This is a genomic window from Bacillus sp. JJ1773 (assembly GCF_036962035.1).
Taxonomy (GTDB): domain Bacteria; phylum Bacillota; class Bacilli; order Bacillales; family Cytobacillaceae; genus Cytobacillus.
In genome coordinates, this window is the sequence record NZ_JBALNX010000002.1 from 68966 (window position 1) to 117077 (window position 48112).

Annotated in this window: 48 protein-coding genes and 2 other annotated features; of the genes, 18 read left to right on the forward strand and 30 right to left on the reverse strand. The window is 38.5% G+C overall.

Annotated features, from left to right (window positions below; genetic code table 11):
• Positions 1-263, reverse strand: a 263-nt coding sequence (locus tag V7127_RS00555) for a TRAP transporter large permease subunit (protein WP_335344351.1), incomplete at its 3' end; no start/stop codon positions are given.
• Complete coding sequence (locus V7127_RS00560; protein ID WP_335344350.1) at positions 260-814, reverse strand: TRAP transporter small permease; 555 nt, start codon at positions 812-814, stop codon at positions 260-262. The genes V7127_RS00560 and V7127_RS00555, both read right to left, overlap by 4 nt.
• A gap of 218 nt (positions 815-1032) precedes the next feature.
• On the opposite strand from V7127_RS00560, the gene V7127_RS00565 reads away from it, so the two are divergent.
• Genes V7127_RS00565 through V7127_RS00575 form a run of 3 tightly spaced genes read left to right on the forward strand, consistent with a single transcriptional unit; the run spans position 1033 to position 3579 of the window.
• Entirely contained in the window at positions 1033-1617 is a 585-nt protein-coding gene (locus V7127_RS00565; protein ID WP_335347610.1) for an amino acid synthesis family protein, read from the forward strand.
• Positions 1614-2585 (forward strand): NAD(P)-dependent oxidoreductase, encoded by a 972-nt coding sequence (locus V7127_RS00570; protein ID WP_335347609.1) that lies wholly within the window; start codon positions 1614-1616, stop codon positions 2583-2585. The genes V7127_RS00565 and V7127_RS00570 overlap by 4 nt, the downstream gene beginning before the upstream one ends.
• Positions 2515-3579, forward strand: a complete 1065-nt coding sequence (locus tag V7127_RS00575; RefSeq protein WP_335347608.1) for a DctP family TRAP transporter solute-binding subunit — start codon at positions 2515-2517, stop codon at positions 3577-3579. The genes V7127_RS00570 and V7127_RS00575 overlap by 71 nt, the downstream gene beginning before the upstream one ends.
• Before the next feature lie 133 nt (positions 3580-3712).
• On the opposite strand, the gene V7127_RS00580 is transcribed toward V7127_RS00575, so the two are convergent.
• From V7127_RS00580 to V7127_RS00615, 8 genes are all read right to left on the reverse strand, one after another.
• Positions 3713-4780, reverse strand: a complete 1068-nt coding sequence (locus V7127_RS00580; protein ID WP_335353332.1) for a tartrate dehydrogenase — start codon at positions 4778-4780, stop codon at positions 3713-3715.
• A 2-nt stretch (positions 4781-4782) separates the two neighbouring features.
• Complete coding sequence (locus V7127_RS00585) at positions 4783-5364, reverse strand: FumA C-terminus/TtdB family hydratase beta subunit (protein WP_335347606.1); 582 nt, start codon at positions 5362-5364, stop codon at positions 4783-4785.
• A gap of 34 nt (positions 5365-5398) precedes the next feature.
• On the reverse strand, positions 5399-6241 hold the full coding sequence (locus V7127_RS00590; RefSeq protein WP_335347605.1) for a fumarate hydratase: 843 nt from the start codon (positions 6239-6241) through the stop codon (positions 5399-5401).
• Position 6242: 1 nt separating this feature from the next.
• Positions 6243-6911, reverse strand: a complete 669-nt coding sequence (locus V7127_RS00595) for a GntR family transcriptional regulator (RefSeq protein ID WP_335347604.1) — start codon at positions 6909-6911, stop codon at positions 6243-6245.
• A 182-nt stretch (positions 6912-7093) separates the two neighbouring features.
• Positions 7094-7312 carry a hypothetical protein gene (locus V7127_RS00600; RefSeq protein WP_335347603.1) on the reverse strand — a complete coding sequence of 73 codons (219 nt, stop codon included), beginning with the start codon at positions 7310-7312 and terminating at the stop codon, positions 7094-7096.
• 132 nt (positions 7313-7444) lie between these two features.
• On the reverse strand, positions 7445-8959 hold the full coding sequence (locus V7127_RS00605; RefSeq protein WP_335347602.1) for an acetyl-CoA hydrolase/transferase family protein: 1515 nt from the start codon (positions 8957-8959) through the stop codon (positions 7445-7447).
• 83 nt (positions 8960-9042) lie between these two features.
• Positions 9043-9243 carry a hypothetical protein gene (locus V7127_RS00610; protein ID WP_335482868.1) on the reverse strand — a complete coding sequence of 67 codons (201 nt, stop codon included), beginning with the start codon at positions 9241-9243 and terminating at the stop codon, positions 9043-9045.
• Positions 9244-9295: 52 nt separating this feature from the next.
• Positions 9296-9940, reverse strand: a complete 645-nt coding sequence (locus V7127_RS00615) for a LytTR family DNA-binding domain-containing protein (protein WP_335347601.1) — start codon at positions 9938-9940, stop codon at positions 9296-9298.
• Positions 9941-10252: 312 nt separating this feature from the next.
• Here V7127_RS00615 and V7127_RS00620 point away from each other — a divergent pair, with 312 nt between their 5' ends.
• Together V7127_RS00620 and V7127_RS00625 are read left to right on the forward strand one after the other, a co-directional pair.
• Entirely contained in the window at positions 10253-10840 is a 588-nt protein-coding gene (locus V7127_RS00620) for an RNA polymerase sigma factor (protein WP_335347600.1), read from the forward strand.
• Positions 10827-11573: an anti-sigma factor gene (locus V7127_RS00625; protein ID WP_335354448.1), complete on the forward strand. Its 747-nt coding sequence runs from the start codon at positions 10827-10829 to the stop codon at positions 11571-11573. The genes V7127_RS00620 and V7127_RS00625 overlap by 14 nt, the downstream gene beginning before the upstream one ends.
• Positions 11574-11634: 61 nt before the next feature.
• Here the strand turns inward: V7127_RS00625 and V7127_RS00630 are convergent, their stop codons facing one another.
• Together V7127_RS00630 and V7127_RS00635 are read right to left on the reverse strand one after the other, a co-directional pair.
• Positions 11635-12030, reverse strand: coding sequence for a hypothetical protein (locus tag V7127_RS00630; RefSeq protein WP_335344993.1), 396 nt, complete (start codon positions 12028-12030; stop codon positions 11635-11637).
• Between the two features lie 82 nt (positions 12031-12112).
• Complete coding sequence (locus V7127_RS00635) at positions 12113-13324, reverse strand: benzoate/H(+) symporter BenE family transporter (protein ID WP_335344994.1); 1212 nt, start codon at positions 13322-13324, stop codon at positions 12113-12115.
• A gap of 206 nt (positions 13325-13530) precedes the next feature.
• Here V7127_RS00635 and V7127_RS00640 point away from each other — a divergent pair, with 206 nt between their 5' ends.
• A complete protein-coding gene (locus V7127_RS00640; RefSeq protein ID WP_335344995.1) occupies positions 13531-14166 on the forward strand; it encodes a hypothetical protein in 636 nt (211 codons plus the stop codon).
• Positions 14167-14214: 48 nt separating this feature from the next.
• On the forward strand, positions 14215-14892 hold the full coding sequence (locus V7127_RS00645; RefSeq protein WP_335482871.1) for a class D sortase: 678 nt from the start codon (positions 14215-14217) through the stop codon (positions 14890-14892).
• Between the two features lie 67 nt (positions 14893-14959).
• Here the strand turns inward: V7127_RS00645 and V7127_RS00650 are convergent, their stop codons facing one another.
• The 6 genes from V7127_RS00650 to V7127_RS00675 all read right to left on the reverse strand — a co-directional run bounded on the left by V7127_RS00650 (position 14960) and on the right by V7127_RS00675 (position 19423).
• On the reverse strand, positions 14960-15520 hold the full coding sequence (locus V7127_RS00650) for a spermidine synthase (protein ID WP_335354446.1): 561 nt from the start codon (positions 15518-15520) through the stop codon (positions 14960-14962).
• Between the two features lie 179 nt (positions 15521-15699).
• A complete protein-coding gene (locus V7127_RS00655; protein ID WP_335345711.1) occupies positions 15700-15885 on the reverse strand; it encodes a histidine kinase in 186 nt (61 codons plus the stop codon).
• Between the two features lie 37 nt (positions 15886-15922).
• Positions 15923-16537, reverse strand: a complete 615-nt coding sequence (locus tag V7127_RS00660; RefSeq protein WP_335345712.1) for a LysE/ArgO family amino acid transporter — start codon at positions 16535-16537, stop codon at positions 15923-15925.
• A 214-nt stretch (positions 16538-16751) separates the two neighbouring features.
• Positions 16752-17933, reverse strand: coding sequence for an MFS transporter (locus V7127_RS00665; protein WP_335345713.1), 1182 nt, complete (start codon positions 17931-17933; stop codon positions 16752-16754).
• A 162-nt stretch (positions 17934-18095) separates the two neighbouring features.
• Positions 18096-18902, reverse strand: coding sequence for an aminoglycoside N(3)-acetyltransferase (locus V7127_RS00670; protein WP_335354444.1), 807 nt, complete (start codon positions 18900-18902; stop codon positions 18096-18098).
• Positions 18899-19423, reverse strand: coding sequence for a GNAT family N-acetyltransferase (locus V7127_RS00675; RefSeq protein WP_335345715.1), 525 nt, complete (start codon positions 19421-19423; stop codon positions 18899-18901). Before V7127_RS00675 ends, V7127_RS00670 begins: the two co-directional genes overlap by 4 nt.
• A 508-nt stretch (positions 19424-19931) precedes the next feature.
• Between V7127_RS00675 and V7127_RS00680 the strand changes: the two genes are divergently transcribed.
• From V7127_RS00680 to V7127_RS00705, 6 genes are all read left to right on the forward strand, one after another.
• Positions 19932-21455, forward strand: a complete 1524-nt coding sequence (locus V7127_RS00680; protein WP_335354443.1) for an ATP-binding protein — start codon at positions 19932-19934, stop codon at positions 21453-21455.
• A 14-nt stretch (positions 21456-21469) separates the two neighbouring features.
• Positions 21470-22690 (forward strand): sensor histidine kinase, encoded by a 1221-nt coding sequence (locus tag V7127_RS00685; protein ID WP_335345717.1) that lies wholly within the window; start codon positions 21470-21472, stop codon positions 22688-22690.
• Positions 22687-23352: a response regulator transcription factor gene (locus tag V7127_RS00690; RefSeq protein WP_335345718.1), complete on the forward strand. Its 666-nt coding sequence runs from the start codon at positions 22687-22689 to the stop codon at positions 23350-23352. The genes V7127_RS00685 and V7127_RS00690 overlap by 4 nt, the downstream gene beginning before the upstream one ends.
• A gap of 139 nt (positions 23353-23491) precedes the next feature.
• Positions 23492-24424 carry an ABC transporter ATP-binding protein gene (locus V7127_RS00695; RefSeq protein ID WP_335345719.1) on the forward strand — a complete coding sequence of 311 codons (933 nt, stop codon included), beginning with the start codon at positions 23492-23494 and terminating at the stop codon, positions 24422-24424.
• A gap of 11 nt (positions 24425-24435) precedes the next feature.
• The gene (locus V7127_RS00700) at positions 24436-25650 is read left to right on the forward strand and encodes an ABC transporter permease (RefSeq protein WP_335345720.1); all 1215 of its coding nucleotides are present in this window, start codon (positions 24436-24438) and stop codon (positions 25648-25650) included.
• A gap of 15 nt (positions 25651-25665) precedes the next feature.
• Complete coding sequence (locus V7127_RS00705) at positions 25666-26820, forward strand: ABC transporter permease (RefSeq protein WP_335345721.1); 1155 nt, start codon at positions 25666-25668, stop codon at positions 26818-26820.
• A 208-nt stretch (positions 26821-27028) separates the two neighbouring features.
• Here V7127_RS00705 and V7127_RS00710 read toward each other — a convergent pair whose 3' ends face one another.
• Complete coding sequence (locus V7127_RS00710) at positions 27029-28198, reverse strand: DUF4317 domain-containing protein (RefSeq protein ID WP_335345722.1); 1170 nt, start codon at positions 28196-28198, stop codon at positions 27029-27031.
• Between the two features lie 282 nt (positions 28199-28480).
• Here V7127_RS00710 and V7127_RS00715 point away from each other — a divergent pair, with 282 nt between their 5' ends.
• A complete protein-coding gene (locus V7127_RS00715; RefSeq protein ID WP_335343802.1) occupies positions 28481-28573 on the forward strand; it encodes a putative holin-like toxin in 93 nt (30 codons plus the stop codon).
• Between the two features lie 130 nt (positions 28574-28703).
• Here the strand turns inward: V7127_RS00715 and V7127_RS00720 are convergent, their stop codons facing one another.
• Both V7127_RS00720 and V7127_RS00725 read right to left on the reverse strand, forming a co-directional pair.
• Complete coding sequence (locus V7127_RS00720) at positions 28704-28826, reverse strand: FbpB family small basic protein (protein ID WP_335343803.1); 123 nt, start codon at positions 28824-28826, stop codon at positions 28704-28706.
• A 264-nt stretch (positions 28827-29090) separates the two neighbouring features.
• Positions 29091-31922, reverse strand: coding sequence for a M14 family metallopeptidase (locus V7127_RS00725; RefSeq protein WP_335482873.1), 2832 nt, complete (start codon positions 31920-31922; stop codon positions 29091-29093).
• 561 nt (positions 31923-32483) lie between these two features.
• Between V7127_RS00725 and V7127_RS00730 the strand changes: the two genes are divergently transcribed.
• Positions 32484-33194, forward strand: coding sequence for an anthrax toxin lethal factor-related metalloendopeptidase (locus V7127_RS00730; RefSeq protein WP_335482875.1), 711 nt, complete (start codon positions 32484-32486; stop codon positions 33192-33194).
• 234 nt (positions 33195-33428) lie between these two features.
• Here the strand turns inward: V7127_RS00730 and V7127_RS00735 are convergent, their stop codons facing one another.
• Positions 33429-34325 carry an HNH endonuclease gene (locus V7127_RS00735; protein WP_335343806.1) on the reverse strand — a complete coding sequence of 299 codons (897 nt, stop codon included), beginning with the start codon at positions 34323-34325 and terminating at the stop codon, positions 33429-33431.
• Positions 34326-34443: 118 nt separating this feature from the next.
• Positions 34444-35826, reverse strand: a complete 1383-nt coding sequence (locus V7127_RS00740) for a M28 family metallopeptidase (protein ID WP_335343807.1) — start codon at positions 35824-35826, stop codon at positions 34444-34446.
• Positions 35827-36222: 396 nt separating this feature from the next.
• On the opposite strand from V7127_RS00740, the gene helD reads away from it, so the two are divergent.
• Complete coding sequence (helD, locus tag V7127_RS00745) at positions 36223-38565, forward strand: RNA polymerase recycling motor HelD (protein ID WP_335482877.1); 2343 nt, start codon at positions 36223-36225, stop codon at positions 38563-38565.
• A gap of 97 nt (positions 38566-38662) precedes the next feature.
• Here the strand turns inward: helD and V7127_RS00750 are convergent, their stop codons facing one another.
• A complete protein-coding gene (locus tag V7127_RS00750; RefSeq protein ID WP_335343809.1) occupies positions 38663-38851 on the reverse strand; it encodes a hypothetical protein in 189 nt (62 codons plus the stop codon).
• 84 nt (positions 38852-38935) lie between these two features.
• On the opposite strand from V7127_RS00750, the gene V7127_RS00755 reads away from it, so the two are divergent.
• On the forward strand, positions 38936-39322 hold the full coding sequence (locus tag V7127_RS00755) for a RidA family protein (protein ID WP_335343810.1): 387 nt from the start codon (positions 38936-38938) through the stop codon (positions 39320-39322).
• A gap of 42 nt (positions 39323-39364) precedes the next feature.
• Here the strand turns inward: V7127_RS00755 and V7127_RS00760 are convergent, their stop codons facing one another.
• From V7127_RS00760 to V7127_RS00780, 5 genes are all read right to left on the reverse strand, one after another.
• On the reverse strand, positions 39365-40279 hold the full coding sequence (locus V7127_RS00760) for a phosphotransferase family protein (RefSeq protein WP_335343811.1): 915 nt from the start codon (positions 40277-40279) through the stop codon (positions 39365-39367).
• A gap of 552 nt (positions 40280-40831) precedes the next feature.
• Positions 40832-42742, reverse strand: a complete 1911-nt coding sequence (thrS, locus tag V7127_RS00765) for a threonine--tRNA ligase (protein ID WP_438823949.1) — start codon at positions 42740-42742, stop codon at positions 40832-40834.
• A 47-nt stretch (positions 42743-42789) separates the two neighbouring features.
• Positions 42790-43012 (reverse strand) — a binding site (T-box leader).
• Between the two features lie 37 nt (positions 43013-43049).
• Positions 43050-43272 (reverse strand) — a binding site (T-box leader).
• A 112-nt stretch (positions 43273-43384) separates the two neighbouring features.
• Entirely contained in the window at positions 43385-44011 is a 627-nt protein-coding gene (locus V7127_RS00770) for a fumarylacetoacetate hydrolase family protein (RefSeq protein ID WP_335482879.1), read from the reverse strand.
• 235 nt (positions 44012-44246) lie between these two features.
• Positions 44247-44684, reverse strand: coding sequence for a RidA family protein (locus tag V7127_RS00775; RefSeq protein ID WP_335344609.1), 438 nt, complete (start codon positions 44682-44684; stop codon positions 44247-44249).
• Positions 44681-45895, reverse strand: a complete 1215-nt coding sequence (locus V7127_RS00780) for a pyridoxal phosphate-dependent aminotransferase (protein ID WP_335482881.1) — start codon at positions 45893-45895, stop codon at positions 44681-44683. The genes V7127_RS00775 and V7127_RS00780 overlap by 4 nt, the downstream gene beginning before the upstream one ends.
• A 291-nt stretch (positions 45896-46186) precedes the next feature.
• On the opposite strand from V7127_RS00780, the gene V7127_RS00785 reads away from it, so the two are divergent.
• The gene (locus V7127_RS00785) at positions 46187-47140 is read left to right on the forward strand and encodes a LysR family transcriptional regulator (RefSeq protein WP_335344611.1); all 954 of its coding nucleotides are present in this window, start codon (positions 46187-46189) and stop codon (positions 47138-47140) included.
• Between the two features lie 130 nt (positions 47141-47270).
• Here V7127_RS00785 and V7127_RS00790 read toward each other — a convergent pair whose 3' ends face one another.
• Positions 47271-47726, reverse strand: a complete 456-nt coding sequence (locus tag V7127_RS00790) for a GNAT family N-acetyltransferase (protein WP_335482883.1) — start codon at positions 47724-47726, stop codon at positions 47271-47273.
• Positions 47727-48112 lie beyond the last annotated feature (386 nt).

Here is a 48112-nt window from a genome sequence, read left to right on the forward strand (position 1 = left end):
TGACCAACCCATGATTTTAATGCTTCAATTAAATGATACGAGATACCGCCCTTTGACATGATAATACCGGCAAAAACGAAGCCTGGTATCGCCATTAAGGTCGCTGAATTTAAGGAGTTAAACATTTTTTGAATGACAGTATATAGTGTAAAATCAATCATTGACAATGCTACTATACTTGAAAGCCCTAAACTGATCGCTATCGGTACTCTGATTAAACAAAGAATGGCAAATACTAGAAATAGGACTAAGACCGGACTCATGCCCCTACCCCCTTGTCACCTGGATTATTCGCTGATTCCTTCATTTCTTCATAAAGCATTTCAATTTCTCCTGCCAGTTCACGCTTATCACCCTTCATTGCGCGATATGCGTTAATTATGAAGTAAAGTCCAAGCAATCCCATTCCAATAGGAAGAACGAGATAGGTTATCCAAATCGGAATCCCTACATCAATCGTTGTCATTCCCTGTTCCTTTGAAAGCGTAATCAATTCTAATGACGAATAGGCCAGGAAAAATGAAAAGAATCCACCAATAATATTAGCGATTGTTGCAACTACTTTTTTCATTCCAAAAGGTAATGAATCAAACAAAAGCTCCACTTGAATATGTCTTTTATCTTTTAAAGCCATTCCAAAACCTAAGAAAATTGCCCATACTAGTAAAAACTCAAAAACCTCCGTAATCCAAGCTGGCGGTGCATTCACCACATATCTCATAAATACACCATACAAACTTACCAATACCCCTCCAACAAATAGCACCCCAGCTGCTCCTTCTTCGATGCGATCAAGCCATTTCAAGAGTTTCATACAAATCAACTCCTTTTTTTAGATTGTATCCAATCTTTATTTCATTCTATTTTTCAATATACTAGATATGAACAGAAAAATAAATAGAAAATTCAATATTTTTATTTAATTTTCTATATTCACAATATTTAATATGTTTGTTATAATATTTTCAGCATCAATAGAAATATCTGATCGTACATTAATTTGTATCCAATTTTTTATAAGGAGGTTGGCTTGTGGATTTAGAAATTAGAAAGATTGTCACGATCCAGGAAGAAACATTTATCGAGGGATTCAAAAAGGCAGAAATTCCGGTACGCATTGCAGCTGCCTTGGCTGTAATCAAAAATCCTTATGCAGGAAGGTATGAAGAAGATCTTCTTCCTTTAATTAAAACTTACTCTGAAAAGCTAGGAGAAATTTTACCTAAAAAGGCTATGGAAGCATTAGGGATTACTGGAGAAGAAGTTGAAGCATACGGAAAAGGGGCACTCGTTGGTTTAGATGGAGAAATAGAGCATGGTTCAGCAATTATTCATACGCTCACTTTCGGGAATCCATTTCGATCGCTTTGCGGAAGTGCTGAAACTCTACTTCCTTCCGCAGAAAAAAGAGGGAATGCAGGTTCCACTCTTGACTTAGCCATCAAGCATAAGATGGATGCAAAAATCAGGAGCCATCATATGACCTTTGAAACAAGAATACCAGATGCGCCAAGAAATGATGAAATTGTTATTGCGGCAGTTGTAACCGCAAGTGGAAGGGCACATCCACGGATTGGCTCTTTACATAAAGAGCTTGAGGGAGTATTTCCTTCATGAGTGAAAGCGTAGGTTTTATAGGGCTAGGCAAAATGGGTTTGCCTATGGCTAAAAATCTATTAAAAAAAGGCTATAACGTTTTTGGAATAGATATAGACCAAGCAGCTAAACTTGAATTTCAATCCTTCGGTGGAAACATCGGAAAAATAGAGGACTGGGTTCACAATGTCCAGTTTATTCTCCTCATGCTTCCCTCCTCTACGATCGTTAACAAGGTTTTGCAGGAAATACTTGAAGCGTACACCGCTGAAAAAAATATGCACCAAGACCCTCTTATGATTATTGATATGAGCAGCTCGTACCCTGCCGAAACAAGGAAAAATAGTGAAAGATTAGATTCCCATCGTATTTGCTTTATTGATGCTCCGGTTAGCGGTGGAGTAAAAAAAGCAATTGATGGCTCCCTAACAGTAATGGCAGGAGGAACTTCAGAACAATTCGAAAAATGTAAGCGTTTATTAAGTGTCTTAGGGAGTAATCTTTTTCATATAGGTCCAGTAGGCAGCGGACATTTAATGAAAGCTATTAATAATTACCTATCCGCAACACATCTTCTAGCGTCTTGTGAAGCTGTTCAATTATTGGAAGCATTTGACGTTCAACCTGAACAGGCTATTCATGTCATCAATCATAGTACTGGCAGAAGCGGTTCTACTGAGTATAAGTTTCCTAATTTCATCTTAAATGAGGAATACAACTCTGGATTTGCTCTCGATTTATTGAGAAAGGATGTAGAAATGGCAAAGCAATTATTTATAGATGCTCAAGCAGCCACTTCTATACCACAGCTTGTCTTTGAAAAATTTGATGAGGCAAGTAAAGCTCTTGAAAAAAATGCCGACCACACAGAGATTAACAGATTCGTTTCATCCTATTTATTAAAAAGGGGGATTTCCAATGAAGAAAGTGAGAAAAATGTTACTGGCAGCTCTGACCCTAGTATTCGTGTTCGGTCTAGCAGCGTGTAGCAGCGGTTCATCCACGCAAAAAACAGAAGGTAATTCTGAAGGGACAGCGGAAGGAACTGAGAATAAAGAGAGCGGAGTACAAGAAATAACCATTAAAATTTCACACGTTGTTGCTGAAAACACACCAAAGCATCATGGTGCAATGAAAATGAAAGAAGTTATTGAAGCTGAATCAGGCGGAAAAATCAAAGTCCAAGTATATCCTAACAGCTCATTGTTCGGTGATAAAGATGAATATCAGAACTTAGTTGCAGATAACGTTCAATTTATTATCCCTGATATGTCTAAGCTTGTTGGTAACGACCCTGGCTTTAATATTCCAGCTATGCCGTTTTTATTCGAAAGTGATGAAGCAGCAGAAGCATTCTGGGATGGAGAAAAAGGACAAGAGATTTTTAAACGTCTAGAAAAAGACGGTGTTCTCGGTAGTGCTTTCTGGCCAAATGGCGCCAAACATATGACAAATGATAAACATCCGATAAGTAAGCCGGAAGACCTTCAGGGAATGAAAATTCGTACACAAGGTGGTCAATTACTCGAGGCTATTTATACTAAATTAGGAGCAGGTTCAACTTCCATCCCATTTGCGGAGCTTTACACTGCCCTGCAGCAAGGAACGGTTGATGGACAAGAAAATACATTCAGTAATATTGAATCAAAGAAGTTTGATGAAGTACAAAAATATATGACAATCATGGGTCACACTCGTGTTGACTATGCATTATTAACAAATACGAAATTCTGGAACAGCCTTAACGATGAAACGTTAGCTGTTGTTCAAAAAGGTGTAGATGAAGCAACTAAGATTGCAAGGGAATCTGCAGCAAAATTAAATGATGATGCTTTAGCCAAACTTAAATCTAATGGCTTAGTTGAAATCAATGAATTATCTGCAGAAGAAATTGACGCATTTAAGAAAGTACTAGAGCCGGTTTACCAAGAATATGCTGAAATAATTGGCGCTGATATTATTAAAGACGCCGAGAGCAGATAATCATTTATTAATAAAAATAAAAAAACCGCAGACGTGAACTGCGGTTTTTCTTTTGTGAACAAATTTTAACTGTTTTCCCTAAAATAAAAATAATCCCAACCTATTCGTCAGGATTATCTTGAATTATTTTTGCTTAAACAGACACTGCCTTCTTTAACCTTCTACAGATTTCATCCCCAACCTCGACAGTTGAAGCAGTTCCTCCAATATCCGGTGTTTTAATGCCATCATTCGTTACATCTTCCAACACATCTAGGAGCTTTTTCCCTAACTCAACTTCTCCAAAATGATCAAGCATCATTTTTGCCGTCCAGATTTGTCCAATTGGATTCGAAATTCCTTTTCCATAAATATCAGGAGCTGATCCATGAACAGGCTCAAACATCGATGGGTACTTTCCGTTTAAATTAATATTCGCAGCCGGAGCAATTCCAATGCTTCCCATAATTGCCCCGCCAATGTCTGTTAATATATCTCCAAATAAATTACTTGCGACAATCACATCAAATATTTGTGGTCTCGTAACAAAAAAGGCTGCTAATGCATCAATATGGAACGAATCTGTTTTAATATCAGCATAATCCGATTTAACATCTTTAAAAACCTCATCCCAAAAAGGCATAGAGTGAAAGATTCCATTGGATTTCGTTGCAGAAGTCACATGCCCCCTTCTTTTTTTCGCTAGCTCAAAGGCATACCTCATCGCACGTTCTGTCCCTTTTCTAGTAAAGACAGCATTTTGAATGGCCAGTTCATCTTCCCCTTTATGAATTCTTCCCCCTACCTCACTATATTCTCCCTCACTATTTTCTCTAACGACAATCAGATCAAAATCGTTAGGATTAACGAGCGGAGACCTTAGCCCTTTAAAATATTTGGCTGGGCGAATATTAATGGATTGCTCGAATTCTCTTCTAATTTTAATGAGAAGGCCCCATAAAGACACGTGGTCCGCAATGATTGCAGGGTTGCCAATGGCCCCTAGAAAAATAGAATCAAAGTTTGCAAGTGTTTTCAATCCATCATCAGGCATCATTTTTCCATGTTCCATATAGTAATCACAGCTCCATGGGAATTCTTGATACTCAAATTTCAATCCTCCATGAACCTCAGCTACTGTATCTAGAACCTTTAATGAAACCGGCACTACCTCTTTCCCAATTCCATCCCCAGGTATTACGGCTATTTCATATTTTCTCATTTTCACACAGCTCCCTTATTTGTTTTTTGATGATAATTTTCATATTTGGCTATTTCCTGCTCATACAAATCACCGCCATGTGAATCATAAGCTACGAGTAGTGGAAAATCCTCTACTTCCAATCTCCGAATAGCTTCAGGGCCAAGATCTTCATAGGCAACAACCACTTCTGCCTTAATTCTTCTGCTCAAAATAGTAGATAAGCCGCCAATGGCTGCAAAGGAAATAGCCCCATACTGCTGACAGGCTTCCTTTACCATATCTCTCCTCGGGCCTTTTCCGATTGTTCCAACTACTCCGTATTCATACATAGCCGGTGCGTACGGATCCATTCTGAATGCTGTAGTCGGTGCAACGGGTCCTATCACTTGGCCGGGCTTAGGCGGACAAGGGCCTGCATAAAAAATAACTTCACCTTTTAAATCTACTGGCAATGGTTCGTCTTTTTCGAGCAGCTCAACCATCCTTTTATGAGCTGCATCTCTAGCCATATAAATCGTTCCTGATAGCAGAACCGTATCTCCTATTTTTAGGTTTTCAACATCTGCCTTACTGATGGGTGTTTTCAGTCGGTACTCCGTCATTTCTTCCATCCCTCCAATATCTTGAAAAATACGATTAAATGACCACAGATTTTTTCCGCGCAGCATGACATTGAATATTTACAGCAACAGGCAGTGCTGTAATATGGCATGCATATGTTTCAATCGGCACCCATAGAGCTGTGCTTGTACCGCCAAGGCCTTGAGGGCCGATTCCGGTGTTATTAATTGCCTCTAGCAATTCTGCTTCAAGCTTTGCGATATGAGGTTCTGGATTATGAACACCCACCTCTCTGAGAACAGCATGTTTCGCAAGTGACGTTACTTTATCAAAGCTTCCGCCAATTCCTACTCCGACCACAACGGGCGGACACGCTTTTCCCCCAGCCTCTTTAATGGTCTGTATAACAAAATTCTTAACTCCCTCGGCACCTTCACCAGGCAATAAAAATTTCATAGCACTCATATTTTCACTGCCTCCGCCTTTTGGCAGGACTGTAATCTTAATTTGATCCCCTGGAACAATTTCTGTATGTACAACGGCGGGGGTATTGTCTCCTGTATTTACACGTAATAATGGGTCTCCAACTACTGATTTTCGCAGATAGCCTTCTCTATAGCCTGTACGCACACCTTCCTGTATAGCATCAAGATAATTTCCTCCAGTTATATGCACGTCCTGTCCCATCTCCACGAACACAACGGCCATGCCTGTATCATGGCAATACGGCATATGATTCGTTTTTGCCTCTTCTGCGTTTTCTAGCAGCTGTTGCAGAATAGATTTCCCTATTGGAGAAGCTTCGGTTTTTTCAGCCTGTCTGAATCCTGCCAATACATCCTCGGGCAAATAGTAGCATGCTTCCCAGCAAAGCTTTGCTACACTTTCTGTCAGCACTTCCGCATCTACAATTCTCATCTTATCTCTCCTTTTCTTTAATAAGCTGAACTAAGTTTTCAAGATCTTCTTTTGTATGTTCTATTAATCTTTTTGCTGCCTTTTCTGAATTTCTTTCTTTAATTGCTTCGAAAATTTGCCTGTGTCCATTTAAAATTGTTTCAGCTCGGTTAGCCCCTTCAAGATTTAGTAACCTATAATAGTGTGTTAAGGAATGAAGCTCATTGACTAGCTTTTTTAATCGTAAATTCCCGCTAATATGAATGATTAGCTCATGAAATCCAGAGTTGCATGCTACAATCTCCTCTTTCTCCTTTCTATTAATGGCCTCTTCAGTTTCTAACAAAATGCTTTCTAGCTCATTTATTTGTGCTTCAGATGCCCTCACTGCTGCTAGAGCTACGGCTTTTGATTCAAGGGCGAGCCGGCAATCATAAATATCTTGGACATCTTGTAACGAAGGCTTATAAACGATTATTTGTGATTTGTCATCCATTATGAGTAATCCTTCATTAATTAATGCCCGTATAGCTTCGCGAACTGGACTTCTGCTTATTGCGAATTGTTTCGCTAATTGTGATTCGTACATTCTATCACCCGGCTTGTAAATTCCTTCCCAAATCCCCTTTTTAATGGTTTGCTGAATCTGCTCATAAAATGGAAGAGCCCTTTCTAGTGAATTTTGATCCACAATAAGTGTCTCCTTACTATTTAGTCTGTCTTGTGTCGGCTGTCGACGCCGCTATATTCATAATATTATTTATTATCAGAAATTTCAATAATTATTTAATGCTAAATAGCATTTGCTTCCATTATTACAAATGAAAAAATAGGTACTATTTCCAATTAAGGATTTAGTACCTACTAGCCTAACTACCTTTTCTTCTTTTTCGAATTATCTACTACAGGTTTATTCTTTTTAACCGTTTCTAAGATTATTTGTACATTTATATTTTTTTCATCTACATTTTTAACACTGACAATTTTTCCTTTACGGCCTTTAATGTGTAGTTCCTCACCTTCTGTTGGAACACGTTTAAGCAGCTGGCACAGTAACTTATTTTTGTTTTCAAAAAAATGAACAGCAAACATTTTTGGATCACCTATTTTCATATAGTATTTGTTACACACTTTGTAACCTCTATATAAAATATTGGATGGCTGCTAGAATTAGACCAAAAACTATAAAAAAACTCTAGGTAAAAATCTACCTAGAGTTCACATCTATTTACATTCTACTAAAGCCTTCAGCATCGTTCCATTCTTCGCAAAATCCGAATGCCAAGAAAGTGCTTTTTCTAATACATGAGGTGTGTGGCCGCCTCTTGTTAAGGCTTCATGATAATATTCCCGAAGCTGCTCGCGATACATCGGATGAGCGCAGTTTTCAATAATTAATTCGACACGCTGTCTAGGAGCTAGCCCGCGGAGGTCAGCATAGCCTTGCTCTGTTACAATCACGTCAACATCATGCTCTGTATGGTCAACATGGGATGCGAACGGAACGATACTAGAGATTTTACCATCTTTCGCAATGGACTTTGTCACAAAAATCGCTAGACGAGCATTTCTAGCAAAGTCACCAGAACCTCCAATTCCGTTCATCATTTTCGTTCCAAGTACATGTGTGGAGTTTACATTTCCGTAAATATCTAATTCCAAAGCTGTATTTATTGAAATCAATCCGAGTCTGCGGATAATTTCTGGATGATTCGATATTTCTTGTGGTCTCATCAAAATTCGGTCGCGATACTGATCAAAGTTTGAGAAAACTTGCTTCATTTTTGATTCAGATAATGTGATGGAACAGCAGGAGGCAAAACGGACCTTTCCTGCATCCATTAAATCAAAAACGGCGTCCTGCAATACTTCCGAATACACTTCCAAGTCCTCAAACTCTGAATCTAGCATTCCATGAAGAACCGCATTGGCAACGGAGCCTATTCCAGATTGCAATGGAGCAAGCTTTTCAGTTAATCTCCCGGCTGCTATTTCTTTACGGAGAAATTCCAGTAAATGCCCGGCCATCACTTTTGTTTCCTCATCTGGCGGGACTATTGTTGAAGGAGAATCATCCTGATTTGTAAAGACAATGCCTTTTATCTTCTCGATATCTACTTTTATGCCTGTCGACCCAATACGGTCATCCGCCTTCGTTAGTGGAATAGGCTCTCTTTCCCCTTGCCTTCCAGGTGCAAATAAATCATGCAAGCCTTCTAATTCTGGTGTTTGCGCAAGATTGATTTCTACAATAATGGATTTAGCATGCTGTGCAAAGGTTAATGAATTTCCGATTGATGTAGTTGGTATAATTTGTCCATCCTCCGAAATCGAAACCGCTTCCAAAATAGCGAAATCAATAGGATCCATTACATTTGCTCGAATTAACTCTGCAGTGTGTGACAAATGCTGGTCAACGAATAAGAAGTCCCCTTGATTAATTCCACTTCTCATCGTTGGATCAGCTTGGAAAGGCAAACGCTTATTAATGATCCCAGCCTCTGCAAACAATTTATCAACATCAGAACCTAAAGAAGCCCCTGTATATACATTTACTTTGAAGTTTTCAGTTTTGGCTCTTTCTATTAAAGCAAATGGTACCGCTTTCACGTCCCCCGCACGTGTAAAGCCGCTTAAACCAAGAGTCATGCCATCTTGAATCCATGATGCCGCTTCCTCAGGTGTGACAACACGATCTTGTAAACTAGTGTTTTTTATACGTTCATACCCCTTATTCATTCTCCCAACCCTCTCCCACTATATAAAATTATTTTACCTATTAAAAACAGGAGAAAGGAGTTTTTGGATTAAATAGCAGAAAATTAGGACAGAACAGAAAATTCTTCGTACAAAGCAGAATATCCCTGATCTGCTTGGACTTTTTGTACGACTACTTCCCTTGATATGTCCGTCCAGCACCACTGCTTGGACTTTTTGAACGACTTCTTCCCTTGATATGTCCGTCCAGCACCACTGCTTGGACTTTTTGAACGACTTCTTCCTTTGAAATGTCCTTCCAGCACCGCTGCTTGGACTTTGTGAACGACTACTTCCCTCGAAATGTCAGTGCAGCATTTAAAATCCTAATAATTTTCGAAAATAGCTAGAATACGACTGACTGACTGTTAGGTGGTCTCCATTATTCATGGCTAGAATAAATGTTGAATGTGTATCGGGATAAATTTCCTTAATATGATTGACATTGACAATATAAGACCGGTGACAACGGATAAAATAATCTTTAGGCAATAAATATTCAAATTCCTGAAGGGCATATTTATGTGTACCCGAATACTCTTCTGTATAGACGAACGTTTTCTTATCCTTTGCTTCAATATAAACTACTTTTGAAAAGGGGGTCGGTTGCCAGCCGTCATGGCTCCTTACAGTCACAACCGCTTTCCCATCAGTTAAAGCAGGATAAATAGCAGTGACACAGCCCTCTAGAACTCCGTCATGATGAAATGGAACGGCCATTCCATGGTATGGAACTCCAAATACATCCCGATTGATAAATTCTGAAGCTTTATTCCCTGTGGCAATGGCCTTATAGGCGATTGTCCCATCCTTTAAAGGGTCTCCCGGCTTGATTTTTAAATCTACACGTTTACTCGGCCGGTAATAAATATATTCTTTTGTGTTAGAAACCGCAATTGAAATTTCATCTGAAAACAGTTCACCAATTACATCTAATAGTGAGCTTACTGAAATACTCTTCATTTCCTGACTTCCTTCCAAAAAATAGAACTAGTTTAATATTACAATGTTTTAAAAGAAGATTCTATCTGAATTCTGATGCTTATGAGTGCTCCTGTTTTAATCAATATTATACAACGTTGAAAATTTCTGCGAACCGCTTCATACAATCTTTCGTTACCTTAAAAAAGATTCATTCTTAAAGAATTTTTGCGTTCACTTCAAAATCCTCTCAACATATCAGGCTCATGTACTCACCTATTTTTTTAATTCCCACTCCCATGTATATGCCTTATACTTAATAAAACGCTTTTTATAAGGGAGAGACAACTTGCAGTGAAATTGAAAACGGATGAAGAACTTATAGAATTAATTGTTCAAAATCATCGCCCTGCACTTGAAGAACTGTATGATCGCTACGTAAAGCTTGTCTACAGCTTCTCCTTTAAAATGTCAAAGGGAGATACAGAGAAAACAAAGGAGATTGTTCAGCAAGTTTTTCTCAGACTTTGGACCACAAAACAAACCTATAGCTCTTCAAAAGGAAAGTTTCCAAATTGGATTCTTACCATTACTAGAAACATTGCAATTGATCTCATTCGGAAGGAACAAAAGCATTCAGCATCGATTCAGCTAGAATCAAACGAATGGGGACAAATCGAAGATCGGCATACAGTGGGTGTACCGGAGCAGGTTTCAAAAAGTCTATTAAAGCATCAAATTCAAGAAGCAAAGCAGCAGCTCTCAGAACCACAGCAGCGCCTAATTAATTTATTATACTGGGAAGGCTACTCATTAAGTGAAATTGCAGAACTGGAACAAAAGCCGCTTGGTACGATAAAAAGCAGACTGCACCAAACCTTGAAAAAATTGCGGAAGTATTTTAAAGAAGAAACGGAGGGGGTTCGGCATGGAAACAAATAAATGTGAAAACCTGTCTCTATTTATAATTGATCAGCTGTCAAAACATGAAAAGAAACAGTTTGAAATTCACCTTAAAACATGTGCCGAATGTCGGAATGAAGTCAATTCCCTTCAGGAAACATGGCAAATGCTCTCTTATGATATTGAAGAAACTGAGGTTCCAAATTCCTTAAAAGATGAGGTTATGAATTTTATTTTTGATGAAAATAATATACCAGCACAAATTAATAAAAAGCAAAGTTTTTTTGAACAATTAAAAGGAATTTTAGCTAAGCACTTCTCACCATTATCTGCAGGTATACTGGCAGTTTTAGCAATAGGCTTAACAGGATTGATTTGGCATAACCTTCAATTGAAAGATTCCATTACAGCATTAGAAAACAAAGCCTTTTCTCCTTCGCAAATTGTAAAAACGATTGATTTAAAAGGGCAGGATTTAGCGGCTTCAGCAAATGGGATTGCCTACCTTTTACAGGATGGTCAAGACACAAGTCATCTTATTATCGAATTAAACAATATGCCGATAACAAATAACGATGAGGTTTATCAAGTATGGCTATTAAAAAATGGGAACCGCCAAAATGCAGGGACGTTGAAACCCGACCAAAACGGGAATGGCTTGCTCACTTACCAGCTGCCGAAGGATCACGCTTTTGATGCAATCGGGATTACCTTAGAACCAAATGCTGGCAATACTCAGCCTAAGGGTAAAAAAGTGATGGGAACCCTATAAAGTAATTCGAGCCCCATGGCAAGGTGTTACTTACCATGAGGCTCGTTCAAAAACCCTTACTCTATTTTGAATCCGCGTATTTAACATAAAGGGCTTGACTTGTATTCTTGATTATACAGCCCTCTAAATCTTCATCCTTTAAAAATCCTAAATTTAAGGCTGACTTAATTTTTGCTTCATCTGGTTTCTTCTGGATAAGGTCCATTAGATTTAATTCTTCTAATCGATGAACTGTCGCTTCCTGCTCGTATTTCTCTGTTATCCTTATTTGTCTTTGCAATTTATAGTCATCTATCGTTAGTTCACCTTTTGCATTTATTCCAAAAGCCATGTCAAAGTATTGATTAAAAGCCTTTTTTAATTCATCTAATTGCATTTCAATTTCTTTCTTCCTGCGGTTTAATTCATTGTAATTAGCCACCATTTCTCTCGTAATGAAAGTGTTCTGATTACCCAACCTAATCCCCTCATTCCACATATACTACTTCATCTTATTGTGAAATACGAAAGAATATTCTCATTTTTCATTACTTTTCCGCTTACTTTTCTATCGTCCTTGCCAGCACAGCCCCGAAGACAAGCCCCCATACTGGTGCACTAATATGCAGAAAGGATATGCCTGATAGCGTTACAATAAAGGCAGCCATGGCGCTTAATCGATAGCGGTTTTCCGAAAAACCCATTTGAATGCTGGAATGCAATACACCTATAAGAGCAAAACCAGCTAGTAATGAGACAAAGGCTTGTGGCAATGATTGAATGAACGGGACAATTTTCCAAGCGAAAATCCCGAAAAGGATAATGACAATTCCCGATACGACAGAAGCCATATACCTTTTCGAGCGGGGACCTGAATCAGGCCCCGAACATATAGCTGTCATCATTCCCGCAATATTGGCGCTTTGTCCTCCGAAAAAACTGGCGATAATGGAAAATAAGCCGCTTATGGAAATGATTTTTCGAATGGGCGGCTTATAATCGGAGCTTTCTAGGGCACCTACTCCCGGTGCCGCATCATTACTCAAAATTAGCATAGCGAGAGGAAGCGCTACTGTCAGTATCCCAAACCAAGTAAACTCTGGCATCTGCAAGGTGGGCAAGAAAAAGGCAATTTCCTTTGCAGGCTCCAGCTTCTGAGTAAATAACAGCGCAATAAAAGCTACAACAACAGCAGCCAACACTGGCGGAACCCGCTTCAAATATCTTGAACAAAGAAAGAAACTGACGACTGCGGATCCTCCAACTAAGGGCATTGCCTTAACAGCAGGAACCAATTGCACTACATAACCGGTAACTAGCCCTCCAAGCATCGCAGCAATAACCTCTTTCGGCACCCATTTAATAATCTTTGTAAAGAGGCCCGATATTCCGATCAAAAGTATAAGTAACCCCGATAGCACATAACTGCCTATTAACTGTGGATAGGTAAATTGCGCTGTGACCGTGGCTAGAAAGGCAACACCCGTAATAGAGTGACCCCCAGTAATCGGGATCCTGTATCGCAATGCCATCATCAATCCTAACAATCCGCCGAAAAAATAGACAGCAAACATCCAGCTAATGGTCTGTTGATCCGTAAATCCTCCGGCTGCAGCTGCCTGTAAGATGATAATAGCTGGACCTGTCATAACCAATGTACTAGATATCAATCCCGTTGAGACGTTTTCTCCTTTTACATCCTGCAGAAGCATGCGCTGTCTAAATTTCCCCTCTGGAACAAACCCATTTTCGCTTATCTTTGGCAATCCCACTTGATCCACTCCCAAACAATCTTCATTATTACTACCTATCATTAGGGCAGAAGGAATGAACTGTCAAATAATTCAATTCCTTTTCACCTAACTATTATTAGAAGATTCCTATTTTAAAAAATATTTATATAAATATCAAACCGTTTTGTAAAACCTATCGTTTACTTAAGTGTAGCAAAAAAATATTTAATTAGGAGAGTGTAAGCATGAAACGATTAACTTTAACGGTAGTAATGTTTTTAATGTCCCTGTCGCTGCTGGCTACTTCTGTAGTTGCCGCAGTACCTGATTTCCAAACGCTTGGTTTTCCAAATGTCGTTGCTGAGAAAGAAATTGATCCTAGCAAAGCTGATTCCATTACATATGGAAATGTTAAAATTGATATCCCTGAGGGCACATTCTTAAACCCTGTAAATTTCCAAGTATTAGAAGGCCCAATAGCTGATTTCCAAAAGAATGCACCTGAGGATGAAACTGTTTTAATGAATTTCGCGTTTAAGGTAACGGATCTTTCAACGAATGAGATTATTGGCAAGTTTGAGAAAGCTGTTATGTTTAGCTACACAGATGATAAAGTAAATGCAGACAGCAAATATTATGATACTTTAGTTGACGGAACGTTTTCTTTAAATAAAGTGCCAGCAACAATTGAAGGGACTACCCTGTCTCACCCAATTAAAGGTGCACCAGTTGGGTGGGCGGTAACTTCTGCTGCAATACCAGTAAAGAACGCTACTTCGCCAGTTACAGGCATGAATATGACACCATGGGCAATTGGAGGCTCTGCTCTCCTTCTTGCAGGGATAGTACTGCCATTGTTCGCACGTCGCCGTATGAATTAACCAATGAATCCAAAAACACTTAAAAAGGTATCTGGAGGATTACTGGTTTTGGGCATATTTGTCCTCCTTTTCCCTTTTGTTCAATTAGGCTATTCTAAAGCCATGTCCCAAGCCTTGCAGGAAGAAGCCCAATCCCAGTTCATTCCAGAAGGCTCTTCAGCAAGTCCATCACAAGAAATTACTGCAGGCCTTCATGCGGGAAAGAAACCAACCGCAAAGATGAGCGAAACTGAACCAATTCTTCAAACCTATCAAACCGGACTTTACCCTAAACCAGCTCCAGAACTAACCGCAAAACCGAAAACAGGCGAAATCATCGGAATGCTCACCATTCCAAGTCTCGGAATTAATGAAGCGATTTTAGAAGGAACTGGAAAGAGAGAGTTAGCCAAAGCACCCGGGCATCTGCCAGATAGCGTTTTTCCTGGGCAAATTGGTACGAGTATCATCGCAGCTCACAATTCATCTTCCTTCCGTCATCTAGATATGCTTTCAGAGGGAATGGAATTTACCGTGACAACAGAACAAGGTGTGTTTACCTTTTCAGTGACCAGGCAGCGGATTTTACATGTAGAAGATATACTGCCCGATATGGCTTACCCATCCATAGCACTTGAAACTTGCTATCCTTTAGATGCCTTATATTTAACAGACAAGCGCTTATTTGTTGAAGCAGCTCTGATAAAAAGCGAAATAAAAGTAAAAAAACTTATTAAATTTCTATAATTAAAAAAGGCAGCTTCCCTCATATATAAGGTGCTGTCTTTTTTAATATGCTAAGGAGGCGTTTATCCTACGTATAATCTACTATTTCTCTATTAAAAATTTCATGCAATACTAAATACTCCTTCCTATTTACAACAGCTCTTTCTTTAGCACGAAGGGATCCATTTGGAAGGGAAGACATATGATTAATCTGTTTAGGTAATGTTCGATGTGGAACAGTAATCTTTTCATTTTTTGTAGAAAATGGTTTTTTGGCACCTATTTGAAAGCCCCAATCCACAAAGGAAGGAATAACAGTATGGTATGGTTCCGTATAAAAACCTGCGGCTTCCATTGTCCGGCCAATACTCCAAAAGACAATTGGCGTTTCATCAATTGAGTTTGACTGACAAACTATTTTTCCGTCCATAGCTAATAAATCATAAAGCTGTTGATATAGCTCTAATGTATATAGATTAGCCAATAATGGAACTGTAGGGTCAGGAAAGTCTATTATGATGAAGTTGTATTGACTTCTATTTTTCTCCACAAATTTAACTGCATCTTGTGGGTAAACATGTACCCTTTTATCAAAAAAAGCTCTGTCATTCATAGCTGCCATTTCCGGTACATTTCGTGCAACATCCAAAACCTATTCATCTAAATCCACTAAATTGGATGTTTTAAAGCCACAAAAAGTGTACAGACACAAGATCATCCGCGAGACTGGGGATTTTGTTCACAGTTCCAAATAGCATATTTTGGTTCCCGACAAAAGAAGACCTCACTCTTACAAAGGTGTAGTGAGGTCCCATCGGTATGACATGCTTATTCATTATTCGCTTTCCCTGTTTTAAATAAAAAGAATGATATTAATCCTGAAAAAAGGGCAGCACCTGTAGAAATAATCACTCTTGTTTGATAATCAAGAACCGAATAATCTTTATGAAGCATCCACATGGCTGCAGCACCAACTATAAGCATAATTGGAATGACCAAGGCTAAATGTCTCATTATCTTTACATCCTCCTACATAAGGCAAGCCAAGAAACTAAATTAGGATTTGAGCGCCAATGTATAGCGCCATTCCCCATATGATTATAGCAGATATTTGGTTCATCTTCTTTAAAAAGCGCCCGCTCGTATCGAACTCTCCTACTTTCCTCCCAACGAGTGCTAAACTGAAAAACCATATCCATGAAATACCTATACATGCTAGAGAAAACGCCCATTTTTCGAAGCCTTCATAGGCTAAAGAGCTTGTGCCAATAACGCCTATTGTATCCATAATAGCATGCGGATTCAGCAAAGAAACCGATGCCGCAAACGTGATCTGACGCTTTGTTGAAAAGGAAATCTCCTGTTTGTCACTCTTTACCTCAGGTTCGCTTTTCCAAATGGACCAGCCCATATAGGCTAAAAAAAAGAAGCCGACAATAAAGATTACGTTTTTGATCCATACAAAGCTAAACACAATTATCGATACACCCATTACAGCCAAAAGAATTAAGATCGTATCACAAATTCCTGCAGTAATAACTGCTGGCAATGCTCTTACAAATCGCTTTTGTGTCGCCCCTTGGTTAAAAACAAATACATTTTGCACACCTAATGGCAGGATGAGTCCAAAAGCAAGAATGGCTCCGTGAAGAAATGCCTCTGTCATAATGCCCTCCCTAATTTTTCTTATGTATTCAATCAAAATTAGAATTCGGAGGTTAGGAAAGAATAAGTTTTTTAATCAATTAAACTATCACCGTACCAAATTCATTAACATGTAGTATATTATAAATTGGAATTTAGGTTGTAATCTTTTAGCATCCTCAGGCTTTCTTCCTTATTAAAAACAGCCGGAATGAATACATTTCCCGGCTGTTTTGTTAATCTATTTTCATAGCTTCTTTCTTTAAATAAGCTTTCCGGCTGCCCTTGCCCATTGAGAAGAAAGCAGTCCCAAGAGCAAATAAAACGAATATTCCACCAGCTATTGGATTTAGATCTACAGACGATGCCTGCTCGATCACAAGTCCCCCAATCAATGAACCTAAAGCAATTCCAATATGGACAGCAGAATTATTTAAGGTTTGCTGAATATCCGAAGCACCAGCGGAAACTTCAATTAAATAACTTTGCATGGGAGGTGTGATCGCCCAGCTAAGCAAACTATACACACCGAGGATAATTAGAAAAATCGGCAGTGAAAATGTTGTAAATGGAATGATAAACATCGATACGGCAAAAAGGGCCGTAACTGATAGAATGGTAGTCTTAGTGCCAAATCGATCAGCAAGTAAGCCTCCGATTCCACCTCCCACTACCGCTGCGATACCAAAAACTAAATAGACAATACTAACCCACTGACCATCCAAACCCATTTTCATTTTTAGAAAAGGAGTCAAGTAACCGTAAAACGTTAAATGTCCTGCCAGAAAAATAATGGACGTTAATTGCGCAAGTAAAATTCTTCGATTCTTCAAAGTCTTAAGCTGAACTCCAATAGGAACAGCTGGCTTAGGTGGGATTTTTCCTAAAAAGAAATACACACCTGCCATCGAAACGAGGGTAAGGATTGATATCAGGACAAAAGGCGCGCGCCAGCCAAATGAATTTCCAAGCATTAATCCAATTGGTACGCCCAATACAAGAGAGCCGCTCACTCCCATAAATACAACCGAAATAGCACGAGCACGGTATTTTTCATCGACAATGGCTGGAACCATCGTTAAGCATAAGGCAATGAGCAACGAGCCGCTAGCTGCTGATATGATACGCCCCACTAGTAAAATACTATAATTCGGGCTGAATACAGCAATCACATTCCCTAGGAAAAAAACTGCTAGAGACATCAAAGTAAGCTGCTTACGGTCCACTCTCTGGGTTACCGCTAACAAAATGGGAGCGGCAATCGCAAATGAAAGTGAAAAGGCCGTCATCAGAAAACCTGCCTGCCCTAGACTTACATCTAAACCATTTGCTACTAAATCAAGTAAACCACCTATAATTAACTCCACCATCCCAACAACAAATGAGACAATGGCCAATAAATACACACGTTTATTCATCAAGTAAGACCTCCTAAAGTACCTTACTCATGTTAACGATTTATTCGCCTTAAAACAAGTGGTAATTCCACCAATTTTAAATTATGGAATTTTTCGTAAACGATCATTATACAATAAAAAGCCTCGTTTTGCGGATTAATCCAAAATTGAGGCTGTCATTATTTAATTACTTTGCTCTTGTAGCCATTCACGGCCAAAATCAATAAGCAGCCGCTGCTTCATGAGCTTGCACGTGGCTAAACCAATTTGGCAAGAATTAATTGGATGTTTCTTTTCAAACTCTTTCCCTAAAGCATCAAATGAATCTGAATCATAAACAATTTCTTCGTATGTTTTCCATACTCGTTCGTTATTTTCAAATAAAGCAGTCCCTTTTTGGACCTTCTTCCTGTTAACGATTGCATGTTCAGCAAAATGCAATGAAGTATTGCTATCATGCTGCACCCCTAGCAATAATACATAACCATCCAATTCATAGATTTTGGCTAAAGGCGATTCAAGTCCAAATCCCTCTTCCAGAGGCTGTTGAGATAATATGTACTCCGCATGCTTTCCCCATGCTGCAAATGAATAAGTTGGGTGCAAGCTCCTTTTAACCCCTGGGAAGGTTCTAAAGGCTTCAACAATTTTCCCCATTCCCGTTGTTGGTGTGAAATGTGGATCATATGCGGGGGTTTCCTTACGAATAATCGGCCACCATTCCTCTGGTACAGGAGGGTTTTGCCATTCTGCAGGATCTGAATTATCCGCTGTTTGAGTTGGCATAATAATAGTCCCCTCTTCCCCAACGGTTTCCATCAGGGCTTGGACAACGGCTACTGGCCCTCCGCAAACCCACCCAAGTGCACTTAAGGACGAATGGACAATGACAACCATTCCCTTTTCTAAGCCAAGATTTTGCAAATCCTTATGCAAGCTTGATCTAGTGTTAGGTATTTTCATTTGATAAATAGCGTTTACTTCACTCATTTTGTCTTACGACCCCACTCTTCCTCTAATATTGCATAATAATATTCATCCCACCAATCATTCCCCGATGGAATACATTTCTTAAAAAACCCTTCTCTTCTCATGCCAATTTTCTCCATAACACGGTAAGATGGAGTATTCTCAGGCTGGCATGTAGCTATAATTCTATGTAACTTCATGTCTTCAAAACCAAATTTCAATAAAGCTTCTGCTGCCTCTGAGGCATATCCCCTATTCTGAAACTCCGGATTAAACACCCAGCCAATCTCATAAGTATGCTCACCAAAATATTTTTCAAAAGCCATGTGACCAATTAGAATATTTTCATTCTTTAATAGTACAGGAAATTTTTCCGCTTGATCAACTGAATTTTTGATGACAAACTCCTTTGCATCCTCTTCCGAAAAAACCCCTTCTGGAATATATTTCATAACAACAGGGTCAGAGGTATACTTGTAGACTGCTTGCCAATCATCAAAAATAAATTTCCGGATGATTAATCTTTCTGTTTGTATGAACATTATCTTTACTCGCCTTTCCTATTATTGTAAACGCTTCATTAAATTTCGATAAAAAAACCTTTACCTCCTGCTTATATTCAAACAGCCATAGAAGTGTGTCCCCGTTGCCAACTATTGAACCTTCTTAATAAATAACTTATTATTATAATAATTATAAAAAAGTTTTCGTTAATCCTCTGAGCATATTCATTCATATTCGACATGTCCACTAAACCTGCTCATTCTCCATATAAAAGATATTTTGAGGATCTAAACTTCGCAAAAATAGGTTGCGATTGATAAAGTGAAACTTCAATCAGTGGGGGGCCAATGCACAGGACGTGCTAGTGCCTACAAAGACATTAGATAGTGGCAATCTTAGTAGGCCTCATCCCCCACTGATTGTTAGTTGAACTAATCGGGCCTTTACGGGCTGTTGATCCCCTACTTAGAAATTAGTGTTTTATTCAACTTCTTGAAGTGAGGGTCTTACAGCCCGTTAATCTGCGATAAAGGGGAAGAACTGTTCATGCCTACTCGAAACACGAAACTAAAGTTAACAACATTCCTCATTTATTTTATCTTCACAATCGTACCCTCACTTTTAATCAGCTTTTTATTGACGGTACAAAAAATGGAATTTTATGAAAATGAGTATAAAGAGGAGGCGCACAGAAATGCAGGCCTTCATTCAAGAAGCATCGACAACTTTATTGGTGAAACGTCTGGCCGCCTTGAGATGCTTGCTACGTTAATCAAGGTACAGCAATTTAGCTTTAACCATATAGATGAAGTATTGAAGGAAACCCATAAACAGGATAATCGGTTTTCCGGCTTTTATTGGGCCAATCCAAAGGGAGATATTCTAATAAGTTCAAACACTCCTTTTTCCCCTGTAAATATAAGTGATCGCGAATATTTCCAGAAAGCGGTTGAAATCGGAAAAACGAGTATATCTGAAGCACATCTTGGTCGGATTACAGGAAATTATATTATCACATTAGCTACTCCTGTTATCGAAAATCATAGGGTCATAGGTGTATTGCTTGCTAGTTTAAATTTAAAAACATTCGAGGCTAATTTATCTACCCTTTTGAATGATGAAGAAATCTTCATAGCTGATGATAAAGGAATAACCATCATGCAAGCAGGGGCGTTACATACAAATGAAAAATATGTCATGAAGGAATTAAGCTTAGACCGCTTACCTTGGACGTTAACAGCAAGAATCAGCTATGATGATAAACATTTACGCCTAGAAGCTTTTATAAATTACTTTTTTATTGCCTTTATTTTTACAAATATCCTATTGCTCTTAATCTATAATTTCCGCTTAAAATGGAGAGCAAAATTAGAAAAAGAACAATATGAGTTTCAGAAGATGGAGCTGATTGGTAATCTGGCAGCCAGCACAGCCCATGAAATTAGAAATCCCCTTACTGGGATTAGTGGTTTGATAAAATTATTAGGCGAAGAATATCATGATAAAAAAGCCCAGAATTATTTCGAGGTAATACAAATTGAAATTGAACGAATCAATTCAATCGTCAGTGAGCTGTTATTTCTAGGACGGCCTACAGCCTATACATATAAAATCTACAATATAAATGAAATATTGAAAGAGATTGAACCCATTTTAAAATCTGAAGCCAACTATATGAACGTAGAGCTATCAATCACCTACTCTACTAATGATCCACATATATCCTGTGTTAAAGATCATTTAAAACAAGTCATTCTAAATCTTAGCAAGAATTCCTTACATGCAATGCCTAACGGTGGGAAGCTTACCATTTCGATAGATAGCAATTCGGCAAGCTGCATGATTTATGTAAGTGATACCGGAATAGGGATTCCAAATGAAGAGCTCGAGAAAATATTCCATCCATTTTTCACAAAGAAAAAAGATGGCTCTGGCATCGGATTAACCGTCTGCAAACGAATTATTGATTCCTATAATGGAAGTATTTCTATTGAAAGCACAGTAAATGTGGGAACTCAGGTAAAAATGATGATTCCTTTAGTAAGAAAGGACAAAGAAGATATAGCTTAAGGACGGGATGAACTTTGAAAAATTTATCTTTTCTCTTACTTACATCAACAAGAGTTCTCATGTTTTTATTATTGAGCAGCTATTATTTTCAATTTACAGAACCTACGGAAGGCTGGAAGTTCGGCTTTATTATTGGGGCGATGATTCTTTTTGTTGGAAATCATATTCTGCAAATTTTCACTGAAAGTATAAGAATAAGGGTATTCTGTACAGCTGTTGATATGCTTCTGAGCTTTGGGTTTGGGGCTATATTTCCGTCTAGTGGCAATTTATACTTGATATTCTTTGGTGTGATATCAACAACCGTCTTTTTATTTTTCTCAAAGCGCAGCATTTTAAAATGGTTTTCGATCGCCTTTTTCATCATGTGGATGTTGATTACCGTTGAAAAATATTATTTATTAGGGGCATCTGCATTTTCCGATAATATATTAAATTTGATGTTCATCCTATTTGGAGCGATTGTCGGGAGCTTAATCCAAAATTTACAGACAGCAAGAGAAACGATCAGCAGTCAGTTCCAGCAGCTAAATGACTCGCATAGTGCCTTGCAGAATGCTCACGAGCAATTAAGTGAGTATTCCAATCAAGTGGAACAATTAACCGTAATACGGGAACGAAATGAAATTGCACGTGAAATTCATGATACGGTCGGCCATAAAATGACAGCCTTACTAGTACAGCTGCAATTAGCAAATGAAATGATATCGATGGATCCAGACAAAAGCAAAGCCATATTAAATACATGCGAGCAGTTGACTCGCGACTCTCTTCATGAAATACGCTTATCTGTTCGAACATTGAAGGAACAGGACCACATGAAAGTCTCATTTCTGCATGTTTTGCGTGAGATGATGGATGAATTTGCTAATCTGACTGGAATGGAAACACGACTAGAATTAGATGGTGATCCAACGTCAATCCCTCTTTCCATTCAACCAACCATAAAAAGAATCGTACAGGAAGCATTAACAAATGCACAACGACACGGTTCGGCTAATGTATGTCACGTATCGATTCAGATTACAAATGAAGCTGTCAATATTGAATTGGAGGATAACGGAAAGGGAACTGAAAATGTAGTCCCAAGCTTTGGGCTCATAAACATGAAGGAACGCATTTTAGAGCACGGTGGAACGATACAATTTAAAAGTGCGGAAGGACAAGGATTTTCGATTTCCGTTAAACTTCCAAATAAACTTGTACAATGGAGCTCAGCGGGGGTGATGAATTGATTAAGGTCTTAATTGTAGATGATCAGCCATTAATAAGGGAAGGACTAGGCTCCCTATTGAATTTGCGCAATGAAATTGAAGTAATCGGGACAGCCGGCGATGGAGCCGAAGCATTGGAAAAGGCTTTAAGTCTTACCCCTGATATCGTTTTAATGGATATCCGGATGCCAAATGTCAATGGGGTTGAAGGAACAAGGCTTTTAAGGGAAAATATTCCCCAAGTTAAAGTGTTAATGCTAACGACCTTTAGTGACAGTGAATATATTTTTGATGCGTTAGAGGAAGGGGCAAGCGGTTATTTATTAAAGGATATGTCCACTGACACAATCGTTCAGGCGATTTTAACCGTTTTCCATGGAGGCGTAGTCCTCCCTAAGGACTTCACTTCCAATGTGCTAACAGAAATGCGGTTGAAAAAAAGTAAGGACGAAATCAACTCAGAAGCACCTATCCCCTTTTCCTTAAATGAATTAACAAGCCGTGAGCTTGAAGTATTGAGTCATCTTGGCCAAGGTTTCAATAATAAAGAGATTGCCGATGCCTTATTTATTACAGAAGGAACGGTCAAAAATCATGTTTCGAATATTATTCAAAAGCTTGAGCTTAGGGATCGCACACAGGCAGCCATTTTTGCGGTACGATACGGCATCACTACCTTTTAAACATGACTTTTGGCATACGGCAGGATGAACAACGACACATGGGTGTCGTTTTTTTATACATAAAAATCTATCGCCAGCTAGATGGCTGGATTCCTGCTTCGGATTAAACTGAAGGTAGTTAATAAGGAGGCGGTTGAAGGTGCTTGCACTAAACAATATTAAAAAGAGCTTTGGCCATCATGAAGTCGTTAAAGGAATTACCTTAAATATTGAAAAAGGGGAAGCGTTTGGTTTACTTGGACCAAATGGAGCGGGAAAATCAACGACCATCTCCATGATTTGCGGGTTAGTTCCTTATCAGGATGGAGATATCCTCGTGGATGGAGTTTCAGTAAATAAGGACCCACAATTTATTAAAAAGAAAATTGGTGTTGTTCCTCAGGATATTGCTCTTTATCCGACAATGTCAGCAATTGATAATTTAGTTTTTTGGGGCCAAATGTATGGTTTAAAAAGAAAAGAGGCTAAAAACCGGGCGAAGGAAGTACTCGAAATCGTTGGTCTTTCCGACCGGGGAAAGGATAAAATTGAAACCTTTTCAGGCGGGATGAAGCGGCGGATTAATATTGGAGTGGCCTTAATGCATAAGCCCGAATTGCTGATCATGGATGAACCGACTGTTGGCATTGACCCGCAATCGCGAAATCATATTTTAGAAACGGTCAAATCGTTAAATGAGCAAGGAATGACCATCATTTACACAAGCCATTACATGGAAGAGGTTGAATTCCTTTGCAAACGTATTGCGATCATCGATCACGGCCAATTAATTGCAAGCGGGTCAAAGAAAGAGCTTACCAATAGGCTTTCCGGCGGCAAAGTGCTTCATCTTGTTGTTGATCAAGCGAAGCCTGCTTTTCTGATGCAATTGAATTCAATGGATGGTGTTGAAAATGTAACGGTTCAACAAGAAACAGAAATTGATATCTTCTTGCAAAATCATAAAGAGCTCCTAGCTGATATCGTTTTACTATCTAATCAATTAGGTGTAAAACTGCAGCAAATTCAGCTTCAGGAACCTAATTTAGAAACATTGTTTTTACAATTAACCGGACGTTCATTGCGTGATTAGAGGTGAATGAAATGAAAATGTTTATTATTGCTGCCAAAGATCTAAAGCTTCGATTGAAGGATAGAAAAGCCATCATCTTGATGGTCTTCATGCCTATCCTTTTGACTGCGATATTAGGATCTGCTTTAAAAGGGGTCATGGGTGACAGTCAGATGCCTAAAACAACAATAGGTATTTACACTGTGGATACTGATGCTCTTGCAGAGACATTCATTAATGAGGTTTTACTCGATGAATTGAATGATTCAGTATCTGTGAAGCAAACCAGTTCTAGTGAAGAACTGCAAAATTGGGTCAAGGATTCTCATGTGGATGTTGGTCTAGTCATTCCTAGCCTCTGGGAAGAGAGCTTAGGAAATCAGCAGGAAAATCCTGTTTTTATATATCCAGCAGCAGGCAAGGATTTTGAAGCAGCCTTTGTTCAGCAAATAACGGATTCTTTCACAATGACTGCACAAACGATGGCTATTTCGACAAAGGAAGTGATGTCTGATATCGCAGTTACAGCAGCAGCTAATGGAAGCAGCTTTCATCCAGAAACAATCCAAATGGATCTTTTGCAAAACATGGAAAAGGTCGTAAAGCTCCAGCAGGATGTCATTACGGAACAGCCTTTAGGAGAACATAATGTGTCGTCTATGCAATACTACGCTGCAGCCATGGCGGCTATGTTCTTATTATTTAATGCTATGCATGGCGGGAAAGCTTTTCATCAGGAGCGCAGTACGGAGACTCTAGCCAGATTAATGACGACACAAGCGAGTAATAGCTCCATTTTATTAGGAAAATTTCTAGGGACGCTATTCTTTGCCTTCATCCAATTTCTGATCTTTATGGCTGCGACTCATTTTGTTTTAAACGTAGGCTGGGGAATCAATGTTCTCCAAACAATCTTCATTGCTTTCATATACAGCTTTGCGGTATCAGGGCTGTCGATGGTTGTGGCTGCCTTTACTTCGAGTGAAAAAATGGCAGACACACTAGGTGGAATTGGTGTACAGCTCCTTGCCCTTTTAGGAGGTTCCATGCTTCCTATTTCCGTATTCCCAAGCCTTATGCGAAACATCTCTATGATTACACCAAATTCATGGGCTTTAACTAGCTTTACAAATATCATGTCTGGCACTACATGGGTCTCATTAATGGCGCCAACGATCATATTAACTTTGATTGGTATTGTATCGATTATCATTGGAACGATGCGCTTTCACCATAAGGCTCTCTAAGGAGGTTTGGGAATAATGATGAAAATATGGGCAATTTGCCATTTTGAACTAAAGCGTACATTTAAAAAGCCGTCTGCTTATCTATTGATGTTCGCCATGCCGCTTCTGTTTACCTTCCTATTCGGGAGCCTTTTCGGCGGAAGCTCGGATCCCACTATCCATATAGGCATTGTTGATGAAGATCAAACAGAATTATCGACTGGGCTGATTACACATCTTAAATCGAGTGAGCTTGTTACGTACCATAATGTTACAGCAGCGGAGGCAAGGAATCTGTTCGAGCAGCAGGAGGTTCAAGGAGTTTCTACAATAAAAAAGGGATTAGCCACTCAGCTTATTAAACAGGAAAAACCTGAGATTACCTTTCAACATTTACCTAGCAGTACAACTGCACCCATTGTAAAGCAAATGATGAATGGGGCTGTACGAACAATGGGTATGCAAGTCTCAGCAGCAAAAACGGGAAGCCAATATAACGGAGGGGAATGGGATGACATATACAATAAGCTTGCGAGCGGCCTAGAAAACCGGCCAGCCTTAACAAAAATTATCGCAGGTGATGGCTCAAATGAAAATAATCTGAACAGAATGTCATACAGCTCGGCAGGATTTTCTATCATGTTTGTGATGATGATGATGCTGTCTGTCACTGGAGCTCTAATTGAAGCAAGAAATATGGGCATTTGGTCAAGATTGTTTACAACTCCAACTTCCAAATTTCATGTTATGTTTGGATACTTCCTATCATTTTTTGCCATTGGCTGGATTCAATTCTTCTTATTGATCGTCATGTCCTCGGTCATTTTTGATGTGAAGTGGGGAGATCCTGTTGGGTTGCTTGTTCTTATCTCCTCATTGCTTTTATCTGTAGTCGGATTAGGTCTCGCAATTGCTGCCTTTGCCAAAACAGCCGAGCAGCAAAACGCAATTGGAACGCTCATCATTGTTTCTACCTGTATGCTTGGCGGTGTTTATTGGCCTACAAGCATTATGCCTGAATTCATGCAATCCATTGCAAATTTCGTTCCTCAGTCATGGGCTATCGAAGGGTTTACAGCATTAATCGGGAGTGGCGGTACTCTTGGGGATATTCTTACACCTGTATTCATATTGCTTGGATTTGCGATGGTGTTTTTTACCGTTGGATTGTCAAAGGTACGGTATGAATAAGTGAATATTTTGGGTTGACCTTGTTGGGGTCAACCCATTTATTTTATGCGGTCATTGGAACAGTATATTTGCGGAACTGTCCAATTTATTTGCGAAACCAACTAACTTATTTGCGGAACTGACTAATTTATTTGCGAAACTAGCCAGTTTATTTGCGAAACTAACCAGTTTATTTGCGAAACCGACCGTAATGTACACGAATCTTCCTCTAGCCTAGAAAAGTTTCGGGAATTAGTGTAAATCCTTCAACCATCGTATCTTCGTCCACTTCAATCAGTAAACAGCGCTTGCCGTTAAAATTAACCTGTCTAACATATTTTAAATCCTGTGGACTAATAGAGATATTTGCTACTTTCGTGTTAATTTTAATTGATTTCGTATTATAATTCGGTACAATACTGCTTGCTTTCAGTTCATATTTTTCATCATCAATGATTTTCTGGAACGCCATTTCAACCTTTTCAGTATTAACGTCCTCTACACCACTTACCTTTAATACACGTTCTACATCCTTGTAATCCAATTTAGGAGTATCTTCCTCTTCTTCTTCATCCATGATTCGATTGATTTCTTCATATACATTGGAAAGGGTTGTTGCATCAACCTGGTCTCCAACGACTTCTTTGACGATTTCCTCGAATACAGCTTTATCATCTTGAGCGGTCATAATCTCTTCGCCATTCAATACTTCTTCGATAAAATGATAATCGGGCTGATTTGGTTTCCCGGACGAGTAAAGAACGCGGTTTACATCTGCTGAATTCTCAGTAAAGCTAGGATATAAAAAACCTGCCACAGGAGATGTAAGATTGATAATGGAATCAACGACAACACTAGACTTAAATTCCTTTTCAATATAATCAAACAACAAAGATCTTTTTGGCTGTATCGTTTGATTAATGCTGCATAGGATAAAAGGATGTTTATACACCTCATCCCGGGCACTAATTTCGGCTTCTTCATTACTCCTTTTCGTTGGCTTAAAATATTCCCCCCGAATAAAAGTCACGACCATGTCCTGTTCATATTGAACATCTTTAAACATTTTTTCAACCATAAGCAGCATTTGTTCCTTCCAATCTTCTACATCATCGGACTGTAGCCCATCGTGGAGAATGAACTGACTATGATTTTCAGCTTCTCGTTTGAATTTTACTTCAAATAATTTCACATCCACTTGACCCGTAAGTACTTTCTTAAAGTTAGTCATGAATAACTCTTGCTGTTCCTGGTCTAACATCGGAAAAGGATGACTTTCTTCATGATAAATCTCACTGCTTTCCTTTCTTATATAAACATTAAAGATATTTGCGATTTTCAATAAATCATTATTAAGCTTAAATTGTTTACGTATGTTTGCTATATCCTTCTTATTCATTTTAAAAAGTCCAACTCCTAAGCTGATTAGTGTATTCCTAAATTATAAGCAATCTGTTTGCTTAAGGGAATGATTAACTTCGTCAGCGTTTACTGGTATCCTTCAGCTAGAAGAAGACGATCAAGCAGATGTTCATATTTCTCCTATTAGTGATGTTAATGGTTCTTTCCTTTCTTCTTTATTTATTTTTTTTGCCCATAGGACTAAACAACCAAGTTTTTTTCCTTTGTATAGGACAAGTTTGGAATTGGGAAAGCTGAGGGGTAAGGAGGCGATGATTGGATGGAGACTTTTGAAGCTTTGTCGTTGATGATTAGCTTTGGGATGTTGGTGATCGCCGTTTTGAAATTTAATGATAAGGATAAAAATTCTTGAACAAGCTGAAAATAGCGTGTTTTTTTCTGTAAATAGTGATTTCTTTGGAAGGGTTGTTTAGTGGGGATCAAAGGGCTGTGAGGATACAGTTCAATGACCAGCAGCCCTTTTATATTTTACCTGCAAAGATCTATGCAAGCCTCTTTAATTCATGCCGTGCTTCTATCCGTTTTTCAATCTTCTCTATAGCCTTTTTGTCCTTTAATAGTTCTTGTTTATTTTCTTCAATAAGCTCTTTCAATGTTTTACGCATTTTCAATACACCCTTTATTTTAATTTAATCAGAATATTCTATACTTATATATTACACCTATTTACACGTTTTAAACCTTAACTATTTGAACATTTTGTGAATATTTGAACTTATTTGCTGATTTTAATATAACAGGGGTTACTTGTGGGGGAAGAATCGAAACAAGTTTAAAATTTTATCTCAACAAAACAAAACGGAAGCAGGATGCTTCCGTTTTGTTTTATACTTTACTGAGTTAAACTTTACCTTAATGGCTTCTAACCTCTAATCCCTATCTCTACCTTTCTCAAAGAACGACTTTTCTACTTTATTGTTCTGAACCTTTCCTTCATTCCCCTTCACTTTAACTTTCTCATTGCCATTGCCTTTCTTGCTAACCTCAGAGCCTACGGATGAATAGATGCTATTGGCGATAAGTCGATAGCTATATTGAGTATGAGCTCTAAAGGCAAGGTCATTGGCAAAAAGGGTAATCGTACTGTCTTTAAAATTTTTAGTGAAAGCAAGTGTTTGACCCTTTGCCTTCTCATGTCCAGGCCACCAGCCAGCAACATAGAAATCATCAGAATCACTGAAAGATGCCAATACTTCTGCGTCAGCAGGAACGGAAGTGATCCATGCCCCTGTCGTTGAATAGAGCAGCTCATCCTTCTGGTAACCGGAAGTCAATACATGATCATTAACAACTGCTTTAAATAAACCTTCATGACCATTTTCTGTTCGACCAAAATCAAATCCAGGAAGTAATCCACTATTTTTCACAGCGTTCATGGCAGTTACACCGATCCCTACATAGGACTTTCCAGACAGCATATCGCCATTAATGGCTCCACCATAGCTGACAATGACATCGGCTTCTTCCGGATTAACTAAATTAAATCCAAGCTCCTTTAGCGTAAAATTCAACTGAGAGGAACCAGTTGCCGCAACACGTGGCTGACTCAATTGTTCTGTTTTCACTTGATTGGAATTGCCTACAGGCTTGGCTTCAAAATAATAGTTTTTACCGTATTGCTGAAGATCTTTTGTGCTGACAATAAAGTCACCTTTAGATACGCCAGCCTTTGTTTCAGTTGCTCTTTCGATCACAACATTATTTTTCAGCAGTTCATTCACTAGTTTAATCGTGTCATTATTGGAATTGGCTAACACTTGCTTAGGTCCATTTCCTACCACATTACCTGTTGGAGTGGTTACATTTACTACCTTTGTTGTGTTATTAGCAAATGCACCTGGGACACGAATTTCCTGCACATCAAAACCTCTAAGTTCAGGAAAATTGACAACAATTGGATCGTACATAGCAGCCCAGTCTGACGCATTTTCACCCTTATAAAGCATCGCATTTGCCAGTCCGCGTTTAGCCTGCTTCATGGAAACAACAAATGTCCCTTTCGGATACATCGTCCCATTTACTTTGATATTTTTCGTTGTTTGCTCAACCTTCACACCATTGCGGAGTAAATAGTCTATCATTTTATATGCTTCTAGCTTATTCTTTTGCTCCTTCTCATCGGTCGGAATGACATAATAATCTGGGAAGAAGTTAGCATGTTCTCCTCTAACCCGGCCAATCGAATCACCTTTAGCATTCACAAAATATTCGTCTACTGCGCGATTATCCTCCCCGTTTACGCCACGCGCAAAGATCTCAAGCTGGTTTTTATATAATTCATCCTTGTTATCAGTGACAAACTTGGTTGCACCCAGCCCTACTCCTACCATCGCATGATAAGAATCTTGACTTAATGTAGGCACTTCAACCGTATGCCCCAATGAGCCATGAAGCATCGCATACATTGGAGTATAAGCTGGCGTCATATCATCCCAGCCATCCTCCCATGCTTCCGCAGGAATAAAATAAGAGGTTAAGCTCGAATTGCCAATCCCAGCTTGTCCCATTGCATGAGCCTGATCAATCATCGTGTTATAAAGCAGGTCATACTCATAGTTAGGGTTATGCGGCGGTGTTGTTGGTTCAACTAAAAATCCGTTAACATAACCATGCATATCAACGAAAGACAGTGGAGTCCATTTGGCAATTTCTTGCGTTATCTGCTGTGTTTCAACTTGTGTCTGATAATGGTTGTCACGATTTAAGTCAAACCCATTGGCATTCGCTCTAGTGTTAGCAACCCTTCCATCAGGATTGTTTGTAAACATGTAAAGGAAAATGACATCATCGAGAACCTCGTCCACTTTTAACGTTTCAGTTCTTTCTTTGTCTCCTTTGCCCGTTTTAAACGTTACCTCATCCTCAAGAGCAAACTTCCTTAATAGTTCAACGGAAGTATCAACCCCCTCTACTTCATCGGGATGAATATTGTTCAACCAAATGGGCACCTGATAGTCTCCCATGGTTCCAGATTCTAATTTTTCGATTAAATTTTCAGGGTTCTCTAATGCGGTCGGCAGTGTTTCATTTAAATACTTATCAACGGCGTTTTTATTTTTTGCTAGGATAACGAAGTGAAGATCACGTCCCTGTACTGTCTTACCTAGACTTTGATACTCGAGGTAGCGATTATTTGCCGGATCGGACGTTGCTTGTCCAAAGATTTGGTCAATCGCTGGCTTGATTTGATCGTAAAATAAGAATTCATCATATACATTAAGCTTTACTGTCGTTGCAGCCTTCATCTTACTCTCAGAATTCATTAATGCTAATTCATAATCGCCGATAAATTGTTGATATTGTGTTCGAATTGTTCTGTTTGATAGATTACTAGTGTTAAAAAGAAGCCCGAATTCCAAAGTGGCTTCAATCTTAGTGGTCCCATCAACAAAGTGTGGTTCTTTTTTTACTGTAATAAAGGGGGCACCGTTATAATTGGTACCGCTTGTCCATTTTTTCCACTCGGAAATACTTTTTCCGCCAAATGTCCATTCTAATTGAGTTAAATCTACTTCCTCGCCAAAATCAGCTTGTACCTCTACTGTGCGAACCTCAGTTAATGAAAACAGAGATCTACTTGCTTCTAGGTTTACAAGCTTGACCTCTTCCACTGCTTCAATGGCTGAAACGGGGAAGGCCGTTTGGGCAAATAAGGATAACATCATAATAAATGCCACCAAGCCCGCAAAAAGCTTCTTCATAAAATCATCCTTTCTACTTTCATATAGACACCACAGTTAAATATATCGAAATATTCAGTGAATTATTGTCGGATTTTTTGCAAAAACATATGTATCGCTCGACAATTTGTGCAATTTCAATTTCAAGTCATGCATGCCATAAAGATATTTCCTTGTAAAACCTCAGCCAATGTTGATGAATTTGCTAATACTTCTCCTTAAAAAGAGAAGTTGTGAGAAAGTATTATAGTCGTGATGGAAGAGTTTGCTGAATGGTCAAATAATCAAATTTATATAAATGAAGAATGGAAGGGTTTGATTACAGATTTGGAAGTAAATGAGAAAGAAAAAAATCAAAAAACGCTATATCCGAAGGGGTGGATCTTTTTAATTAACTGGGGTATCACCAATATTTTTGTTGATAGGACCCCTTTTTTATTTTTCTAAATTTATATTCATACTTTTTTCAATGAAAAAGAGAACTATCATAGGTACTTAATCCTGAAATGAACAATCATGAAGGGGAAAGGTGTAACACGGAGAATATCTAACTTATAAACTACCAAATTTAGGAGGAGTAATATGAAGAATATTCTATTGAACGGAAAAAAGGCATTTTCCACGTTATTATTGGCGACAGTAATAACATTCTCTTTTTCTACTGCAGCATTAGGGGAATCCGGAACTACTCAATCACTTAAAATGAACAATGTTCTTGAAAGGGTGGTGACGGTTGAAACAAAGGGTGATATTGATCAGGAAGAAACCCTAAAGATGGTTGACCGTCTCTGGAGCATTCCCACAAATATTTTGAATGTCATGCACAAGCAAGGAGTTCACGTTAAACTAATTAATTTCCCTCTTACTGAATTGCCAGAGTATGAGTATTTAAAGGGTGTCGTTCCTAGAGGATGGGAACATACTCCATATACTTGGGATGATGTTCCAGGTGTGGGAGGGCAGACGGTTGTTGCACGAATTGGCTATAGCTATAAAAAAATGCATAGTTCTGTAAACCTCGAGCTTCATGAAGTCGCTCATGCAATTGATCGTTATGTATTTGATAATATTAGTTACTCAGATGAGTTCACTAATATTCACGCTTTAGAGAAAAAAGATTTTCTTGATACTGCCTATTTTGAATACAAGGAAGAATATTTCGCTGAAGCGCTTGCCTATTTTTATGCTGGGCCAGATACTAATACAGAATTAAAAGAAAAAGCTCCATTAACTTATAAATTTATTAACGAGCTTCAAAGAAATATTCCTTCAGAAAAGCATTCAAATAAGTAGAATGATAGAAAAGCCAATGAGATCGAATGGCCCCGAAGAATATAGGCCAGATTCAAAGGACATTTTTTCATCTCTCTAATAAAAGGGCTATTGCACCGTGAACTTTCTCGTTTGGAAAAATCTCCAAAAGTCAGACACCCACAAACTCAATATTAAAAGCAAGGATAGATAACCTTAACGTTTATCTATCCTTACCCTTCTATTCTTAAATTTGATTATTAGAATGAAAGCAAGTTATCGATAATTACTTCCTCCGCCCCAAATTTCTCTTCCGCCAGTATGACCAGTGTTTTGATGAATATCTTCATCTACTAATTGTAAAACACCAGGCTGTTCGTTATGATGCCATACATACCCCTCAGGAGTTACACCATTTTCAAGACCTCTTATATCCTCTGAAGATAAACCTAACTCTCTTGCTAGACTAGGATTCTCTTGAATCGATTGATATAATGTTTCGTTTGCAATACTAAAATGAGTGCGGTCACTTTCCAAGTAAACCTCTTCAGCTAAAACGACACTAAACTGTGATTCAAATACAGGGAAGGTACCCGTTTGCAGATCACCATTCGGCAATTCAATCGTCTTTTGTTCAAAAGAAACACCTGTCTCTGCGTGTTCGAGCCCACCTAAGTGACTATTTCTCGTATCAATTTCTTCTGCTTGAACCGTATCAGCGCCATCAATAATATCAATGACTCCTACAGCAAAAGTAGTAACAGCTGCTACCTTACCAAGGTTCTTTACTCCTTGAAGGATTTGTTCTTTATCTTTATTTTTCAACCCCTGTAGGGTAATTCCTGCGCTTTTCGCTGTATATTTTATGCTAGATCCAATCCCTTTGACGGTTCGGCCTGTAGAATCTTTCATATCATTCCAGCCTTTGTTTTTATGATAATCATCTTGCTTTACAACTCCATAGGCCCCACGAATGGCTCCATCAGCAAATTGCGAAACGGAATCCACTGCGCCTTTAGAAGCATCTACCACACTGTTCCCCACGTCTGCAACATATTTTCCTAGTTCCTCGTTCTTAACGGAGACTGCTTTACTGACGACCTTTACTCCGCCTTTCGCCGCTTCCCCTACAACTGTATTGACTACTTTTCCAATCCCCCGTAAAATGACCATTTCGCACTCTCCATTAACCAGTTTTAGGATAATTGTACCATATTAGCTGAAATTTGTTTTTATTTTTGGAGAGCTCAATGAAAAGAGAGAAGTGCTGGACACACTTCCCAGGTTTCTATTAATTATTTCCAGGAGTTTTCTTCCTCACAACATCAAAAAGTCCTGATCCAATAATGTCTAAGGCAGACTGCATTCTCTCAACAGAGATATTATCCTCAATCGTATCTTGAGGTGTGTGGTAAACCTTTTCGATATGGTATACTAGCGGATTCCAGCTATCAATACCCATCCAGATGAATAGGGCTGCGGGAATACCTGCTTGATGGAAAGGCACATGGTCACTAGATCCGAACGTACCCGGAAGAATATCTGAATTTCCTAATCTAGCACCTGCTTCACCGGTAGAATCTGTAACGATATTCGTGCTTCCATCAACCGTCATCGCATAGAGATTATTTGCTTTATCATAATTGGTTGCCACCATATCAGGGACAAAAACAGCTTCAATTTGATCCCTTTGATCCTGTGTCAATTGCTGTACATAATATCTCGAACCTAGCAAACCTCTTTCTTCGGAACCAAAGGCAATAAATTTCAGCGTTTTATCCGTATTATACCCTTTATAAACGCGAGCAAGTTCAAGCATCAAGCCAACACCTGAAGCATTGTCATTTGCACCCGGCGCTCCAACTACGCTGTCATGATGCGCACCGAGAATGACTTCTTTCACATTTGGATCCTTAGATTTAGCTTCCTTTGTCGCAATGACGTTCACGGATTGGAGATTGGAATAATGCTTCGCGGTTAAACTAATTTCCACTGCACCTTTCTCCATCTGTTCCTTCAGCCATTCCCCTTGGATAAATGCAGCCCCAAATACTGGCACATCATATTTAGTTGTCAAACTTGGGTTAAACGTCTGACCGTAATTTCCTCGGCTTCCTACTAAGCTCTGAAGAATAACACCTGCTGCTCCAGCTTGAACCGCATTTTCTACTTGTGCACGGTAATCAGCAGTAGAAGCTGCTCTTGCCACAAGAACTACTTTTCCACTGACATTGGAAAAATCCGCCGCATTAAGCCCTCCTTCAACATATACAACTTCAGCTTTTACAGCAGAATCACTAACGACTCCATTTGGTGCAGCAGCCATTTCCCAAACTGTACCATCAGAAAATCCGACATTCGCTATGTATTGGTCAGCAACAGGGAAGTATTGATACTCTACATCATATCCATAGCTTTTTAATGTTTTTGCGATGTAATCAGCAGATTTTTTCTCAGCTTCCAAACCACCTGGTCTTGTGCCAATTTCCTTTGATAAATAATTAATGTGTTCAATGGCACGTTCCGCATCCACTCTTGCCACTATTTTTTGATCTTGAGAATACGTGGATTTTCCTTTTTCGCCTTCAGCTGGTGCAGCATACCCAACAGAACTGAAAGCAAGTGAAGCAGCTAAAACCGTTGCTAAAACTTTTGGTATTTTACGATTCATCATACTTTTGAACCTCCTATTTAATAGATTACTATTAGTAAATTTAGTATAGTTGGAATATCATTAGGAGGTAAGAGTATTAATTCCTAATATTCTGATAACAATCATATCCTTTTAGGAGGAAAGATTTGCTCCTAAAGACCTTTATTAGAGGAATTTCAAAAATGCAAAAAACAAAAAACCAGCTAAGCTATTTGCTCAACTGGTTCCTTTTTAGCACGTATTCATAGGAATTATTAATTTTCATTTATCTTGAAATAAATTTACAGCAAAGATCCGTCAATTGTTCAATATNNACATAAATAAAAGGGAAGAAATCAAACTATCCCAATTATAATTTTACAATATACTCCCCTATTTGTCAACTCTAATTTCATTTTTTCTAAAGGAGTGCTTGGTATGAACAATGAACTACGTCAGGAGCAGGAACGATTAGATAGCGTCATCGAAACAATCACCGAGCAAATCGATAAGCTGGAAAACGAAACTGGCCGGCGCCGAAAAGAAGTAGTTAATATTCGGAAGCACTTTTGGGATGATGTCAAAGTAAATATAGATACATTTGACGATTATCTTGAGACAATCATTGGCTTAAGACAACAGGCACAAGACTTGGCCGTAAATCAAAGCACCCACAGGCACGCCTTCAATCGACTATCCGTACTGCGCCGTATGGAGGGTGTCCCTTATTTTGGCCGGATCAACATCACTGAAGAAGGAACTTCAACACCAGAAAAAATTTATATCGGCATCACAACACTTACAGATACAAGCGGCGAGAACTTCCTGATCTACGACTGGAGGGCACCCATTTCGAGTGTTTACTACGATTTCCCGCCTGGTCCGGCTGAGTATGTCACACCAGGAGGAGTCATACGCGGCTTCTTGGATCAAAAGTGGCAATATATCATTCGGGATGGTGTTATCGAATCGATGTTCGATACGAGCCTTACGATTGGTGACGAGATTTTACAGCAAGTGCTTGGAAAAAGTACAGACAAACATATGCACAGTATCGTGGCCACCATTCAACAGGAGCAAAATCGAATTATCCGGTACGACCATGGACGGCTTCTTATTGTTCAAGGGGCCGCTGGCAGCGGTAAGACATCGGCCGCCCTACAGCGAATCGCATACTTGCTCTATAAGTATCGAGATTGGCTTAAAGCCGATCAAATTATTTTATTTTCGCCAAACGCTATGTTTAACCATTACGTTTCCAGAGTGTTACCAGAGCTAGGTGAAGAAAACATGCAGCAGGTTACATTTCAGGAATATTTAGATCATCGGTTGGGCAACGATTTTCAAGTGGAGGGTCCTTACGAGCAATTAGAATATGTGTTGACTGCGGCGGATGATCCTTCATATCGAATTAGGACTTCGAGTATTCGATTTAAGGCATCTACCCGTTTTTTTGAGACAATTAAAACATTCAGACAGTCGCTGGACTTATCGGGAATGGTCTTCAAAGGGATTAAATTTAAAGGAAAGCCACTCATCTCTTCCAAACAAATCTCAGAAAGATTTTATGGCAGCAACACCTCGCTTCGCTTTCATAACAGGATTGCGAAGTTGAAAGAGTGGCTATTAGAGCAAATAGATGAAACTGAAAAGCTCGAAATAACAAAGCAATGGGTACAGGAAGAAGTCGAGTTGCTTAGCAAAGAGGATTACCAAAAGGCATATTCCCACTTACAAAAAAAGCATGGGTTTAGTGAAGACTCTTTTGATGATTATGATAGAGAGCAGGAATTACTCGGGCGTATGATTGTTCGCAAGAAGTTGAAGCCGATTCGCAAATGGATTCGATCGCTTCAATTTATCAATATAACAGGAATATATAAGCAGCTTTTCACTGATCCAACTCGAATTAATCTGTGGATTGCGGGCAAAACACCTGAAGAATGGGAGGACATTTGCCTATCGACCGTGAAAATGTTAGATGAAGGCAACTTGTTTTACGAAGATGCTACTCCGTTTTTACTTTTGAAGGAGTTGATTCAAGGCTTTCAGACGAATACCGCTATCAAACACGTGCTTGTAGACGAAGCTCAAGATTATTCTCCGTTTCAGTTCGAGTTTTTGAAACGATTATTTCCTTCGGCAAGAATGACCGTGCTTGGCGACTTTAACCAAGCAATATTCGCCCATGCCAGCGAAATGGCCGATTTTCATACGCTTACTGGATTATACGGACCGGATGAAACGGATGCGATTAACTTGACCCTTAGCTACAGATCCACAAAACCAATTGTTGAATTTACCCGCAAACTGGTGCCCGGCGGCGAACGAATTACTGCTTTTGATCGCGATGGCGAGAAGCCTGTGCTGACTCAAGTGTCCGATCATGACGAACTGCATCACCGCATTGCCTCCAAAGTTGCTGAATTACAGGAGCAGCGGTATCATACGATCGCGATTATATGCAAATCCGCTGCAGAAAGCACAGCTGCCTATGAGGCTCTGAACAGCATCGAGGAAATCAAGCTCGTGAAAAGCGGCTCAATTGAATATGAACAAGGCGTTGTTGTCGTACCGGCGTATTTGGCCAAAGGCATCGAATTTGATGCCGTTATCATTTATGACGCTTCGGCGCAAGTATACGGCGATGAAAGTTTGCGTAGATTGTTCTATACTGCCTGCACAAGAGCTATGCATTATTTGCAGCTATACAGTGTAGAGGAACCAAGCCCCTTTTTGCGAAATGATACAGCGGAGAGTTATATTTTGAGTTTATCTTAAAATTAAGCTTTAGGTTATGAGATGACTGATAGAGGACTTTTATGGGATTATTATTTTAAGCGTCATAACTTTATTTGACCAATCACTTCCTTCTCATTCATTCAGATAAGTAATAAACTAACAAGGCAATGCCTATTAAAACCATTCCTACTAAACCAGAATAAAGACCAAACCTAGTGCTTAGGGTATTAAAGCTTTTCCTATCTTGTACATTTGACCATGCACCGAGCGAAATACCAGAAATGATCATAAAAACTATACCAATGTTGAATAAGACCTTCACCATGAGACTGCCTCCTTTTCGCATAATCTATTAATGGGAATTTTAAAAAAACTTTCATAAATATAAAAGTTAAAAGGAGAATCCGTTTTGAATATAATAAAATCAAATCCTAATAATGTTGCTCCCCCCATCGCTCAATATCATCATGTAACCGTTGTACCTAGAGATGCTGAAATAATTGTGTTATCTGGTCAACTCGGAAATGATAAGCATGGGATCCTTCCAGCTGATATAGAAACGCAGTTTGCCAATGCACTTGAAAATATTAAATCCATTTTAAAAAGTGAAGGTGTAGACGTAAGCAATGTTTTCAAAGTGAATTTTTGGTTCACTGAAAGTATTAATAGAGAAATCTTTTTGGAAAAATGGAGTGGATTTCATAATCAATCACCGCCCGCTACAACATTAGCATATGTCTCAGCTTTAGCACGGCCAGAAATCAAGGTGGAGGTTGAGGCTTGGGCTGCAAGATAATATAAATTGGTTAAATAAGGGGCAATTTTTGCCCCCTTAAATTTAACCAGTATATTTTTTTATTTCTTGGCTAAGTCCATTAACACGCTTGAGGTAATGTTCTCTTTTTTTAGAGTCTTGAATAAATGAAATAAACAAAATGGAAAGCATTAAAGCTGTATCTAATCGATAGATGGATTGAATGATTTCCTTTGTATTTTCAATAATCGCAACATCCTTATATCCCTTTAAAAATTCTTTCTCTGCTATTTCCTGTGATTCAGAAATTCTCATTAATTCCATAATTGGATCTCCGATAAAAGCATTATCCCAATCTAGTATTGCTTGAATCTTGCCATTTTTCCCTATTAAATTGGGCGGTCTTACATCAAGATGCAGAAGGGAATTGTTTGTTTGTGAAGTATTTAAAATCGCTTCCATTTCTTCTGTTGAAGGGATAAAGATATTCCTGTTTATTAATTGACTTAGAGATTGAGCACGGTCTGTTATTCTATGAGCAATAATACTAGATAATGTTTGTTCATTTTGATCTATTATGGATAGTCCATCTAATGGGACTTTATGTATTTGGGATGTAAGTATGCCAATCTCGAAAGGAGAAATCTCTTGATCATCGCCTAGTACAAATTCAGAAGCTAGAAAATTTATGTCTTCACTTAAATGTAGCTGATGCACTTTTGGCACGGGTATATGATATTTGTGACAATGCTCAGAGATAGCAGCTTCTTTTTTTAATGAAATGACACCACTCGAATGTTTATCCATCATATTTTCTTCAGATCTCCAAGGTGTTCTTATTGCGAGTTGCCCAAGATTCTTTTCTTTTACAAGAAATACAGCGTTTATGACACCATTTGCTAAAAAACTTATTTCATCAACTTTCAAATTTAAACGATTTGTTAATACATGGTGAATACTAATTATTAACTCTTCTATTTTTTCTTTTGTTAAGTTCATTGGCTAAATTCCTTTTTACTTTATTTAATGGTTTACGTATTTAAATCTATTAAAGTTTCAATGTTTTTTTCCTAAAAGGAAATAAGTGCCTTTTACCATTCGCCGTTACCTCCGGATCTGTTTTTTCATGCAGAAGGGAGTTATGAATCCCTCTTAACTACCTTTTGCTTCTTTTTTTCTATACGAAGGGACTTATGAACGCTTCTTAACTACCTTCTGTTCCTTTTTTTCTACACTTAGGGAGTTATGAACGCCTCTTAACTACCTTCCGCTTCTTTTTTCTACACGAAGGGAGTTATAAATGCCTCTTAACTACCTTCTGATCCTTTTTTCTACATGAATGGAGTTATAAACGTCTCTTAACTCCCCTATACCTGTATTTTTAAGCTGAAAGGGAGTTATGAACTCCCTTTTTTCATGTTAAATGGAGTCATAACCGTATCTTGACTACCTTTAACAATATTTTTATCGTTCGAAGGTATCCATGAGCAATGTCATGGGAAGTTTTCAAAAGAATGGGCAGCTTTGTTTCCTCCATCATCATTCCTAGTACTACAGACTCCTGTCCTTTATTTGCAGTAAAATTTCCTCTTTAAAGTCCTCGAATAAAACATTTTGAGATTGTGAAGACCCGTGTTTTCTGACATTTACTGCTTTTTCTTTCGACTCTTGGTCTCCCAGTACGAGCATGTATGGAATCTTCTGCATCTGCGCATCTCTTATTTTGTATCCTAGCTTTTCATCACGATTATCAATCCCCACTCTGACTCCAGATTTCCGTAGTTCTGCCTGAATTTCTAAACAATAGTCTAGGTGAACATGTGAAACAGGAATAATTTGAACTTGTGTCGGTGCCAGCCAAACTGGGAATGCACCTGCAAAGTGTTCGATTAATATCCCAAAGAAACGGTCGATAGATCCATAAATGGCTCGATGAATCACCACAGGGCGGACCTTTTCATTTTTTTCATTGATATAACTCAAATCAAATTTCTCCGGCATCTGAAAATCAAGCTGAATTGTAGCACATTGATGGCTTCGTTTTAAGGCATCTTTTATGTGAAAATCAATTTTTGGCCCATAGAAGGCACCATCGCCCTCGTTTAAGTGATAGTGGATCCCTAAATCCACAAGTACATTTGTTAATGCTCGTTCAGAAATTTCCCAAAGGCTGTCATCACCCATTGAATTATCAGGGCGAGTCGAAAGCTCCACTGAATACTCGAAGCCAAATGTGCGATACACTTGGTCTACTAATTGAAATACCTCCTTAATCTCACTTTCAATCTGATCCTCACGAACAAAAATATGAGCATCATCCTGACAAAAAGTGCGCACCCGCAGCATTCCATTTAAAGCACCGCTGTACTCATGACGGTGAACTTGCCCAAACTCTGCCAATCGAATCGGCAAATCTCGATAAGAATAGAGACTGTTTTTAAATATGAGCATATGCCCAGGACAGTTCATTGGCTTCATCGCAAACTTAGTTTGATCGACTTCGGAAAAATACATATTCTCATGGTAATGATCCCAGTGTCCCGATCTCTCCCAAAGCTGCTGATTCATCATAAAAGGAGTACGAACCTCATCATAATAAGCCTTGCTTTGAAGCTTACGTGAAAAATTTTCTAATTCATTTCTAATAATCTGCCCTTTTGGCAAGTAAAATGGCATTCCCGGCGCTTCATCGGAAAACATGAACAGCTCCAATTGTTTTCCTAGCTTACGATGATCTCGTTTGGCCGCTTCTTCTAAGAAATGTAAATACTCATCTAAATCCTTCTTCTTTTTAAAGGCAACACCATAAACTCTTTGGAGAACCTCATTTTGACTGTTACCTCGCCAATACGCACCCGATACACGAGTTAATTTAAAAGACTTAATAAAACCAGTAGACGGAAGGTGCGGGCCTCGGCACAGATCAATAAACTCTCCTTGTTGATATAAAGTGATTTTTTCCCCTTTCGGAATGGCCTTTAATATTTCTAGCTTGAATGGCTCTCCTTTTTCCTTAAAAAGCTTTTCAGCCTCTTCATAGGAAACCTCCATTCTTATAATTTCTAAATTCTCGTTAATGATTTTTTCCATCTCTTTTTCGATTTCAAGTAAATCATTTGAAGTCAAACTGTGTTCCAATTTCAAGTCATAGTAAAATCCATCTTCAATTACAGGTCCTATCCCTAATTTGACTTTTCCATATATTCTTTGAACTGTTTGAGCCAGCACATGTGCTGAGGAATGTCTTAAAATTTGAAGTCCTTCTTTCGAATCAAGCATTAAAACGGAGAGTTCAGCATCCTGTTCTAACTTGTGGCTTAGATCCACCAGCTGTCCATCTACCATCCCAGCAACCGCATTTTTTCTCAAACTTGTACTAATGGACTCCGCAATTTCTCCCACAGTAATGCCATTTGAAAATTCCTTTATTTGTCCATCTTGGAATTGAACTTTAATACTCATATTGATTCACTCCTTTTTAAAAATAAAAAAACGCACTCATCCCTATCGCAAGGGACGAGTGCGTTATATACCCGTGGTTCCACCCAAATTCCCATAAGAAAAAACACTTATGGCTCTGGTGCTGTAACGCAGCATGGACGATATCAGCTACTAAAGTTCACCGATATAGCTTCAAGGCGGTAAATTATTTTCCTAAGCTAGGAAGTTCGCAGCTATCCTTCCCTCTCTGAAAGCCGTAAAAATAATTCATGTCCTCTTCATCGCAAAATTATTAATTTGTAAAATAAAAAACGCACCCATCCCTATTGCAAGGGACGAGTGCGTTATACCCGTGATTCCACCCAATTTCCCATAAGAAAAAAGATCCTTATGGCTCTGGTGCAGTAACGTTGCATAGACGGCATTGGATACTTAGTTTCCCCAATACAGCTCAAAGGCGGTAAGATACTTTTCTGCGTTAGGAAGATTTCAGCAAGCCTTCCCTCTCTGGAAACCGTAAAAGTAGCTCATGTCCTTATCCGTGCTTAAGTAAATGGATTTTTTATACATATTATTATAGATTACAAAAAATAGCAACGGATTTTTCAAATTAATTTTTGAAAAGCTATTTTCCTGTTAGTGTGTCCATCATTATTAATTAATCTAACCAAGCTTTATCGAACAACTTCCAAGAACTTGTTCCCCCCATAGTAGTGCAAGTTGATCCCCGTCCGATATGGGTCCAACCCCTTCAGGAGTGCCTGTAAAAAGAATATCGCCTTCATCAAGGCCAAAATGTAAGGCTGTGTAATCTATTAATGTTTGCATATCAAAAATCATGTCCTTTATATTACCGATCTGAACCTTTTCTCCATTCTTTAATAGAGAAAACTCTTTGCTTTTACATTCGTTCACACCAGGAAACTTGATGAATTCGCTTAATATTGCTGAGTTAGGGAAGCTCTTTGCTAATAGCCATGGATGTCCTTTTTTCTTTAATTCGCTTTGAACATCGCGTAAAGTAAAGTCAATCCCAACAGCCATGCTGTCTACAAGGTCGTCAACTGTAGCTCCTTTTTCGTAAGGTTTGCCGATTCGAATGACTAATTCCACTTCAAAATGAATGGAGCCACGGTTTGCTGGTAACACGATTTCCTGACCATTGGCATAAGCCACAGCATGTGTAGTCTTTCCAAATAGAAAAGGAAATTTAGGAATTTCATTATTTAATTCTTTTGCATGTAGCGCATAGTTCCTTCCTACACAATATACATTTTTGATTGTTTGCATTGGTGATCCCCCATATACTATCATTTTGTAAAAATACCCTTAATATTATGACTTCCTAAAGTAATTATAATTGACTTTTAATGAAAAGGTAATTTTTCCTATTAAAAACAGTAATACTGTATTTCATTTTTAATAGCCTTCACTTAGTTAAGCAAAGGCTATTTCTTCTATCTGCTATTGGATTCAATTTTCAACAATTTACTTAGTGACTAATCATTGCTTTTCCAGTAAATCTTCATGAAGAAACAGCAGCAATTAATTGAATTTCAACCGGTGCATTGCCTGGCAATGATGCAACACCTATCGCAGCGCGGCTCCCTATGCCTACGCTTCCTAATTCTTGGTATAAATACTCAGAAGCAAAGTCTGCAAGGCTAGAATGTGCTTCGAATGTTTCTTCTGCATTAATGTAAACGTTGAGTGCGAGTATTTGCTCTAGTTGTTCTCGTTCCGAAAGTCTATTCTTGGCGGCAGTAAGTGCATTTGCAGCTGCTTGCTTGACTGCTTCTTGATAGAACCCAATCGGCTGCTCAGCACTAACTTTTCCAATTTGAATCAGTACGCCATTTTTTCTTGGAGTCATTCCAGCGGTATAGATAAGGTTTTCAAACCGTGATGCCGGAGCATAGTTTCCCTGCGGAATTGGATTAGCTTTTTCTCCAAACATACTCATTTACGATACTCCTCCACTACCTTAATGATACGTTCAATTGCATCAACTGCTGCTTTATGATTCTGTGAAAAATTTATACGGAAGCTGTCGATGAACTGTGGGCCGAATTCTGTACCAGGTGTTACGGTAACAGCAGCCTGGAGGCGAAGTATCTTCACAAATTCATTTATTGAAACATCTAATTCAGGAAGTCTTGGGAATAGGTAGCTGCCTGCCTCCGTGGCTCTCACTTTAAAACCTTCAGCAGCGCGCAATTTTGCAAGAAGATCATCACGAATTGCCTGGTGCTGGTAAATACGTTCCCTCATCCATCCATCCGGCTCGGCAAACCAAGATTTCAATACTGCTTGGCTATAGCCGCCCGCACGAAGAGATACTATGGCCTGAAGTTTTTCCATTCTGTCAATTATTTTATCTGATCCGAATGCTACACCTAGCCTGTACCCGCTTAGCGACTCTGTTTTCGATGGCCCCATGATGGTAATGACATTTTCGGGATCTACAATATTCTGCGCACATAGGTGCGTATAGGTCCGTCCCTCAAAAATCTGACGTGAGTACAGTTCATCCACGATAACTGTTGCTCCATACTCCTGTGCAAGTTCTGCAATCCTGCGAATTTCATCCTTTGAATAAATGACTCCTGTAGGATTATTGGGATTAGAGAACAAAAAGAGTTTAACCCCTGCCTTAAACGCGTCCTCCAACTGAGTTAAATCCAAACCTGCAGAAATGTCTGTTTTGAAATAGTCCATCTGAATTGGAACGATTTCACCGTCAAAGTATTCGACAAGTTTTCGGTTGGCAAAATAGTCTGGTACTACAATAGCAACCCTATCTCCTCTAGAAATGGTAGATCCCGTTGCTAGGAAAAGTGCCCCCTGTGTTCCTGGAGTAATAATAAAATTCCGGTCTGCGTTAATCGTTGTCCCCGTGTAATCTGATAGCTTTTCAGCTACATTCTCCCGGATCATTTTACTTCCACGATACTCGGTGTAGGCCTGTTTGCCACCAAGATGAACACCTTCGATGAACACATCTAATGAGCCTGGAATTGGCTCAAAAGCGTCTACATCACCGTGCGAAAAATCAACCGGCGTACCAGGAATTTTCTCTCCACGCAGTTCAACCTCATTTGTGCTTTGGCGCACTTCTTGTCCAGGTGCATATTCAGCGCCAAGTTTTTTAAACTTCTCTTCTACTAAATTCATGATCGTCCCTCTCTTCATTTTGATTATGAATATTTTATATTTACCTAATTTTTCTATATTGGCTTTTTATATTATAATCATAAGTGATTCTTACTCATTAACTCCAATATGAAAAAGTTAATAACGATATATATTTTTCTTTATACTCGCAGGGAATTTGGTTTAAATCCCCATCACCTTTGAAAAAATTCAGGGTATGGGAATCTTATTCTCAAAAACTCTCTATTTGGAAATATTAAGATCTTTTTACATAAACATCTGAAAATACTCAAGCAAGGAAGAAGGGTAATTATGCTAAAAAATATGTATTACGTTTATGCGGTCTACTTAAACAATAGTTTTTCTAAAGCGGCTGAAGAATTATATATTTCGCAACCAGCACTTAGTGCAGCGATTAAAAAGGTAGAAGACGAAATTGGACTTCCTATTTTTGACAGAAGCAGTAATCCAGTACAATTAACAGCAGCAGGTGAATATTATATTGAATCAATAGAGAAAATCATGAGCATAGAGAAAGAAATGAGATCATATTTTAATAATTTATTGGATAATAATCGGGGGACCATCAATATTGGGGGTGCTTCCTTCTTTTGCGCTTATATTTTTCCAACAATCGTGCAAGAGTTAAAAGTAGAATATCCAGATTATACAGTGAATCTCATGGAGGCAAATGCAGATGATTTAATGAAGTGTCTGCGTTCAGGAATTGTTGATATTATTATAGATGTTGAAAAAAGAGATCCTAAAATCTTTGATTCTTTTGTTTGGGCGGAAGAACAAATTTTGCTGGCTGTTCCGTCATTCTATGAAGTTAACAATAAATTAGGAAAGTATCGTCTAACTTTCGAGGATGTGGCTAGCGGTCAATATTTAAGTGAAAAATATGCTAAGGTTAGTCTAAAAGAATTTGAAGATGAAAATTTTTTATTATTGAAAAAGGGAAATGATTTGCACACGAGAAGCTTAAAAATGTGCAGGAAGGCAGGCTTTACTCCTAAAGTATCTATGTACCTTGATCAGTTACTTACTTCCTATTATATTGCTTGTAATGGAAAAGGAATTACTTTCGTACGTGCTGGTGTGACTCGGTACTTAGAAGAGACAAATAAGTTGTTCTTTTACAAAATTGATGATGAACATTCATATCGAAATATTATGTTGTATTATAGGAAATCGCACCCACTTTCCAAAGCCTGTATGGATTTTATTAAATTTTTGAATAAGAAAAAGCCTGTTGGCATTTAGTTTACGAGTAAACCAATTTTTCGAAAAAATAAAGGTCATCGGGATAATATTTCCGATGGCCTTTTAGATTGATTTAAAGCCCTATTTAGCTAAAAAAAGTAATGTTTAGCCGAGCTGTTCGATAATTGTTCTATTCATTAACATATTTAATAACGGCCATTTCTTTTCCGAACCGATCACCATGATCCACAAATCCCAAGCTTTTATATAAACTATGAGCTCCAATATTATCTGGATGATATCCTACAACAATTTTTTTCGCATTTGGCAATTTTGCCATCTCTGAAATCATTAACTCAGTTGCAGCTTTGGCAATACCCATGCCTTGATGTTCCTTATCCACCATAATTCTATAAATCCAATAACCATCAAGTTCTTCCTGAACAGAATTAAACATTAAAAACCCCACTACTTTTTCATCTAAATTAATGGCATATGGTTTTAAAGTAAGTTCAAACTTCGACTGTGCTATCGAAATTGCATTAGGCTCCAAATATTCAATTTGTTCTTTAAATACCTCTAATTTACAGCATTCATACCAGTTATCCGTATTTATTTCTACAATTTTCACTTTGTTTGTTTTCATTATTTTTCCCCTTCCAAATTTAGAGGAAACCCTAAGTAGCCTTTTAATTAGGCGTTATCCCCATGTAGTAGTGATTTATGCTCAAATATTTTATAATTGTCATAATGAACGCCCCCTTAACAAAATTCTCCTAAAAAGTACATTTTTAATTATACTATATTTTACTTTTTCATTTCTTCCCAATAGGTGGATTTTTCTACGATTTTAATTGTATATTTCACCTCCGTCAAAATCGGATCATGAACGTTCATATTTAGTGTTTTATTCTGGTGTCATACAAAACTAGCGTCATGAACGCTTCATAGCTAGCGTTTTCTTCTAGTAGCATAAAAAAGAGCGTCAGGAATGCTTTATAGCTAGTGTTTTATTCTGATGACATACAAAAC

Coding starts and splice junctions, on each gene's coding strand:
- V7127_RS00705 (WP_335345721.1), top strand. CDS start 25,666: ATGATGAAAATATGGGCAATTTGCCATTTTGAACTAAAGCGTACATTT.
- V7127_RS00730 (WP_335482875.1), top strand. CDS start 32,484: ATGAAGAATATTCTATTGAACGGAAAAAAGGCATTTTCCACGTTATTA.
- V7127_RS00700 (WP_335345720.1), top strand. CDS start 24,436: ATGAAAATGTTTATTATTGCTGCCAAAGATCTAAAGCTTCGATTGAAG.
- V7127_RS00605 (WP_335347602.1), bottom strand. CDS start 8,959: ATGAATAAGGGGTATGAACGTATAAAAAACACTAGTTTACAAGATCGT.
- V7127_RS00770 (WP_335482879.1), bottom strand. CDS start 44,011: ATGCAAACAATCAAAAATGTATATTGTGTAGGAAGGAACTATGCGCTA.
- V7127_RS00575 (WP_335347608.1), top strand. CDS start 2,515: ATGAAGAAAGTGAGAAAAATGTTACTGGCAGCTCTGACCCTAGTATTC.
- V7127_RS00655 (WP_335345711.1), bottom strand. CDS start 15,885: ATGAGACATTTAGCCTTGGTCATTCCAATTATGCTTATAGTTGGTGCT.
- V7127_RS00785 (WP_335344611.1), top strand. CDS start 46,187: ATGCTAAAAAATATGTATTACGTTTATGCGGTCTACTTAAACAATAGT.
- V7127_RS00675 (WP_335345715.1), bottom strand. CDS start 19,423: ATGTTCATACAAACAGAAAGATTAATCATCCGGAAATTTATTTTTGAT.
- V7127_RS00750 (WP_335343809.1), bottom strand. CDS start 38,851: ATGGTGAAGGTCTTATTCAACATTGGTATAGTTTTTATGATCATTTCT.
- V7127_RS00780 (WP_335482881.1), bottom strand. CDS start 45,895: ATGAATTTAGTAGAAGAGAAGTTTAAAAAACTTGGCGCTGAATATGCA.
- V7127_RS00625 (WP_335354448.1), top strand. CDS start 10,827: ATGGAAACAAATAAATGTGAAAACCTGTCTCTATTTATAATTGATCAG.
- V7127_RS00760 (WP_335343811.1), bottom strand. CDS start 40,279: ATGAACTTAACAAAAGAAAAAATAGAAGAGTTAATAATTAGTATTCAC.
- V7127_RS00580 (WP_335353332.1), bottom strand. CDS start 4,780: ATGAGAAAATATGAAATAGCCGTAATACCTGGGGATGGAATTGGGAAA.
- V7127_RS00715 (WP_335343802.1), top strand. CDS start 28,481: ATGGAGACTTTTGAAGCTTTGTCGTTGATGATTAGCTTTGGGATGTTG.
- V7127_RS00790 (WP_335482883.1), bottom strand. CDS start 47,726: ATGAAAACAAACAAAGTGAAAATTGTAGAAATAAATACGGATAACTGG.
- V7127_RS00665 (WP_335345713.1), bottom strand. CDS start 17,933: ATGAATAAACGTGTGTATTTATTGGCCATTGTCTCATTTGTTGTTGGG.
- V7127_RS00735 (WP_335343806.1), bottom strand. CDS start 34,325: ATGGTCATTTTACGGGGGATTGGAAAAGTAGTCAATACAGTTGTAGGG.
- V7127_RS00710 (WP_335345722.1), bottom strand. CDS start 28,198: ATGAATAAGAAGGATATAGCAAACATACGTAAACAATTTAAGCTTAAT.
- V7127_RS00585 (WP_335347606.1), bottom strand. CDS start 5,364: ATGACGGAGTACCGACTGAAAACACCCATCAGTAAGGCAGATGTTGAA.
- V7127_RS00775 (WP_335344609.1), bottom strand. CDS start 44,684: ATGAGTATGTTTGGAGAAAAAGCTAATCCAATTCCGCAGGGAAACTAT.
- helD (WP_335482877.1), top strand. CDS start 36,223: ATGAACAATGAACTACGTCAGGAGCAGGAACGATTAGATAGCGTCATC.
- V7127_RS00570 (WP_335347609.1), top strand. CDS start 1,614: ATGAGTGAAAGCGTAGGTTTTATAGGGCTAGGCAAAATGGGTTTGCCT.
- V7127_RS00725 (WP_335482873.1), bottom strand. CDS start 31,922: ATGAAGAAGCTTTTTGCGGGCTTGGTGGCATTTATTATGATGTTATCC.
- V7127_RS00640 (WP_335344995.1), top strand. CDS start 13,531: ATGAAACGATTAACTTTAACGGTAGTAATGTTTTTAATGTCCCTGTCG.
- thrS (WP_438823949.1), bottom strand. CDS start 42,742: ATGAGTATTAAAGTTCAATTCCAAGATGGACAAATAAAGGAATTTTCA.
- V7127_RS00560 (WP_335344350.1), bottom strand. CDS start 814: ATGAAACTCTTGAAATGGCTTGATCGCATCGAAGAAGGAGCAGCTGGG.
- V7127_RS00740 (WP_335343807.1), bottom strand. CDS start 35,826: ATGATGAATCGTAAAATACCAAAAGTTTTAGCAACGGTTTTAGCTGCT.
- V7127_RS00660 (WP_335345712.1), bottom strand. CDS start 16,537: ATGACAGAGGCATTTCTTCACGGAGCCATTCTTGCTTTTGGACTCATC.
- V7127_RS00615 (WP_335347601.1), bottom strand. CDS start 9,940: ATGAAGAGTATTTCAGTAAGCTCACTATTAGATGTAATTGGTGAACTG.
- V7127_RS00720 (WP_335343803.1), bottom strand. CDS start 28,826: ATGCGTAAAACATTGAAAGAGCTTATTGAAGAAAATAAACAAGAACTA.
- V7127_RS00590 (WP_335347605.1), bottom strand. CDS start 6,241: ATGAGAATTGTAGATGCGGAAGTGCTGACAGAAAGTGTAGCAAAGCTT.
- V7127_RS00670 (WP_335354444.1), bottom strand. CDS start 18,902: ATGAGTGAAGTAAACGCTATTTATCAAATGAAAATACCTAACACTAGA.
- V7127_RS00600 (WP_335347603.1), bottom strand. CDS start 7,312: ATGTTTGCTGTTCATTTTTTTGAAAACAAAAATAAGTTACTGTGCCAG.
- V7127_RS00680 (WP_335354443.1), top strand. CDS start 19,932: ATGCCTACTCGAAACACGAAACTAAAGTTAACAACATTCCTCATTTAT.